We start from the raw sequence: 55750 nt of genomic DNA, 5'->3' as shown, positions 1-55750 counted from the left end.
TTCGTCGCCGATGAACCAATGCACGCGCTGCCACGGGATCCGGCTTCGATAGGGATCGGTTGCGAGCAGTTGATAGAGCTGCTTCGGGCTCGATCCGCCGGTCAGGCAGATCGCCACGCGGCCGCTGTTGGCGGCCATTCTGGCCAGCAAATGTTCGGCGGCGGTCGCCGCCATCGCCGCCCGATCGGCGACCGCGATCACTTGGCGGTTGTCATTCGCTGCCATCGCTCACCCGAGCTTTCGCCAGCTTCGGCCGTCGCGGGTCAACAAATCGTTCGCTTCCCCCGGGCCTTCGCTGCCGGCCTTGTATGTCTTCAACCCGTTGGCTCCCGCCTTCTTCCAGGCATCGATGAACGGTTGTACCGCCTTCCAGCCGGCCTCGACGCTGTCGGCGCGCTGGAACAGGATGTTGTCGCCGATCATGCAGTCATAGATCAACGTCTCGTAGCCGGTCGAGGGCTCCGCCTTGAAATAATCCTTGTAGCGAAACTTCATCTCGACGCCGTCGATCAGGATCGAGGGGCCGGGCACCTTGGTGTTGAACTGCAACGCGATGCCCTCGTTCGGCGCGACACCGATCACGAGGTAGTTTTGCGCCAGCCGCTCCACCGGCGTGCAGTTGAACATCGCGAACGGCGCCTGCTTGAACTTGATCGCGACTTCAGTGCGCTTGACGCCGAGCGCCTTGCCGGTGCGCAGGTAAAAGGGAACGCCTGCCCAGCGCCAATTGTCGATGATAAGCTTCAGCGCCGCATAGGTTTCGGTGGTGCTGCCGGGTGCGACGTCCTCGATTTTGCGGTAGTCGGCGATCTCGCTCTCTCCGATCCGGCCGGCCAAATACTGGCCGCGCACCGAATTTCGCAGCGCCTCGGCCTCGCTCTGGACCTGGATCGCGGCGAGCACATCCGCCTTTTCGGTGCGGACCGAATGCGCATCGAAGCGGATCGGCGGCTCCATCGCGACCAGCGACAGCAATTGAAACAGATGGTTCGGCACCATGTCGCGCAATGCGCCGGTCTGGTCGTAGAAGCTGCCGCGGTGGCCGACGCCGAGCTGTTCATTGACCGTGATCTGAACATGGTCGATGTGGTTGCGGTTCCAGATCGGCTCGAACATGCCGTTGGCGAAGCGCAGCACCAAAATGTTCTGCACCGTCTCCTTGCCGAGATAGTGATCGATCCGGTAGATCTCGTGCTCGTCGACGAGCTTGAGCAGTTCGCTGTTCAGCGCCTTCGCGGAGGCGAGATCGGTGCCGAACGGTTTTTCCACCACCAGCCGCCGCCACGCACCGTTCTCGGCCAGCATGCCGGTGCGGCCAAGCTCGCGGCTGATCGGCAGGAACGCGTTGGGCGGGGTCGCCAGATAGAACAGCCGGTGGCCGCCGGTGTTTCGCGCGGCTTCCAGTTCGCCGAGCTGTTTGCTCATTGCATCGAACGACGCTGGACGCTTTGGATCGGCCTCGATGCAGGTGACGCATTCAAGCAGGCGCCGCGCGATCTTATCGTCCACCGGGCGGGTCGCAAACTCTCGCAGGCCTTTCATCAGATTGTCGCGAAGTGCGTCGCTCGACATCCCTTCGCGCGTGATGCCGACCACGCAGAATTTGTCCGGCAAGAGATCGGCCGCCGCGAGGTTGTAAAGCGCAGGGACGACGAGCCGGTGCGCGAGATCGCCGGTCACGCCGAAAATGACGAAGGAGCAGGGATCGGGCTTCTTCTGTGCTATCTGACCGACCGCCATGGGTGCTCAGGCCTTCGTGTCAGGTTTTTTCGGCGGCTCCCTGTGGCCGCCGAAACCTGCCCGCATCGCAGACAGAATCTTCTCTGCAAAAGTGTGATCCCTGCGCGACCGGAAGCGTGCGTAGAGCGCCGCCGTCAGCACTTCTGCCGGCACGGCTTCATCGATCGCGGCATTCACGGTCCAGCGGCCTTCGCCGGAATCCTCGACATAGCCGGAGTAGTTATCCAGCGTCTGATTTTCGGCAAGTGCGGACGCCGTGAGATCGAGCAGCCAGGACGGGATTACGCTGCCGCGCCGCCACACCTCGGCGATATCAGCGATATCAAGGTCGAAGCGATGCTCCGGCGGCAGCGCCTCTATGTTGGCGTTCTTTAGGATGTCAAACCCTTCGGCATAGGCCTGCATCAGGCCGTATTCGATACCGTTGTGGATCATTTTGACGAAGTGCCCGGCGCCGGACGGGCCGGCGTGGATGTAGCCCTGCTCGATACGCGGGTCGCGGCCCTCACGCCCCGGCGTGCGCGGGATGTCGCCGATGCCGGGCGCCAGCGTCTTGAAGATCGGATCGAGCCGGTCGACCACCGCCTTGTCGCCGCCGATCATCATGCAATAGCCGCGCTCGATGCCCCAGACACCGCCGCTGGTGCCAACGTCGAGATAATGCAGGCCCTTTGCCTTCAGCGCCGCGCCGCGGCGAACGTCGTCCTGCCAGAACGTATTGCCGCCATCGATGATGACGTCGCCGGGCTGCATCAGCTTTGCCAATGCCTCGATGGTCGCCTCGGTGATTTTGCCGGCCGGCAGCATCACCCAGGCGGCGCGCGGCTTCTCCAGTTTCGCCACAAAATCTTCCAGCGCATCAGCGCCGACGGCGCCTTCCGCCGCAAGCGCGGCGACCGCCTTGGCATCCTTGTCGTAGACCACGGCAGTGTGGCCGTTCTTCATCAGCCGGCGGACGATATTGCCGCCCATCCGGCCGAGCCCGATCATGCCGAGTTGCATATCCTGACTTTCCTAACTGAGCGCTTCCGCAATCGCGGCATCGAGCGCGGACAGTCCCGATCCGAGGTCGCCCTTGAGATGGACGCGCAGCGCGCGTCGCCCACGTTCGGTGAGCACGTCGAAATCGCCGCGCGCCTGCGCCGCCTTGATGATGCCGAAACTCGCCTTCTGTCCCGGCACCGGCAAATCCTCGGCGTCGTCGGTGGTGATCTGCAAGAATACCCCGCTGTCGGGGCCACCCTTGTAGGCCTGCCCGGTGGAATGCAGGAAGCGCGGGCCGAATTCGGCGCAGGTCGCGACCTGACGCGTGTCGCGTACCGCGAGCCGCATCTTCTGTAGCGAGCCGATCGTGCCGGGGTCTCGCGCGATATAGGCGAGCAGGGCGACATAGTCGCCGCTCTCCGAACGCGAAAGATGCGCTTTGATCCAGGAGCCGAGCGTGCCGTCGGCACCGGCCTTGCGCAGCTCGGCCGCGTTGTGCGCGTCGGTGTAGAGATCGGCCTGATCGGTCGAAATAACAGGCTTCTCCGCAGGCAGCGCGCCGGTCTTCTCGAATGCGCCGGTCAGTTCGCGGGTCTTGATCTTGGCTGCTTCCACATCGGGCTGGTTGAACGGATTGATGCCGAGCATCGCGCCCGCCACGGCGGTGGCCATCTCAAACCGGAAAAACTCCTGACCGATATGGTCGATCGACTTCATGACGATGCGGGCCACGGGGTGGCCTGCCTCCTCAAGCGCCTTGAGCCTGTCATCATGCGAGGCGTCGTCCTCACCTTCGGTCCGGATATCGATGAAGAAGCGATCGTTGCCGTAAAGCGAGGGATCGCTGAGCGGCTCGCCGTCGATCGGGATCAGGCCCTTGCCTTCCTTGCCGGTGGATTCGGCGATCAGTTGTTCGGCCCAGGCGCCGAAATCGGCGATCTTCTCCGACGAGGTAATCGTCACCTTGTCGCGGCCTTCGAGGCCGGCGAGCCCCATGGCCAGCCCAAGCTGCACGCCGGGATTTTCGTGCGGCGGCACGTCGGCGCCACAGGAGCGCACCATCGCGAGCGCATGGGTGATCAAGCTGCGTACATCGATACCGGCGGCAGCCGCCGGCACCAGTCCGAACGGCGACAGCACGGAATAGCGTCCGCCGATCGCGGGATCGCCATGGAAGATGCGGGCAAAGCCCTGCTTGATCGCGACCTTCTCCAGCGACGAGCCGGGATCGGTCACCGCGATGAAGCGATGGCCGGCTTTGTCCTTGCCGATGGTCTTGGAGACGCGATCGAAGAAATAATCCTTCATCACGTTCGGCTCGGTGGTGCCGCCGGATTTGCTGGAGACAATGAAGAGCGTGTGGGCGAGATCGACCGCATCCTCCATCGCGCGGACCTGCGCGGGATCGGTGGAATCGAGCACATGCAGCTTCGGAAAACCGGATTTCCTGGCGAACGTTTCCGCCAGCACTTCCGGCCCGAGGCTCGATCCGCCCATGCCGAGCACGACGGTATCGCTGAAATTCTGTCCCTTCACGCGACGGGCAAAATCCTCGTAATCGGCGACGTCGGCGGCCGCAGGGCTGTTCAGCCAGCCCAGCCATTTGTTCTCGTCGTCATCGGTCCAGACGGATTTGTCCTTCTGCCAGAGGCGGCGGATTGTAGCCGACGCGCGCCAGTCCTCGGTGCTCTTCTCCACGGCCTTCCTGATGCCGTCGCCGAGTGCGAGCTGCTGCCGGTCGATCCCGCCGCCGAGGACGGTGGCGCGCTTGTACGCCACTGCGCCATAGAGCTTGTCGGCGGCATCGGCAAACAGCTTGACGCCGTCCCTGACCAGTTCGGCGGTGATGGCGTCAAGCGAGATGCCGGACTTTTCGAGCTCTTCCAGCACGCGCCTTGCGTCCTCGATATTTTCCTCGAGACTGTCGCGCAGCTTGCCATGGTCGCGGAACGCATCGAGCGTTGCCGGCGGCACGGTGTTGACGGTGTTGGCGCCGATCAGTTCCTCGACATACAGCACATCGCTGTAGTCCTTGTTCTTGGTGCCGGTGGACGCCCACAGCAAACGCTGCGGCTTTGCGCCCTTGGCTGCAAGCTTGTCCCAACGGGGGCCTGCGAACAGCCGCTTGTAGTCCTGATAGGCAAGCTTGGCGTTGGCGATGGCGACCTTGCCCTTCAGCGCGCTCAGCCGCTCCTTCTCGCTGGGGTCATTGGCCTTTGCAATCTTGTCGTCGAGCTGCTTGTCGACCGCGCTATCGATGCGGCTGACGAAGAAAGACGCGACGCTGGCGACAGGCGCGGGATCGCCGCCGTTGGCGACGTATTTTTCAAGGCCCGCGATATAGGCCTCCGCCACTTCGCGATAGACGTCCTGCGAGAACAGCAGCGTGATGTTGATGCTGATGCCTTCGCCGATCAGATGTTCGATCGCGGGCAGGCCTTCCGGCGTGGCCGGTACCTTCACCATCAAATTCTGCCGCTTGACGTCCTTCCAGAGCCGTTCGGCTTCGGCGATGGTCTCCTTGGTATCCATCGCCAGATAGGGCGAGACCTCGAGGCTGACGAAACCGTCATTGCCATTCAAGCGGTCGTAGACTGGGCGCAGCACGTCGGCGGCGCTCTGGATGTCCTCGACGGCGAGCGCCTCGAACAGGTCGGCGACGGGCCGGTCGCCCGCTTGCAGGGCATGTCCGATCGCGCCGTCGTATTCGTCCGAACTTCCGATCGCCTTTTCGAAGATCGAGGGGTTCGACGTCACGCCCTTGACGCCGTCGGTATCGATCAGCGCCTTGAGGTCGCCTTTGACAACGAAGCCGCGGGCGAGGAAGTCCAGCCAGATCGCCTGGCCATGATTTTCGAGTGCTTTGACGGGATTCATGGTGCCTGTTCTGTTCGGTCGGTTTTTTGGGTTTCCGGCAGCTTTCGGGGGCAGGGCCGGAAAGTCAACATTTTGGTTGGGCATGCAGCCGGATGGAATGGGGCGGTCCGGGACGATAACGCCATTGGCTCCGGTTCGATCCCGAGAATGGCCGGTCTTGCCGGCTCGATACGACCGGGCCGGTCGAACCGGCTTTCGGAATGGCGACACCAACGGGCACAAGCACGAAGTCGTGAAGGAGGCCGTCATGAGCCGTCGTTTCTCGCTCCCCGCCTGCCTCATGCTTTTGTGTGGCCTGCTCGCGCTTGGCGTGACCACGGCGGAAGCGGCCGGCCTCGGCGTGCATTTGAGGGTTCATGCGCAAAACATTCCGCGGGCCGTTGCAGGGGGAAACAACCCGCATGTCGGCGTGGGAGCGGGCGCGCAGGCGCCATCGCAACTGAATCCGAACACAAGAAGTATTCAGCTCGATGCAGCGGGCGAAAGTACGGCGATCAAATCGCCCAAATGAGCGATTGACGTGAAAGGTTCACGTCAGTTGGCAAGATCTGAAGGTCTAAGGCCTCAGGTAAAGATAGCCCTGCGATTGCAGCTCGGCGATCCGGACCACGCCGCCGCGCTCGGCGGCAAGGAAGCCCGGCAGCAAATCCTTCAGCGCGACATTCTGGGATTTCATGGTGTTGCCACAGGCGGCGAGTTCGAGACCGGCTTTGGAGAATTGCCCGACGCGCTTCGAAAGATCGGGGTTGGCGGAAGTCAAATGAAACGCCCGCAACGCCTGGCCATGAACCACCAGCGCGATCGTGACATGGTCGGGGCCGCCGACGCCGTCGAGATGATTCTGGATGTTGCCGAGGACGAAGCTGACCTTGTCGAGATGGTTGAGGTGATAGACCACTTTCAATTTTTGCGGAGGCGCTGCGTCGGTAGCCGCGCTGGCGCGAGAAGCGGCAAACACAGCAGGCAAGGCCGAAATCGCGCCCCACAGGATATTGCGTCGATGCATGGCGTTCTCCCAAGCTGAATAGTGAAGCTCACTTGCGCCTGAGCGCCGCAAGTTCCTTGCGGTCTGTCACCAGTTCGGCACATTCGTGCAAGTCCGCGCGATCGACGCGGAAGATCTTGTCGTCGGTGCCGGCAACCAGATCATTGCTGGCGTCGTCGTCGGCCTTGTTGCGCTCCCAGATCCTGATCCGCTCCAGCCGGATCAGCGCGGATTTGTCGTCCTTCATCGCCACGTCAATGCCGCCGCCTTCACAATCGACGCCGCAGCCAAGTCGGATTTCGCCGCCGCTGTTTTCGGCGACAATGTGATTGCAGTAGCCGCTGGAATCGAAATTGCCCGCGCGATGGCGATATTTGAAGCCGAGGCGGAACGAATAATTGACGGTCTTGTCTTCCGGCGCGTGTTCGGCCGTCACCAACAGCTTCATTGCGCTGACCTTCTGCTTCGGATGCTGCGCCAGATGGCTGGCGTCATAACGACGCACGAAGCAGGCATAGGTCTTGTGGCTGAGCGGGCCGCCGAACATCTGAGTATAGAAGGCGGTGGCTTTGGCTTTGTCGACGCCTTCCTGGGCGTGACAGGCATGGGCTCCGATGACGGAGGCAACGGCGGCGACGATGACGGAGGCAACGGCGGCGACGATGCAGGCGTATTTCATGGCAGACTCGGGTTAAACGCGCGGCATGTTACTTTAGTTGCAGTTGGCGCCGGGTGCGTTCAACACCCCGTCCGCGATGAACGCGTGTTAATCTTGGCCTTATTTGCCGCTGACCGGCCGCCCGAAGGTCACAAAAGGCGCGGTTATCGCGCGTCCGGGCCGTTTCAGAGCCCCGAAGTGCTCCGTTTGGCTGTTCGGGGTTTGCCAGGCGGATGCAGATTCGAGCCGCGCGACCGCTCAGATTCCTTAAAAAATCCCTTACGGCGTGCTCAGTACTTACCCGGTGAAAAATGTTGCAGCACGGCTACAACGCGAGCGAAATGGCACCGTATCTTTACGAGGAGGAGGCCGTTAGCACGACTATTGCATTGCATTGTGAAGTCGCTCGCGTGTCCAATCAACCTATGTGCTGATTGTGATTCGCGAACGGAAGCTGAGACGCTCCGACACTGGAACCCGAGTGGTGCGTCCGGCATTTACAGGTGACCATGGAGAGACGGATCATGTACAACGATTCTCTGTTCAATGCTTTCGCCCGGTCCTTCGAAGCTAGAAGCCAGACCGACATGTCGATGGCGGAATATCTCGAGTCGTGTCGAAGCGATCCGATGCGATATGCCAATGCAACCGAACGGCTGCTAGCTGCGATCGGTGAGCCTCAGATGATTGACACGGCCAAGGACGCTCGCCTTGGCCGTATCTTTTTGAATCGCACGATGCGGCTCTATCCGGCCTTCGCCGGCTTCTACGGAATGGAAGACACGATCGAGCGTATCGTCGGCTTCTTCCGCCACGCGGCCCAGGGCCTCGAAGAGCGCAAGCAGATTCTCTATCTGCTCGGGCCTGTCGGCGGCGGAAAATCCTCGCTTGCCGAACGTCTCAAGTCGTTGATGGAAGTCCACCCCATCTACGTGTTGAAGGCCGGTGACGAACTCAGTCCGGTGTTCGAGAGCCCGCTCAGCCTGTTCGACCCGGATTCACTGGGGCCGATGCTCGAGGAAAAGTACGGCATTCCGCGCCGCCGCCTCAGCGGACTGATGAGTCCGTGGTGCTACAAGCGCCTCGAAGCCTTCGGTGGCGACATCTCGCAATTCCGCGTCGCCAGGATCCAGCCGTCGCGGCTGCGCCAGATCGCGATCGCCAAGACGGAGCCCGGCGACGAAAATAATCAGGACATCTCCTCGCTCGTCGGCAAGGTCGATATCCGCAAACTGGAGATCTTCGCCCAGAACGATCCTGATGCCTACAGCTATTCCGGCGGGCTCAATCGCGCCAATCAGGGCATCCTTGAATTCGTCGAAATGTTCAAGGCGCCGATCAAGATGCTGCATCCGCTGCTGACTGCGACGCAGGAGGGTAACTACATCGGCTCCGAAAATATCGGCGCGATTCCCTTCACCGGCATCATTCTCGCGCACTCCAACGAGTCGGAATGGCAAAACTTCAAGGCCAACAAGAACAACGAGGCCTTCATCGACCGTATCTGCGTCATCAAGGTGCCGTACTCCCTGCGTGTCACCGAAGAGCAGAAGATCTACGAAAAGCTGATCCAGGGCTCCGAACTGGCCACCGCGCCCTGCGCCCCGGCCACGCTTGAAACGATGGCGCGCTTCTCGGTGATGTCGCGGTTGCGCAGGCACGAGAATTCGACCGTGTTCGCCAAGATGCGGATCTATGACGGTGAAAGCCTCAAGGAATCCGATCCGAAGGCGCGCAGCGTTCAGGAATACAGGGATGCCGCCGGCGTCGATGAAGGCATGGACGGCGTTTCGACCCGCTTCGCATTCAAGGTCCTCGCCGCGACCTTCAACCACGACACCAGTGAGGTCGGTGCCGACGCGGTTCATCTGATGTACACGCTGGAGCAGGCGATCCGGCGCGAGCAGCTTCCCGACGAGGTCGAGAAGCGTTACCTCGAATTCATCAAGGCCGAGCTGGCGCCGCGCTATGCCGAATTCATCGGGCACGAGATCCAGAAGGCCTATCTCGAATCCTATTCGGATTACGGCCAGAACCTGTTCGACCGCTATGTCGACTATGCCGACGCCTGGATCGAGGATCAGGATTTCAAGGATCCCGACACCGGACAATTGCTCGATCGCGAACTGCTCAATCAGGAGCTGACCAAGATCGAAAAGCCGGCCGGCATCGCCAACCCCAAGGACTTCCGCAACGAGGTCGTAAAATTCTCGCTGCGATCGCGGGCCCAGAACGGCGGCAAGAACCCGTCATGGACCAGCTATGAGAAGATCCGGGAAGTGATCGAGAAGCGGATATTCTCCCAGGTCGAGGATCTGCTTCCCGTGATATCCTTCGGCTCGAAGAAGGACGGCGAGACCGAGAAGAAGCACGACGACTTTGTCGCACGCATGGTCGAGCGCGGCTACACCGAGCGGCAAGTCCGCCGGTTGGTCGAGTGGTACATGCGCGTAAAACAGGCTGGCTGAGGCGGATGAAACGTGGCCATTCACATTGTCGACCGGCGCCTGAATCCGGGTAGCAAGAGTCTCGAGAATCGCCAGCGCTTTTTGCGTCGCGCCAAGGCGCTGGTTCAGGGGGCGGTGAAGAAATCGTCGCAGACCCGGGACATCAAGGATGTCCTGGAAGGCGGCGAGGTCAGCGTCCCCATCGATGGCATGGACGAGCCGCGCTTTCGCCGCGAAGGCGGTACGCGCGACATGGTGCTGCCGGGAAACAAGAAGTTCGTCGAAGGCGATTACCTTCCGCGGCCGAACCCGAGCGGTGGCAAGGGAAGGGGTGCGGGCGAGGGCGACAGCGAAGATACGTTCCGCTTCGTTCTCAGCCGCGACGAGTTCGTCGACCTGTTCCTGGACGACCTGGAATTGCCCGACCTTGCCAAACGAAAATTGGCCGAGGTCGAAAGCGAGGGCATTCGCCGGGCGGGTTACACGACATCCGGCTCGCCCGCCAACATTTCCGTCAGCCGAACGGTAAGTCGCGCCCTGGCGCGGCGCGTTGCGCTGCGGCGGCCGAGGCCGGAGGCGCTGGCGGCCCTCGAGGCGGAGCTTCTGGATTGCAGCGACGAGGCACGCCGCGCCGAGCTCATGGCCGAGATCGAGGCCCTGAAGACAAAGATGCGCCGGATTCCGTTCATCGATCCGATCGACATCCGCTACCGGCGGTTCGAGACGGTGCCGAAGCCCGTGGCGCAGGCCGTCATGTTTTGCCTGATGGACGTCTCCGGTTCGATGACCGAGCATATGAAGGATCTCGCCAAGCGGTTCTACATGCTGCTCTACGTGTTCCTGAAGCGGCGCTATCGCCACGTCGAGATCGTTTTCATCCGGCATACCGACCGGGCCGAAGAGGTCGACGAGCAGACGTTCTTTTACGGACCGGCTTCCGGCGGCACGCTGGTATCGAGCGCGTTGCAGGCGATGCACGACATCGTGCGGTCGCGGTTCCGGCCGGCGGACTGGAATATTTACGCTGCACAGGCTTCCGACGGCGACAATTCCTACGCGGACGGCGAGGTCACGAGCTGGCTCCTGACCGACAAGATCCTGCCGGTCACCCAGTTTTTTGCCTATCTGGAAGTCGGCCAGGAGAACGGCCTTTCCTACGAAATGCCCAATTCGTCGCTCTGGACCCTTTACGAGGGCCTGCGCGCGAGCGGCGCGCCGCTATCGATGCGCAAGGTCAACGAACGCAGCGAGATCTTTCCGGTGTTTCACGATCTCTTCCAGCGCCGTAGCCAGCAGGAAAGGACCGGGTCATGACCGCGACCGGCCAGTTGCTGTTTGAGGGCGCCGACTGGGACTTCCGGACGCTGCAGCGGATCTGCGACGCTTGCGAGCAGATTGCGCGGGACGAATTGAAGCTCGACGTCTATCCCAACCAGATCGAGGTCATTACCGCCGAGCAGATGCTGGACGCGTATTCGTCGGTCGGCATGCCCTTGTTCTACAAGCATTGGTCGTTCGGCAAGCACTTTGCCTTTCAGGAGGCGTCCTATCGCAAGGGATTGATGGGGCTGGCCTACGAGATCGTCATCAACTCGTCGCCGTGCATTTCCTACCTGATGGAGGAAAATACGGCGACGATGCAGACGCTCGTGATTGCGCATGCCGCTTTCGGTCACAATCATTTCTTCAAGAACAACTATTTGTTCAAGCAGTGGACCGACGCCGACGGCATTCTCGATTATCTCGAATTCGCCAAGCGCTATGTGGCGCATTGCGAGGAGCGCCACGGCCGGCTGGCGGTCGAGCACACGCTCGATGCTGCGCACGCCCTGATGTCGCACGGCATCGATCGCTATCCTGGCAAGAAGAGTCTCGACCTTCGCGCCGAGGAAAAGCGGGCGGGCAGGCGCCGTGCCCATGAGGAGAGCGCATTCAACGATTTGTGGCGCACCGTTCCGACCGGTCCGGCGAAGAGCGGCGCGGTACTGGACATTGAACGCCGTCGCCAGATGCTTGGCCTGCCCCAGGAAAACCTGCTGTATTTTCTCGAGAAGACGGCGCCGCGCCTGCGTCCCTGGCAACGCGAATTGCTGCGCATCGTGCGGAATATCGCGCAGTATTTCTATCCGCAGAGCCAGACCAAGGTGATGAACGAGGGCACGGCGACCTACGTTCACTATCGCATCATCAGCCGGCTGCACGAGCAGGGCCGGCTGACGGACGGCAATTTCCTCGAATTCCTGCAGTCGCACACCAACGTCGTGTTCCAGCCCGAATTCGACGACCCGCGCTATTCCGGCTTCAATCCGTATGCGCTGGGATTTGCGATGATGCAGGACATCGAGCGCATCGTCGCCAATCCCGAAGCCGAGGATCGCGAGTGGTTCCCGGATATCGCCGGCACCGGCGATACGATGGGCGTGCTGCGCGACATCTGGGCCAATTATCGCGATGAGAGCTTCATCAGCCAGTTCATGAGCCCGCGGCTGATGCGGCAATTCCGCATGTTCCACCTGCATGACAATCCGGAGGAGCGCGCCGGCATCCGGGTCGACGCGATCCACGACGAGCGCGGCTACCGCCGGCTGCGGCGCGAGCTGGCGCGGCAGTACGATGTCGGCTTCATCGACGCGAACATCGAAGTCGTCGATGTCGACCTCGCCGGCGATCGCCGCCTGATGCTGCGCCATACGGTGGTAAAGGGCGCCCAGCTCAGCGAAGCCGACACCAAGCGCGTGCTGCAGCACCTTGCCGATCTCTGGAGCTACGACGTATCGCTCGTCGAGGTCGACACGTCCAACAAAGTCTTGAAGGAGTATGTCGCCAACCCGCGGAACATTGCCGTGGCAGCATAGCTACCCGCGGCAGCATAGAGCCCGGTTCTGATTGTATCAGAACCGGGCTCTAGATTTTTGTTGACGCGTTTTCTTGAAGCGAACCGGTGCCCACTTCGCTCGAAAACGCTATGGCTACCGCAGACTGGCGTTGATCTTTTCCAGCGCGCCCGCGCCGGGGCACAGGTCCTTGGCTTCCAGCGTATTGAGCGGCGTCTCGACGGTGTCGAGATGGCTGTGGAGGTCTTCGGAGTCTGGATCGACGTAGAGCAGCCCGGTCACCACCTGGCCCTTGGCGGCGTGCTTCTGCAGGAAGGTCATGGCCGCCAGCCGGTCGTTGGCGTCATAGTCAGCGTCGATCTTGCGCAGCGCCAGCCTCGTTCCGTCATGCTGCTCGACCATCTGCACCGTGCCCGGCGCGTAGTCGACCGTGATCGGGTCGCGGCCGGTGAGCACGTCGAGGCGATTCACCGCGTCGTTATGCTCGCGGACGTAATCAAAACTCTTGGTCGAGCCGGCGTGGTTGTTGAAGGCGATGCAGGGGCTGATGACGTCGATGAAGGACGCGCCCTTGTGCCGGATGGCGGCCGCAATCAGCGGCACCAATTGTGTCTTGTCGCCGGAGAAGCTGCGCGCCACGAAGCTCGCCCCTAACTGCAGCGCGATCGCCACCAGATCGATGGCGTTGTCGGTGTTCGTCACGCCCTTCTTGGACTTCGAGCCGCGGTCGGCGGTGGCCGAGAACTGGCCCTTGGTCAGGCCGTACACGCCGTTGTTCTCGACGATGTAGGTCATGTTGACGCCGCGCCGGATCGAATGCGCGAACTGGCCGAAGCCGATCGAGGCACTGTCGCCGTCGCCGGAAACGCCGAGATAGATCAGGTCGCGGTTGGCGAGGTTGGCGCCGGTCAGGACCGACGGCATGCGGCCGTGCACCGAGTTGAAGCCGTGCGAATTGCCGAGGAAATAATCCGGCGTCTTCGACGAGCAGCCGATGCCGGAAATCTTGGCGACGCGATGCGGCTCGATCGAGAGCTCATAGCAGGCTTCGATGATCGAGGCAGTGATCGAGTCGTGGCCGCAGCCGGCGCACAGCGTCGAGATCTTCCCCTCGTAGTCGCGGTGGGTATAGCCGAGTTCGTTCTTCGGCAGGCCGGGATGATGGAATTTTGGCTTTGCAATGTAGGTCATGACACGGCCTTGCGGAGAGGAGTCACTTTGAGATGGTCCTGATGGTCGCCGATGGCGTTGGCGATGAAGCGCGCGGTGATCGGGGTGCCGTCATAGTGCAGGATCGGTACCAGCCGGACCGGATCGATGCCGTTCTCGTTGACGATCAACTGGCGCAGCTGGCCGTCGCGGTTCTGCTCGACCACGTAAACGAAATCATGGTCGGCGATGAAGCTCGCCACGCTGGAGTGGAACGGGAAGGCGCGGATGCGCAGCCGATCGAGCTGATGCCCGCGCGCTTCCAATAGCCCGATCGCCTCGTCCATTGCGGGTGCGGTCGAGCCGAAATAGATCACGCCGTATTTGGTCGGCTTGGCGGCGTTGGCCTGCAATGGCCGCGGCACCATGTCTTGCGCGGTCTCGAACTTGCGCACCAGCCGCTGCATGTTGTCGGCATAAACCGCGCCTTCTTCCGAGTAGCGCGCGTAGCGGTCGCGCGAGGTGCCGCGGGTGAAGAACGAGCCTTTGGTCGGGTGCGTGCCCGGATAAGTGCGGTAGGGAATGCCGTCGCCGTCGACGTCGAGATAGCGGCCGAAGTCGCGGCCGGGCTCGTCGAGCATTTCAGCAGTCATCACCTTGCCGCGGTCATATTGCCGCGCGTCATCCCACTTCAGCGGGCGGCAGAGGCGATGGTTCATGCCGATGTCGAGGTCGAGCATCAGGAAGATCATGGTCTGCAGCCGGTCGGCGAGATCGAACGATTGTGCCGCGAACTCGAACGCTTCGGCCGGGTCTTCCGGAAACAGCAGGATGTGCTTGGTATCGCCGTGCGAAGCATAGGCGCAGGCGATGATGTCGCATTGCTGGGTGCGCGTCGGCATGCCGGTCGAGGGGCCGGCGCGCTGGATGTTCATGATCACGGCTGGAATTTCCGCGAAATAGGACAGGCCGATGAATTCGGTCATCAAGGAGATGCCGGGACCGGAGGTTGCGGTGAAGGCCCGCGCGCCATTCCAGGAGGCGCCGATCACGATGCCGATGGATGCGAGCTCATCTTCGCCTTGCACGATCGCGTATTTCGCCTTGCCGGTCTCAGGGTCGTGCCGCAGCTTCTTGCAGTGGCTCGTGAAGGCCTCCGCCACCGACGACGACGGCGTGATCGGATACCAGGCGCAGACGGTGGCGCCGCCATAGACCGCGCCGAGCGCAGCCGCGCTGTTGCCTTCGATGAAGATACGTTCGCCGACCTTGTCGGACTTCTTCACCCGCAGCCCGATCGGGCATTTCAGGTTCTGCAGTGCCCAGTCGCGGCCGAGATGCAGCGCATGCACGTTCGACGACAGCAGCTTTTCCTTGCCCTTGTACTGCTCGCCGATGAGCTGCTCGACCAGCTTCGGGTCCATGTCGAGCAGGGCGCAGAGTGCGCCGAGATAGATGATGTTCTTGAACAGCTGGCGCTGGCGCGGATCGGTATAGGTCGAGTTGGTGATCGCGGTCAGCGGCACGCCGATCACGTTGATATCGGCACGGAATTTCGACGTCGGCATCGGCTTGGTCGAATCGTAGAACAGATAGCCGCCGGGCTCGATCGAGGCGACGTCCTTGTCCCAGGTCTGCGGGTTCATCGCCACCATCAAGTCGACCCCGCCGCGGGCGCCGAGATGGTCGGCTTCGGTCACCCGCACCTCGTACCAGGTCGGAAGGCCCTGGATGTTGGAGGGGAAGATGTTGCGCGGTGAGACCGGAACGCCGTGGCGCAGGATCGAGCGCGCGAACAGTTCGTTGGCGCTCGCCGAACCCGAGCCGTTGACGTTGGCGAAGCGGACGACGAAGTCGTTTACGCTGCTGATCGGGCTTTGGACTGACATGTTGATCCCGCGTGAGTCATATCGATGAGGTACTTCTGCATGTCCCAGGCGCCGGTGGGGCAACGCTCGGCGCACAGTCCGCAATGCAGGCAGACGTCTTCGTCCTTCACCATAACGCGCCCGGTCTTGAGCCCGTCGGCGACATAGAGGTCCTGGTCGCGGTGCGGCGAGGGTGCTTTCAGCCGCTGTCTGAGATCCTCTTCCTCGCCATTCTCTGTAAAGGTGATGCAGTCCATCGGGCAGATGTCGACGCAGGCGTCGCATTCGATGCAGGCGGGCGCCGAGAATACGGTCTGCACGTCGCAGTTCAGGCAGCGCTGCGCCTCGCCGAGCGCGAGCTTGACGTCATAGCCGAGCTCGACCTCGGTCTTGATATCCTTCAGCGCGATCACCTTGTCGCGATGTGGCACCTTGTAGCGCTTGTCGCCGGAGATGTCGTTGTCGTAGCTCCACTCGTGGATGCCCATCTTCTGCGAGGAGATTTGCACTTCGGGCAGCGGACGCTCGGTGATGTCTTCGCCCGAGATCATCTTGTGGATCGACAGCGCAGCGTCGTGGCCATGCGCGACCGCCCAGATGATATTCTTCGGGCCAAACGCCGCGTCGCCACCGAAGAACACTTTCGGATTGGTCGACACGAAGGTCTTTGCGTCGACCTGCGGCATGTTCCACTTGTCGAACTCGATGCCGCAGTCGCGCTCGATCCACGGGAACGCATTCTCCTGGCCGACCGCGACCAGCACGTCGTCGCAGGGGATGGTCTGATCGGGTTCGCCCGAGGGCACCAGGTTGCGGCGGCCCTTGGCGTCGTATTCGGCTTTCACCTTCTGGAAGGTGACGCCGATGAGCTTGCCGCCTACATGCTTGAATGCCACCGGCACCATGTAATTGAGGATCGGAATATCCTCGTGAAGAGCGTCTTCCTTTTCCCAGGGGCTCGCCTTCATTTCCTCGAAGCCGGAACGCACGATCACCTTGACGTCGGTGCCGCCGAGCCGGCGCGCGGTGCGGCAGCAATCCATCGCGGTGTTGCCGCCGCCAAGCACGATGACGCGGCGGCCGATCTTCTCGACATGGCCGAACGAGACCGACGCCAGCCATTCGATGCCGATGTGGATATTGGCGGCTGCTTCCTTGCGGCCGGGGATATCGAGCTCGCGGCCACGCGGGGCGCCGGAGCCGATGAAGATCGCGTCGTAGTTCTCGTTGAGCAGCTTCTTCAGGCTGTCGATGCGATGCCCGCCCTTGAACTCGACGCCGAGGTTGAGGATGTAATCGGTTTCCTCATCGATGACCGTGTCAGGCAGGCGGAACTTTGGAATCTGGCTCCGCATCATGCCGCCCGCCTTGGGATCGGCATCGAACACGGTGCAGTGATAGCCGAGGGGCGCGAGGTCGCGCGCTACCGCCAGCGAAGCGGGACCGCCGCCGACGAGAGCAATGCGCTTGCCGTTCTTGGCCAGCGGCTTCGGCATGCGGTGCTTGACGTCGTCCTTGAAGTCGGCGGCGACGCGCTTCAGGCGGCAGATCGCAACCGGAGTTTCCTCGACGCGGCCACGGCGGCATGCGGGCTCGCACGGACGATCGCAGGTGCGCCCCAGAATTCCGGGAAACACATTCGATTTCCAATTGATCATGTAGGCGTCGCTATAACGCCCCTCGGCAATCAAACGGATGTACTCGGGAACCGGTGTGTGTGCGGGGCAGGCCCATTGGCAATCGACCACTTTGTGAAAGTAGTCAGGCGCCGAGATATCAGTCGGTTTCATTCCTACCTTGTCCGCGCCAGCAACCGGAACGCGGCCTTATTTTGCCTGCGAACGCTTAACGAGCGTTCTTGTGGTTTTTGAATTGGATCATAGGCTTATCTTATTAGAGCCATTCCAGAAGCTGCACACAAGCCAATTTTGCGCGATCTCCAGCTTTCAACTGCATGGGAGCTTGGACTTGGCGTCGTAGCGTCAATGCGGCAGTGCAGCATTTGCAGTGCAGCTTTAACTTTCGGACCGGATGGCCTTCGCGCATGTCGAGCAAACGTGGATGCGAGGACGTGTGCTCAGATCAACCGCAGAATGGCGCCGGTCGTCCCCAACAGGACGACGACGATCCATGGTGCGAGTTTCCAAACCGTCAGCAGCAGGAAGCCGGCGAGCGCCACGGCGAAATCGCGTGGGGTGAGCACGGCGCTGGTCCATACCGGATTGTAGAGCGCCGCGCCAAGGATGCCCACGACGGCGGCATTGGTGCCGCGCATGGCGGCCTGCGCGGTGGGACGCAGGCGTAACGCATCCCAGAACGGCAGCATGCCATAGACCAGCAGCAGTCCCGGCAGAGACAAGGCAATGAGTGCAATCGCGGCACCGGCGAGACCATTGGGAGCGGGTCCAATGGCGCCGAGATAGGCCGCAAAGGTGAAGAGCGGTCCGGGCACCGCTTGCGCCATGCCGTAGCCGGCGAGGAAATCCGCATTGCTGACCCAGCCCGGCGTCACGACTTCCGCCTGCAACAGCGGCAGCACGACATGGCCGCCGCCGAACACCAGCGCGCCTGAGCGATAAAACGCGTCGAACAGGGCAAGGCCCTGCGAGCCGGTCCTTGCCGTCACCAGCGGCGTGACCACGAACAGCACCGCAAAGAGCACGAGTGCGATGACGCCAACGCGGTGCGACACCGAGAATCCGAGGTGGCCGGTTGGCGCGGGTCCATCTCCGCGGCACAGCCAGAGCCCGGCTACGGCCCCGAGCGCGATGGCGCCGATCTGCCCAAACGATCCGCCGATGAAAACCACGATCGCAACAGCCGCAAGCGCGATCGCCGCCCGCGCCCGGTCCGGCGTCAGGCTGTTGGCCATGCCCCAGATCGCCTGCGCGACCACGGCGACCGCGACTAGCTTCAGGCCATGAAGAACGCCTTCGGCGAACGGGCCGGTAAAGATCGTTGCACCGAGCGCAAAGGCGAACATGATGAGGGCGGAGGGCATGGTGAAGGCGAACCACGCCGCCAATCCGCCGAGCAGGCCGTTGCCGCGCAAAATGCCGAGGGTGAAGCCGACCTGGCTGGATGCCGGACCGGGCAAGAACTGGCAGAGCGCAACGACGTCAGCATAGCTGCTTTCGCTGAGCCATTTCCGCCGTTCGACGAATTCCGCCCTGAAGTAACCGAGATGCGCGATCGGCCCGCCGAACGACGTAAGGCCTAGCTTGAGGAAGGCGACGAAAACCTCGGCGATACCGCCCGAAGATTTTTCCGCCATGCATTCAACTCCATCGACGGCTGAAAATACCGGGAACCGGCAACCAAGCGCTTGGGACAACGTTTAGCAAAAAAGTAGATGCATTTCGCATGCTCAGCGGATCGGTCGACACCAGGAAGATGAAGGAGCGATTCCAGGCGACTATCACACATCTAAGAGAGAACATGAGCAAGGTAATCGAAAGTGATGTTAGAGGCTTCGGCGGAAGTCCTCATCCGCCTTATCAAGGCCTTCGACCATTGTGAGAAGAAGAATCAAAGCCGCCTGGCGCAAGCACTCATCGTGCGGACCCGCTCCGAACCGAGCAATCCTTGCCTGAAGGCAAATCCCGGCCATCGGTTTACACGACCTTGCGTTAACAGCACCTTCATTGGTGGTTTCTTACCGGCGGCGTGTTCGACGCAGGCCATTTCGATTGGCCGGCACAGCGCAGTATCAGGATTTCCTGTCGGGCCGCGCCGGCCGGTTCGGATGGCCGCTCAAGCTAGCCGATATCGCTCTTCGCCAGATCCCACAGCAGCCGGTAGATTCCGCTTGAGATCGTCAGCGGCTTCAATGCGATATTGCCGCTGAAGCGCAGCATGGCTGCGGGCACCGCGCCAACATCGGTTGCATCGATCAGCACGAACCAGTCGCCGGCGCCCGGATTGGGTGCAGAGGGATCATCAGTGATCGGCTTCGACAGCGCCGGGTCGCTCTCGATCAGGTGCATGGAGATGATCCCGTCGAGCTGTGTGGGATCGAGTTGCTCGCTCATTGCGGCACGCAATTTGTCCTCGCCGCTGGCCGGGGGGCGCAGCCTGACAATGCCGAGCGCTGCGCCGCGGCCGGCGCCTTGGCTGATCGTGATGCGCGCGACCGCCCGGATCATATTCTTGAAGCGGGCGATGTTGGCCTTTGACCACTCCGTCTGGTTCGCCAGCGCGGTGCGATAGGCCGGGCTGTCCAGCACCTCGAAGGTCTCGGTGGAGTAGAGGCTGAGATATTTCGGGTTGCCGTCGTGCGCGACGTAGCGGCGGGCCTCGAGGAAGCCGTCGATGGCCACCCGCTCTTCGAGATGTTCGCGGTCGTACCAGCGATTGAACTCGGCCTCGTGCGCAGCGTCGATGTTCATCGACGTCAGCAGCATGCCTTTACCCGCCATAGGCATTTTCTTGATTCCTATTTGCCAGTTCTGGAAGCCATGTCCGCGATCGCCTTCATCACGGCGTCGCGGACGCCGGGATCGTACAGCGTGTGGCCGGCGCCCTCGACGAAACGGATCTCGGCCTCGCGCCATACGGCTGCGAGCGCGTGCGAGGTTGCGGGTGGACACAGCAGGTCGTAGCGGCCCTGCACGATGATGCCGGGGATGCCGGCGAGCTTGCTCGCCTCATGTAGCAACTGGTTGGGCGGCATGAAGCAGTCATTGGCGAAATAATGCGCTTCCATGAATGGCGTGGTCGGCAGGCCTCGCGATGAACCAAGCGCCGCCAGATCGAGGCGTGTGCGGTTCGGCGCGTGTTCGGAAAGAATGCGTTCGGTTTCGCCCCATGCCCGCGCTGCGGGAATATTCACGTCAGGATTGGGGTCGAGGATGCGGCGAAAATACGCCTGCAGCGGTTGCGCGCGTTCGTCTTCCGGCAACACGCTCAGGAAGTCGACGTAAAGGTCCGGATAGAAACGCGGCAGCGTGTTGAGAAATCCGGTTTCGATTTCCCCGATCGTGCCGAGGAATGTCGCGCGCAGCACGATGCCGGTGACGCGGTCGGGATGGGTCTGCGCATACGCCAGCGCCAGCGTCGCGCCCCAGGAGCCGCCGACGATCATCCAGCGTTCGAAGCCGAACTTTTCGCGGATCGCCTCCATGTCCGCGATCAGGTGCGGCAGCGTGTTGGCTTCGCGGCGGCCCTTGGGGCGGCTGCGGCCGGCGCCGCGCTGGTCGAACAGCACGGCGTGGAAGCGCTCGGGATCGAACAGCCGGCGATGGTCCGGCTGGCAGCCGCTGCCGGGCCCGCCATGCAGATAGACCGCGGCAATGCCGCCGACGCGGCCGACGCTTTCGACATAGATATCGTGACCGTCGCCGACCGCGAGCTGCTCCGACGTCAGCGGCGCAAACGGATCGGCGGGTTTGATGGATTTGCCGGCGTCGGCGTCAGGCGCCATGCTCGCCTTCCGTTTCCAGCGTGCCGCCGGCGAAATTGCGATAGAGGAAGCGGTCCTGGTGCGCGGCCGCCTCGCGTTCGGCGTCCTTGAAGATCTTCTCGTGCATCGGCGACAGCGTGCAGGCCGGGTCGGTATTGCCGGCGTCTCCCGTCAGCGCAAAGGCCTGGCAGCGGCAGCCGCCGAAATCGACCTCGCGGAATTCGCAGCTCTTGCACGGCTCGGGCATCCAGCCGGTGCCGCGATAGCGGTTGAAGGCCTCGGAATTCTGCCAGATCCAGGCGATCGAATGATTGGAGCGCACGGATTCGAATTCGAGCCCGGTGATGCTTTCCGCCGCATGGCAGGGCAGGACCTTGCCCGCAGGCGAGATGTTGAAGAACTGTCGGCCCCAGCCGCCCATGCATTTCTTCGGCCGCAGCGCGTAATAGTCCGGCACGACATAGTCGATGGCGAGAATGCCCTTCAGCCGCACGGCGGCTTCCTCGACGATCCGGCTGGTTTCCTCGATCTGCTCGAGCGTCGGCATCAAGGCGGCGCGGTTCTTCAAGGCCCAGCCGTAATACTGGACGTTGGCGACCTCGAGCCGGTCGGCGTCGAGATCGACCGCCATCTGGATAATATCCTGGAGCTGATGCAGGTTCTGGCGGTGCATGACCGCGTTCACAGTGAGCGGCAGGTCGAGCTCGCGCGTCCACTTCGCGGCTTCGATCTTTTTCTCATGCGCGTTTTTCAGCCCGGCGACGCGATCGGCCACCATGGGCTCGTTGCCCTGGAAACTGATCTGCACATGGCAGAGCCCTGCATCGGCCAGTGCGGAAAGTTTTTCCTTTGTCAGCAGCACCGCTGACGTAATGAGATTGCTGTACAGCCCGACGTCGGTCGCATGCTGCACCAGCTCCACCAGGTCCTTGCGCGCGGTCGGTTCGCCGCCCGAGAAATGGATTTGCAGCACGCCGATTTCGGCGAGTTCGCTTAAGACCTTCTTCCATTCTTCGGTCGTCAGTTCGCTGCCGCCACGGTCGAGTTCGATCGGGTTCGAGCAGTAGGGGCATTGCAGCGGGCAGCGATGCGTCAACTCGGCGAGCACGGCGAGCGGAATGCCGAACGTTTCCGCGGTCGAACGTTGCGATTCCAGAACCGCGAGCCCGTCGCTGGACGCGGTGCCGGCTGTTTTGCCATCGGCGAGAATGTCGTTCATGACGTCTTCTCACGCGCTTCGGTCAGAAAACCCTTGTCGGCGAGGTCCTGCAGCATCGCAATAACGTCGGTGGCAATCGCCTCGCGGGGGGCTGTGTACTTGACGGTAAGCTGGTCGATCATGTCAGCAACGCTGCGCACGCCGTCGCAAAGCTGCAGCACCTCGACCGCGATCTCGTCCGGCGCCAGCACGCGCTCCGGCGCCAGGATCACCCAGACCTGCCGCGTCTCATCGAATTTCAGCCGGGCATGCCGCGGCAATTTCGGCCGGCTCGCCTCGCTGACACTGATGTTGCGGCTCAAAGCCATCGATCGCTAGTCTCCCTTGGGCACGAACGCGCCGGGCGGAATGTGGCCCTCGACATAGGCATGATACAGCGCGTCGAGCTGAACCCATAGCACATTGGTCTTGAAGATCAGCGCGTTGCAGACCGCCTCGCGCTCCGCCGGCGTCCTTGCATTGGCCTTGACGTATTGCAGCGCGAAGCCCGCGTCGCGCGGCGCCTGCGTCAGGCGGCGGCTGAAATAGCTCATGATATCGGGATTAACGAAATCATAGTGCCGCAGCATCCCCGAGATGCGCTCCTCATGCAGATTCGGCGCGAACAGTTCCGTTAGCGAGGAGGCGATGGCTTCCAACGGCGTTCTGTCGCGGCAGAAATGCACGTAGGCTTCCACCGCAAACCGTGTCGCGGGCAGGATGCCTTCGGTCGATTCTACATAAGCGCTGTCGAGCCCAAGGCCCTCGGTCAGCTTCAGCCAGCGCTCGATACCGCCTTCGCTGCCGATATCACCATCGTGATCCTCGATCCGGTGCCGCCATTCGATCCTTGTGGCGCGGTCGCGGAACCGCGAGATCACCATCGCGTCCTTCAGCGGGATCGTGCTCTGGTAGAAATAGCGGTTCAGCGCCCAGGCCTGCACCTGTCCCTTGTTGAGCTTGCCGCCGTGCAGCAGCCGGTGGAACGGATGCAGATTGTGATACCGCGTCGCGCCGATGTGGCGGAGCATCGCTTCGAGCTCATCGGCATTGCTGAGCGTGATGCCCTTGCCGATCGAGTACGCGGTCATTCCGCTGGTAGGCACCACATTCACAGCGTGATCTCCGTTCCGTCGGCGGGAATCTGCCAGCCCGCCTGTTCCACTGCCTTTCGCTCGTCCGAGCCGGAGAGCAGAGCGGGGTTGGAGTTGTTGATATGCAGGAACACCTTGCGGCCGATGTCGAGGCCGGCAAGGCTCTCGATCGCTCCATGTTCGCCCGACATCGAAATATGGCCCATCCCTTGTCCCGTCTTGGTACCGAGGCCCTGAACAATCAATTCATCGTCGCGCCACACGGTGCCGTCGAAGAAGACCAGCGCGGCGCCCGCCAGGCGCGATTTGAGATCGTCGGTCACCCTCGCGCAGGCGGCCAGGAAATAGAAGTACTTGCCGCTTCCCTTGTCCAGAATCCGTAAGCCCAGCGTATCGCCCGCGCCGTCGCCGCCCGCCGGATGCGCCTTGCCTTCGAGATACCACGCGCCCTTGCCGGGAACCGCGAAGGGGAGGATTTCCATGCCGGATGGGGAACCGTCGGGCAGGGCCGGCTCGAATGCCCTGTCGACCTCGATCGGCCGCCGCTTCACGTTGTTTTCGCCCAGCACGTTAAAGATGCTGTTGGATTGCAAAATCGCAAGGACCCGCTCATGCGCGTACAGCGTAAAGGGCGAACCCTCGCGCATCGACAACAGCCCTGCGACCGCATCGATCTCGCCATTGGTCAGGATGACGCCGGCGATCGGGCTGTGCCTGACCTGTCCGGCTTTGGGGTGAAGTTGCGGCGTCGCAATCACCTGCTGACGCAGGTCGGGCGAAGCATTGATGAGATACCAGTGCTTGCTGTCGGCGCTGACCGCGATCGAGGCCTGGGTGCTTTGCAGTTTGGGATTTTCGCTTCGTGCTTTCCGGCATACCGGACATCCGCAATTCCACTGCGGAATGCCGCCACCTGCCGCGGCGCCCAGGACGACGACGCGAAGCATGATCCGTCTCCTGGAGATCGCAAAACTTGAAGATACGAGCTTGGCTACAAACGCCACGAGGTGGATGCCCGCCTTGGACACAGCTCCGCTCTCGGGAACGTGTCAGGCCCGGGGCTCCACCTGCGTGAGTTACGAAATGCGCTGCCGCTTACTTGCGGGTGGCGCACATATACATGTTGATTTCCATGCCGACCGATACTTCGACGATTTTCGGCGCTTTCCAGGCCATTTGCCTCTCCCTTTTGATGCCGGGCGAACTCCGCCCTTCCAGGTTAAGGTACTGCGGATCAGAAAGTTCGCCAGTTAAATCTTTTGCGTGGAACCCTCATTTGTTTATGTTGCATTGCAAAGGGATTTCACGGAGTTGTGCGGAGGGGCTCGCTCAAAACAACGTGGGATCAAGCGTTTCGTGGTTGTTCGCACCGTCGCGAGTGGCAATTCTGGGTGTGACGGAGCGCTGCCGGCTCCGGATAAAGAACTTGTGAGATAGCGACGGCCTCCGGTGGCGGGGCCGCAAACCGGAGCCAGGTTTCCGCCGATGCCGCGATATTATTTCAACACCCGTATCGGCGATGAGCTGATTTCCGATCCCGACGGCGAAGTGCTTGTCGATCCCGATCGCGCCTGGGAAATGGCGCGCGCGATGATCCGGGAGCTGCTCAAGACCGACGGCGCCGATGGCGCGTTGTTGAGCGCGATCATCGAGGTGACCGACGACGACGGCGAGGTCGTGCTGGAGTTTCCGTTCGCCGAAGCGATCCTCGATGCCCCCGGCGCCTCGGTTACGAAGCACTGACGTGCGCTGAAGCCGGTCGGCATCGGGCCGCTCATTCGGCCAGCCCGGTTTCCGTGGAAGCATGTTTCAGGTTGCGCTTCGACGGAAAAATATCGGAGATTGCCGTTCGGAAAGCCACCGGCGGCGGCACCCTCGCGTGCCACGTGTAGAGAAAAGGCTTCCGCCAGGGAGAAATGCCCATGATAAGTCATTCGTCGACGCCGCGCAGCCTGTTGCTGGCCAGCGCCTTCCTCAGTGCCTTCACGCTAACCGCCGCGGCCCAACAGCCTGCCGAACCGCCCGCTGCCGGCGCACCACCTGCGGCCGCGCCCGCGCTTCCGCCGGGATCACCGTTGATCGGACGTCCCGCCGGCAACGAAGCCGCCGCCAAGCTCGCGCCGAATGCGCCGCCGCCGATCCCCGCGGCGCCGGACAAGCTGCCGACGGCGAAGCTGAAAGTGCCGACCGGCTTCAACATCGAGGTCTATGCCGCGGGCATGGCGAATGCCCGCTCGCTCGCGCTCGGCGACAAGGGCACGGTGTTTGTCGGCAGCCGCCTGGTCGACAAGGTCTATGCCATCGTCAACAAGGACGGCAAGCGCGAGGTCAAGGTGCTGGCCTCCGGCCTCTATCGGCCGAATGGTCTCGCCTTCAAGAACGGCACGCTCTACATCGCCGAACTGTCGAGGGTCTCCAAGATCGACAAGGTCGAGGACGTTCTGGACAATCCTCCGAAGCCGACCATGATCTACGATACGTTGCCAAAGGACGAAGCCCATGGCTGGAAGTTCATCGGCATCGGTCCCGACAACAAGCTCTACGTCCCGGTTGGCCAGCCCGGCAACAACCTGCTGCATAGCGACGATCATGGTCAGATCCGCCGGATGAATCTCGACGGCTCAGGCGCGGAAGTGATCGCCAGGGGCGTTCGCCAGACCGTCGGATTCGACTGGCATCCGGAGACCAAGCAGCTCTACTTCACCGACAACGGGCGCGACTGGATGTCGGAAGACGTGCCCGAGGACGAACTGAACCGTATCACCAAGGTCGGCGAACATTTCGGCGCGCCGTTCTGCCTGCAGGGCAACATCGTCGACCCCGAATTCGGCTGGGGTAAATCCTGCAGCGAATACACCGCGCCCGTCGGTCTGATGGGCCCGCATTCCGCAGCGCTCGGCATGCGGTTCTACACCGGCAATATGTTCCCGAAGGCCTATAAGAACGTAGCCATCATCGCCCGGCACGGCTCCTGGAACAGGACCAAGAAAGTGGGCGGCGACGTTGTCATCGCCAAGCTGAACAAGGACGGCACCATGAAGTCGCTGGAGCCGTTCCTCACCGGCTTCCTGGAAGACAACAAGTATATCGGCCGGCCGGTCGACGTGCTGCAGATGAAGGACGGTTCGCTGCTGGTCTCCGACGACTGGAACGGCGCCGTCTACCGCATCAGCTACGGCAAGCAGAAGGTGGCGGGGAAGTCGTAGCGAGCGGTCCAGTTACATCGTCATGGCCGGGCTAAAGCGCGAGGCGCGTCTTCGCGCTAGATGTCCCGGCCATCCACGTCTTTGCTGCGGTTTAGTTAAGACGTGGATGCCCGGCACAAGGCCACGGCTGTCCGGTTCATTGTAAGTATAATCCGAGTTTTAACTGGTTTGAGTTGATCGGGATGGGCTGTAGGGGTTCGAGCAACTGGTTGATCGGGCGCCTGCGCATGAGGTTGGAGCGGACGAGCCGGGCAAATACGAGGGGGCTGTGTATTGCCTTTTGAGCGAGCTGGGCCATACGCAAGATGAGAAAAGCGATCAGGGCGGTAGCGATCTGAATGCGAACGGCATTCTCGGAGACCCCGATGAAGTGCCTGATTCGAAGCGTCTGCTTGACCCAGCGGAAGAACAACTCGATCTGCCAACGCTGTTTGTAAAGGTCTGCGATCTCCTGCGCCGGCGCGTCGAGATCATTGGTCACGATGCGCAACAACTTACCGGTGTCGATGATCACGCGGATCTCCCGGACCGGAACTTGCAGCGGATTGTTGCGGCTGTTGGCGAGCCGGGCCGGCAGGTGACCGATCCGGTCGCTCACAATATTGCTGCCCTTGGGAACGCGGTTCTCCTTGACCACGCTGAACGGAGTGTTCTTCTTCAGCCGTGTCACAAAGCGGCAGCCGGCATCATCGAGCCTCGCCCACCAGCCGTAATCGTAATAACCGAGGTCGTAGACGTAGGTTACACCCGGCTCGATCGGCATGGCTTTGGCGGCTGTGATGTCGTTGACGTTGGCCGGTGTCACCGCAAAGTAGACCGGTCGATCGGCATTCGGATCGTAGACGATATGCGCCTTGGCCCCGAACACATCGGCCGAAAACGTCGCCCAGCCTTCGCTCAGGCTAGAGAGCCGAACACTGGTGGAATCAATCAGCCGGACCGCGTCTGCCGCCGCGCGCCGCAGCCCGCGATGCGCTTGCGGCAACATTTGCGCAAACAACTCGCTAAACACTTGCCAAGGCCGTTTCGAATTGGCGTCCGACATCGTCGAACGCTTCACCGGTGTCGCTCCCACATGATAAAGTCGTGTCTCGTGGCTCGCCATTCCGGTCACGGCCTCCCGCAGGCTCGTTGCGCCGCTCAATTGCCCATACAGCAAAGCAATGAGGTGACGCTTCGTCGTCAATTTGCGCACCAACCGGTCGGCTCCGTGCTTTTCCACGATCTGTTCGAATCTAGACCAAGGAATGTGCTTCGTTAGACTATGAAATACGCTATTCTGATGCCGCATGGCGCGGATCTCCTTCCGTGTCTCGAACGTGTGCGAAGCGCTCAAAACACAGAAGAATCCACGTCATGCACCCTGTCCATAAAAATCGAACCGGACAGCCGTGGCACAAGGCCGGGCATGACGGGTCCTGTTGCAGAGTATTCATCGATGCGAAAACGAATCCTGGCTTTGGCGTTCGCCTCCATCGCCGCTTCCGCCAACGCCGAACCAATCGAACAACGCATCGCGCCGTGTCTCGCCTGTCACGGCGAGAAGGGCCAGTCCGAGACCGAGAACACCCCTTCGCTCGGCGGTCAGCAAGCGCCTTACACACTGATCCAGCTCTTCATGTTCCGCGAGAAGCTGCGCATCTCCGAGCCGATGAACGAGATGGCAAAGCCGCTGACCGACGACGATCTTCGCCTCTTCTCGGACTTTATCGCCAAGATACCAAAGCCCGCGCCGCCAGCGGAAAATGGCGACCCAGCACGCATGCAGCGCGGCCAGGCGCTGGTGCAGCAGCACCGCTGCGACGCCTGTCACAACCCCGATCTGTCGGGGAAGGAAAACGTCCCGCGCATCGCCAACCAGCGCGAGGACTATCTCGCCAAGACCCTTGCCGAGTACAAGGACAACAGCCGCCACGGCTATGACGCCAGCATGGCCGACGTGATGGCGCCGATTACGCCCGAGCAGATCGTCGATCTCGCCCATTACATCGCCCGCATGCGCTAAATCCGGGCGGCGCCGCCGCTGGCATTGCCCTGCGCCCGGCGCTACAAGGGCGGCAATCGGATGGAGTTTTGCATGCAAGATCTATGGCGCCTGTCGGCTGCGGAAATGGCCTCGCTGATCAGGTCGAAAAAAGTCTCGGCCAAGGAGGCGGCGACCGCGGCGCTAGCGCGGCTGGACGCGGTCAATCCCAGGATCAATGCCGTGGTCGACCACAAGCCGGCCGAGGTGCTGGCGCAGGCCGCAGCCATCGATGCCGCGATCGGGCGGGGCGAGGACGTTGGCCCCCTTGGCGGCGTGCCTGTCACGGTGAAGGTCAATATAGACCAGGAGGGCTTTGCCACCACCAACGGCTTGAAGCTGCAGCGCGACGCCATCGCGAAGAGCAACAGCCCAGTAATCGACAATCTGCGCAAATCCGGCGCCGTCATTCTCGGGCGCACCAATTGCCCGGCGTTCTCCTATCGCTGGTTCACCTCCAACCTCATCCATGGCGACACCAAGAATCCCCGTGACCCTGGCATCACGCCCGGCGGCTCGTCCGGCGGCGCTGGAGCTGCAGTCGCGGCCGGCATCGGCCATATCGCGCACGGCACCGATATCGCGGGATCGATCCGCTATCCGGCTTACGCCTGCGGCGTGCACGGCCTGCGGCCGACCATGGGGCGCATCGCGGCGTTCAACGCGGCGCTCCCCGAACGGCCGATCGGGCCGCAGATCAGCGCCGTCTCGGGCCCGCTGGCGCGCACCATCGGCGATATCAGGATCGCGCTGGCCGCGATGTCGGCCAGGGATTATCGCGATCCCTGGTGGGTGCCGGCGCCGCTCGAAGGGCCGGCGATGCCCAAGCGCGTCGGAATGTGTCTCAACCCAGACGGACTCGATCCCGTACCCGAAGTGAAGGAAGCGGTTGCCGATGCCGGCAAGCGGCTCGAGCGCGCGGGCTGGATCGTCGAGGAAATCGCCAACACGCCGCCGCTGCGCGAGGCCGCCGATCTCCAGACAAAACTCTGGCTCGGCGACGGCTACGAGGCGCAACTGGAAGCCGCCGAGCGCGAAGGCGATCCCGGCGCGCTGGCCTGCCTGCGTGGCAACCGCGCAAAAGTGCATCCGTTCGACCTGTCGAAGGCACTGACGCGGCGCGCGACGCTGACGCGCGAATGGCTGGCGTTCTTCGAAAAATATGCCGTGCTGCTGATGCCGGTATCCGGCGAATTGCCGTTCCCCGATCAACTCGACCGCAAGGACGAGGCGTCGTTTGCGCGCGTCTGGCATGCGCAATTGCCGCAGATCGCCATTCCCTTCATGGGGCTTCCCGGGCTAACGGTTTCGACCGGGCTGGTCGGGCGCGTTCCCGTCGGCGTGCAACTGGTTTCCGGCCGTTACCGCGAGGATTTATGCCTCGCCGCCGGCGAGGCGATCGAAGCCGGCGGAACGCCGTCGGCGGCGATCGATCCTGCGGGCTGAATTGAACGAGACCATGATGCCAGGCGTTTATGATTTTACGGCGCAGTCCATCGCCGGCGCAGAGGTTCCGCTGAAGCGGTTTGAAGGTCAGGTGCTCCTGATCGTCAACACCGCGAGCGCCTGCGGGTTCACGCCGCAATACAAGGGCCTGGAGCAATTGCAACGCGAATTGGCGCCGCGGGGCTTTGCCGTGCTCGGCTTTCCCTGCAACCAGTTCGGCGGGCAGGAGCCGGGCGACGCCAAACAGATCGAGACGTTCTGCGAGAGCAAGTATGACGTGACGTTTCCGATGTTCGCCAAGATCGATGTCAACGGCAGCCATGCGCATCCGTTGTTCAACCACCTGAAGAATGAGAAATCGGGGCTGCTCGGTTCGTCGATCAAGTGGAATTTCACCAAATTCCTGATCGACCGATCGGGCAAGGTGGTCGGGCGCTATGCACCGACCGTCACCCCTGAGGGGCTACGAAGAGAAATCGAGGCACTGCTGTGAGCGAGACCAACAAAGCAATGAGCGACCAATTCCCCGACCGTCTCTCGGTCGATCCGAACAGCCCGTATTACAATGCCGAAATCCTCGCGCGCGACGTCGGCATTCGCTTCAAGGGCGTCGAGAAGACCAATGTCGAGGAATACTGCATCAGCGAGGGCTGGGTGCGCGTCACCGCCGGCAACGCCAAGGACCGCTACGGCAACCCGCTGACGATCAAGGTGCATGGCCCCGTCGAGCCATATTTCCGCGACAAGACGTCGTCCTGATTGAAACGCGCGTTGCGCGCGCACCACACACCCGTCATGCCCGGCCATGACGACGGGAAAACCAGCGACTGAAAGCTATCCGCCATGTCCGTCCGTATCGTCGACGTCTGCGAAATCACAAAGCCGATCTCCTCGCCGATCCGCAACGCCTATATCGACTTCACCAAGATGACGACGAGCCTTGTCGCCGTCGTTACCGACGGTGTTTCGCGACGGCAAACGCGTGGTCGGCTACGGCTTCAATTCCAACGGCCGCTACGGGCAGGGCGGCCTGATCCGCGAACGTTTTGCGCCGCGGCTCAAGGAGGCCGATCCGAAGAGCTTGCTCGATGCCGACGGCGATAATCTCGATCCGGACAAGATCTGGGCGGCGATGATGTCGAACGAGAAACCGGGCGGCCATGGCGAACGCTCGGTCGCCGTCGGCACCATCGACATGGCGGTGTGGGACGCGGTGGCGAAGATCGCCGGCAAGCCGCTGTTTCGTTTGCTCGCCGAGCGCCACGGCCGCGAAGCAAATCCGCGCGTGTTCGTCTATGCCGCCGGCGGTTATTATTATCCCGGCAAGGACCTATCGGCGCTGCGCGGCGAGATGCGCGGCTATCTCGACCGCGGCTACAATGTCGTGAAGATGAAGATCGGCGGGGCGCCGATCGCGGAAGACCGCGAGCGCATCGAAGCCGTGCTGAAGGAGATCGGCAAGGACGCGCGGCTCGCGGTCGATGCCAACGGCCGCTTCGATCTGGAAACCGCGATCGCCTACGCCAAGATGCTGCGGGAGTATCCGCTGTTCTGGTACGAGGAGGCCGGCGATCCGCTCGATTTCGCGCTGCAGGCCGCTTTGGCCGAATTCTATCCCGCAGCCATGGCGACCGGCGAAAACCTGTTCAGCCACCAGGACGCCAAAAACCTGATCCGTTATGGCGGCATGCGGCCGGACCGCGACTGGCTGCAGTTCGATTGCGCGCTGTCCTATGGTCTGTGCGAATACCAGCGCACGCTCGCGGTGCTGAAAACCCACGGCTGGTCGCCGAGCCGCTGCGTTCCCCACGGGGGCCACCAGATGTCGCTCAATATCGCGGCCGGCCTCGGCCTCGGCGGCAATGAAAGCTATCCGGACCTGTTCCAGCCCTATGGCGGCTTCCCGGATGGTGTTCGTGTCGAGAACGGCCACATCACCATGCCGGACCTGCCGGGCATCGGATTCGAGGGGAAATCCGATTTGTACAAGGAAATGAAGGCGTTGGCTGCATAGCCAACCTCGGCAGTCCGGGCTGTCCGACGGCTATCGATGGGCACTCATCAAATTTTGTGAGCGACGCTCAAATTATTATTGAGCGTTGCTCAAGTTTTGCTATACTCCGGTTCGTAACAGCCTTGCTCTTTTTCTCGGGGCAGCGGCGCGAGCCGCCGCGTCCCGCAACGCAGGAATTGATAGTCACATGCCATATTCGGAGAGAGATTTACGGGGTGCGGCAAGCGCCGGGGTGATCAGTGCGACTGATCTGGAGCGGCTGCTGGCCTTTCTGTCAGGCGGTGAAGCGGGAGAGCCGGCCAGCGGCGCAGGCCCGGCAAAATTCGATGCCGCGCATCTGCTCTGGTACGCCGGCGCATTGATCGTGATCGGCGCCATGGGCCTGTTTTCGACCGTGGCGTTCTCGCAGATGGGCGGCGGTGCGCTCACGGCCTGCGCGATTGCCTATGCGATCGGATTTGTCGTGGCAGGGCATTACCTCTGGCACGGCAAGAATCTGCGCACTCCCGGCGGATTGCTGGTCGCCGTCGCGGTCTCGATGGCGCCGCTCGCGGTCTACGGCATCCAGGACGCGCTTGGCTGGTGGGGCAAGTTCGGCAAGCCGGGGACGGTGCATGATTTCTACGTCTGGATCAAAGGCAGTTGGGTCTTCATGGAGATCGCGACTGTCGTGGCCGGCGCTGTCGCGCTGCGCTATTTCCGGTTTCCCTTCATCGTCGCGCTGATCGCGGTCGCGCTCTGGTTCATGTCGATGGATCTGGCGCCATGGATCAGCGGCGTGGATCATCTCGATTTCGCGATGCGGCGCAGGGTGTCGATCTGGTTCGGATTTCTTGTCCTCGCTTTGGCCTGGACCGTGGACTATCGCAGCCGCAATGGCGACTTTGCCTTCTGGCTGCATCTGTTCGGGCTGCTGGCCTTCTGGGGCGGAATTACTGCCTCGGACAGCGCAACTGAACTGGGGAGAGCCGTCTACTGCCTGTTCAACGTGGGCTTGCTGGCGATTGCCGTGATCCTGATGCGGCGTGCCTATGCCGTGTTTGGCGCGTTCGGCGTGTGTCTCTATCTCGGACATCTCGCAGAGAAGGTTTTCAAGGACTCGCTGCTGTTTCCCTTCTCGCTGTCGCTGATCGGAATTGCGGTTATCGCTGCCGGTCTTTTCTATCACCGCAAGGAGCGCGCCATCACGGCCTGGCTCTCCGCCCATCTTCCCGCAACGCTATTGCGGCTGCGGCCCGTGTCCGCGTAAGAGCGCGCGTACCTCGTCACGATGCCCGGCTTGTCGGGCATCGTGTTTAGAGGGAGGCTCGATCTCCACAAGGAACGACGGCGCTCATCGCACGGCCTCAATCGGTGAATGCAACATCGGTTGCGGCACACCATACATCAGCGTGCGCCACAGCCATTCGACCGGACCGTACCGGTAACGGCGCAGCCACCAGGCGCTGAAAAACACCTGTCCGATATAGACGGCAACGCCGATGGCCAGCGCGTTGGCGACGCCGAGGCGGCCGAACAGGCCGAGACCGTAACCATAAAAGATCCAGCCGAAGATCAGGGATTGCGCGAGGTAGTTGGTGAATGCCATGCGTCCCATCGGCGCGGCCCAGCCCAGCAGCTTCTTTCCGCTCGCGAGATGGGCGATGCCGATGATGACCGCCCCATAACCCAGCGCCAGCAGGATGGTGCCGAGAGCGTCGGCGCCGGCAAGGATCAATGCCGCGCCGAGGCCAATACAGGGGGCGCCGATCGACAGCAGGCGCCGGGGTCGGCTTTGTGGAATGCCGGTGCGCCAGGCGAACGCGCCGAAAAGAAACAACCCGATCGTGCGCGGAAAGACAAAGACGTGCAGTGGAACGATAAGAGGAATCTCGCGGAGCCGGAACGCCAGCACATCGAGGAAGCCGCCCGTCGCATAGATGCGGTTGGCATCCGCGACGTGCTGCGTGATCGTGGCTGTGCTGGGAAACAGTCCATCCGGCGGAGCGGCCTGCATTGCAAGATAGAGCACAAGAAATGCCAGCGCGGCGACGGCCAGTAGCCAGCGCGGACCAAACAGGAACGGCAGGACGATCAGGCCGGCGAGGGCATATTCGGTGAGGATATCGCCGTTCCAGATCAGGCAAAGGTGAATCAGCCCGAACACCAGCAGCACAACGAGCCGCCGCACGAGCAGCGAGGTGCGGCGCTCACTGTTCGCAAGCCGCTCGAACTGGATCGCAAGCCCAGCACCGAACAGGAGCGAAAATAGTGCAAGCGCCTTCATCTCGACGGCCAGCGTCAAGATTGCTTCGATAGCGCTGTCGATCGGCGATGTCGGAGACTTCGGGGAAAGAAATTGTTCAAAGATCGAGACGCGAAATTCATTGACGACGTTGATCGCGACAACGCCAAGCAAGGCAAGGCCCCGCAACACGTCGATGGCGTCGATCCGCCCTGCGGGGCTTATCGGCCGGGGAGATGCGGCGCCATCGGAAGCCATTGCAACATGATTTCCAATCGAGTCGAGCGGCGAAGTTCGCCGTCGGGCTACGACAGCCGCATATCCAACAGCCGCCGGCCTTCCGCCTTGAGCAGTTTCTTCACCGCGCTGGACGCGGCGATGTCGCCTTGGTTGGCGTAGGCCTCATGGTTCTTCTCGATGTCTTCGAGGCGGTAGAGGTAGTTGACCATGACGCCTGCAGATTCGCGCAGGCCCTTCGGCGAGAGATCGCCGAGCCAGTTGATCTTCTCCAGCCGCGCGCCGTTGCCGATGTGGAAGCGCGCTACCGAATCGATCAGCCGGCCCTTCGGCGTGCGGGCTTTGAGGAAATAATGCGCGGCCAGCGGCTCCAGCACGGCACGCAATTGTGCGGTCAGTTCCGCGTTCTCGAACCAGTCCGGCTTGTCGAGGCTTTCCAGCAGCGTCCGCTCCTCGTCGCTGACCGGCACGTCGTCGGCCTGTTTCAGCCATTGCATGAAGCCCGGCACCGGCGACAGCGTGATGAACGTATCCAGCTTCGGCAACTCGCGCCGCAATTCCTCGACCACCTGCTTGATCAGGAAGCTGCCGAAGGAAATGCCGCCAAGCCCTTTTTGCGTATTCGAGATCGAATAGAATACCGCGGTGCGCGCGCGTTCGATCGGCACCGGCTCCCGCTCGGCGGCGAGCAGCGGCGCGATCGCGGTCGGAATCGTCTCGGTCAGCGCGACCTCGACGAAGATCAGCGGTTCGTCGTTGAGCTGGGGATGGAAGAAGGCGTAGCAGCGGCGATCGACCGGGTCGATGCGGCGGCGCAAATCGTTCCAGTCGCGGATTTCGTGCACGGCTTCATAACGGATGATCTGTTCCAGAATATTCGCCGGCGTCGACCAGTCGATCCTCCGAAGCACGAGAAATCCCCTGTTGAACCAAGAAGACAATAGATGCACGACGTCGCGGTCGAGCGCTGCCAGATCCTTGTTGCCCTTCATCAGGGAAAGCAGGTCGGCGCGCATCGCCACCAGCTCGCTGGTGCCGCCGGGCGCGCGGTTGAGCCGGCGGATCAGCTCCTGCCGCTGCGGCTCGGAAGCAAAATGAAGGTCGCTGGCATCACTGTCGTTCGGCTGGCTGCGCCAGCTCTCGATCGCCTGCGACAGCTTCTCGCGGTCCGGGCCGAAGTCGCGGGCCAGCGTTTCGAAGAAGGTCAGCCGGCCGGCGGCGTCGAGGTCGTGGTAGCGGTCGAGCACGTCGCGCGCCATCGCGGTGCCGGACGCTTCGCCGCGGCCGGACAGCAGCGCCGTGCAAAGTTCGATCAGCTCCGACGCATCCTGGCCGTCGTTGGACGGCCCGGCTCGCCGGAGCAGCGTGCGGCCGCGTTCTGATATCGTCGCGAGAAGGTCGGAGAAGAAGGCGTTGGCCATATGGTGGGTCGAATCCAGTGGGGGCGCCGGAATCCTATACGGGATTTAGGTCGCTGCCGATCACAATCAAGCGCATGGATCGTACGGAAATATGTCATGCCTCTGCAAGCATCGTCATGGCCGGGCTTGACCCGGCCATCCATCTCCTTCTTGTAAAAGGCATTTCACGAAGAATGATGGATACGCGGGTCAAGCCCGCGTATGACAAGTCATTCATTCCTTCCCGGCAAATTCCGTCGGCGTTTTCCCGGTAACCTGCCGGAAGGCATGGGAAAACGCGGGCACACTGGCATAGCCCAAATCGGAGGCAAGCTGCTTGACCGAGACGCCGGCGTCCGTCGACAGCTTCTCGATGGCGGCAGCAATCCGGGCGCGCTGGCACCAGCTCTTGAAGCTCAATTGCGTCTCCGACGAGAACAGCCGTGACAGCGTCCGCACCGAGGTGCCGACTTCGCGCGCCAACGTCTCGATCTCGTGGTCGGCAGTCGGGTCGGATAGCACGATGTCGGCGGCGCGCCGGCAGCGCGGCTCATGCGGCAGCGGGATGAAGGTCGCGGAATCCTCGGCCTGGTCTAATTCCATCATCGCCAGCCGCAGCAGAAGCGCGGTTCGTTCCCGGTCGCCGCGATCGTCGAACAATGCGAGAATGGTCTGGTGCAGGAGCGGCGACACCCGCACCACGAATTCCGCCTCCAGGCTGTGGCTGCGCGCTTCGCGCTGCAGCCAGTCGAGCTCGAAATAGAGCGTCCGCATCTCGATATCGGCGAGCACGTCGATCGCATGTTCCGATAGCGCAGGCACCCACACCGCGCGGTCCGGCGGCACCAGCCAGCGGCCTTTCGGCGTCGTCACCTGCATCGTCCCCTTCGCCGCATAGACGAGCTGCGCCTCGCGGTGCATGTGGGTATCGAGCCGGACACCCTTCCGGTAGCTGTTGGCAACCATGTGGATGCCGTCGCCGGTCGAGATACGGCGCCCGATAATGGCGGCAATTGGCTTTTCGGCGATATTCATTGGCGACATCCCGTCAGGACATCCCCGTATAACCTATTTCGGAAAATTGCGGGATTCGGGAATCGACCATGAACAGCCCCAGCCGGGTGATCACTTTCGTCAACGCCGCCCACTTCATCGACCATTATGCGATGCTGATTTTCGCCGCGGCCGTCATCATCATGGGCCCGGCGCTCGGCATGGCCTATTCGGAACTGCTGCCTTACGCCACCCCGGGCTTCGTCGCGTTCGGCGCGGGTTCGCTGATCACCGGCTGGCTCGGCGACCGCTGGAGCCGCCGCCATATGATGGTGATCTTCTTCTCAGGCATCGGCGCGTCGATGGTCGCGGTCGGCTTCGTGCAGACGCCGTTGCAGCTTGGCGCGGCGCTGCTGGCGATCGGCCTGTTCGCCTCGATCTATCATCCCGTCGGCACCGCGATGATCGTGTCCTATGCCGACAAGCTCGGCCGCGAGATGGGCCTGAACGGCGTCTGGGGTAATCTCGGTGTGGCGTCCTCGGCGCTGGTCACCGGCGTGATCGGGCAATATCTCGGCTGGCGCTGGGCCTTCATCGTCCCCGGCGTCGTCACCATGCTGATCGGCATGGCCTTTGCGCTGATGGTGGTGCACGAGGACCGAAGCGGCACGAGGCAGGCGGCGGCGCAGGCGCGGGTGGCCAAGCAGGACATGTGGCGGGTATTCCTGTCGCTGCTGATCGTCGTGTTGGCGATCTCGACCACCTTCAATGCGATCACCGTGGCGCTGCCAAAATTGTTTGCGGAGCGGCTGGCCGATGTCACCAACAGCCCGGCGCTGCTCGGCCTGATCGCGGCGGGCGTCTATGTGTTTGGTGCGATGACGCAATACACGATCGGCAAGCTGATCGACCGCTATTCGCTGAAGACCGTGATGCTGCCGCTGTCATTTTTGCTGGCGCCGTTCCTGTATTTCGCGGCGACGCTGTCGAACCTGCCGCTGATCATCGCCTCCATCGGCATCGTGATGGGCGCGTTCGGCCAGGTCACCGTCAATGATGCCATGGTCGGCAAATACACCAGCGAGGAATGGCGCTCGCGCGCTTACTCGGTGCGCTACTTCATCGGCTTTACCGCGGCCGGTGCGTCCGTTGGCCTCGTTGCGTGGCTCTACGAGCAGGGCGGCTTCGTCACCATGCTGCAGACGTTCGGCGCGCTCTGCCTGCTGGTGATCGTGGCGGCGCTCATCCTGCCGCAGGAAATCAAGGTGCCGGCGGCACAGACAGCGCCGTAGGCAAAGGAAACCAGAAACGCGGCTGTCGAACTCATGGCGTCATCACCCTGTCATGGTGCAGGCGGCCAAGGCATGGGGGGATTGCATATCGGGGCGTGCGCGCCTGGGCTACCCGCGACGATTTGCTGCGGTGCAATAGCTCAGGGGTAACGCAGCCATATCAACAGAACACTTGACCATCGCTACCCTCCTTGTGTGAGGTGAGGGCATGACCCGAATCCGGCTTTTCCTTTGCATCATTGCGATATCGGTGCCCTCGCTTGCGGCGGCGCAGACCATGAAATTCGAGGAGGCCGCGGCCATGCTGGCCGCGAGCTGCGGCAAGGACATCGATGACAACTGCCGCGGCGTCAATCTCGACGCGACACGCCTGAAGGAGTGCCTGGGCCGCAATCAGGACGTGGTGTCGGCGAAGTGCAAGGCCGATTATCCCCAGGCCCTCGGCGCCATCCAGCAGCGCATTACCGCGCGCACCTCGCTTGTAAAACTTTGCAATTGGGAATTGAACAAGCTGTGCGGCGAGGTTCGGCAGGATCCCGTCAAGGGCCTGCAATGCCTGTTGGAGTCCACCAAGAAGGCGACCCCGAACTGCAACAAGGCGATCAGCGCAGCGGGGTATCGCTGATGCCTTGGGGGAATAAGCTGCGCGGCATTGGTCTGTTGCTGGGCGCCTTGGCGCTGTTTGCCTTGCCGATGGCGGCCGGGCGGGCGCAAACGGCCACGTCGAGCGCAGATATCATCGAGAAGCTTGCCGTTGAGGCAGAGTCGGATATCGATCTGGCTGCCTTGCGCCAGCAGGCTGCCGACCGCATCAAGGCGAGAGCGGATGCCCAGCCGCAGAAGCGGCCGCCGATCGCGCCCCAACTGACGAAATTGCCGCAAATCCGTTTCGACGTCGTGTTCGACCAGGACTCCTCCTTGATCCGGCCGGCCTCCTACCAGACGATCGGCAGCATCGCCGATGCATTGACCGATCCGAAATTGCGGCCCTACCGCTATCTGATCGTCGATCACGTTGAATCCGCCGGCCGGCGCGACCATAATCTGATCCTGAGCCAGCGGCGCGCGGAATCGGTCCGGGATGTCCTGGTGAACACCTTCAAGGTGTCGCCGAAACGGCTTCAGGCCCTTGGTCTTGGCGAGGAACAATTGCAGGATGTCAATCGCCCGGCTTCGCTCGCCAATGCGCGCGTCCAGATCATTGTGATCGGAAAGTTTGAAACGGCCGATCCGGCAACGCCGGCTGCAGCGGCACCAAAGGGTCCCGCTGCAGCAAAGAAAAAGAAGCGCTGATCATCCGTGAAAGGGTGAGGGCGACGCCAGCCGCCGGCTGGGGAAGGAGCACCCGATGTTCAATCAACCCTCGCCGGGAATGGCCGGCCTCTTGCTGGGATTAACAGTGATGATGACGACGCCCGCGGCCGCCGATGCCCTGAAGGACGAGATCGCACCAACCGGCAAGCTGCGGGTGGCGATTGCGATCAGTCCGGCCGGTGGCGCGTTCTGGTCGACCAGGACGGAAACCGGTTATGCCGGCGTGCCGGTCGATCTCGGCCGTGAGATGGCGGCACAGCTCGGCGTCCCCGTCGAGTATGTCGCACACAACAATTCCGGGCAGATTGTCGATGCGGCGTCGAAGGGCACCTGGGACATCACCTTCCTGCCGAAAGATCCGGAGCGTGAGGGCAGGATGTCGTTCGGGCCGATCTATGAGGTCGCGGACGCGACCTACATCGTCAAGCCAGGTTCACAGGTCACGAATTTCCAGGCGCTCGATCAGCCCGGGATCAAGGTCGCCGCGGTCAACAACACAACCACGATGCGCGGCGCGATCGTGCATCTGAAGAATGCCAAGGTCACGGGCTACCAGACCTACGACGAGATCTTCGGCCTGCTCAAAGGCGGCGAGATCGACGCGTTCGCGCTGTCGCGCGACCAGCTCAACGCCATGGCAAAACAGATTCCGGGCACCCGCGTGCTGGACGAAACCTTCAAGCAGACCGTGACGGCGGTGGCAGTACCGCCCAATCGTCCGCAGTCGCTGGCGTTTGCCGAGAAGTTTCTGACCGAGGCGATCGCCAACGGTACGTTGCGCAAGGCCTATGACAATAACGGCCTGAAGGATCGGCCGGTACGGACACAGACGAAATAGGCCGCGTGCCTATAAACTTGCTGGCGTGACGCGACGAGGATCATGTCTGCTTTGTCCTGCGCGGGACCAAACTTGCGCGGCGGCGCAATTATGTGGCGAAGGGCCACTAGCGGACAACGCTTAATTATGCGGGGCGCGTCTTACTCAGTTCGCACCACGTCCTAATTGCGCGATTGAGCTTGGCGCAACTGGCAAGTGCTGGGGATCCCATCCTCGCGATGAAGGGGATTTAACACGAGCGGTAGACCGAAGCTAGTCTTTGAAACTCCTGCGGGTCGAGGAGGAAATGGCTGAGCGCGTTGAACAGTCATGACTGCCGCTCTGTCAAAATCGGGCAGTCCGCTGCTCTTGACGACGCGAACGAAAGTCAATGCTCCATCCTTGTCAAAATTAAATCTGACTAAAGCCGTTCGTACCCGGCAATCGGTATTTGCCCGGTATGGGTAGACTTTGCTTATGTTCAACCTTCGCACAAGCTCCGCCACGTAATCAGCAGGCAGTGTTTGTTTTCTTGCTGCAACGACGTCAGTACATTGAAGCCAAACAAAAGCGATTACCAAAACAGTACCGACAATGCGCATCAATCCAACCCTTAGTTCCTTCGGTCATACAATCAGAGCTTGCCGAGAGAGGCAAACATTTTCGGAATTGGTCAGCCAAGCCTTAATCACTTTCGACTAATAAGGTGGCCGCTACCACCTTAAGGCGAACCACAATGGACATCTTGACGCGTCCTGCAGCGATCACCGGCATCGCGTTCGGCGTTGTTGCCCTTCTCGCGGTGGGCCTCGGCATCTATTGGCTCTTCAATAAGCGAGCAAGGCTGAAACATCTGGCCGAGCTGAGGAAGAGGCTTGATGACCTCAGACCTACCGACCCTGAATACGGCGCGGTTAGAGCACTTTACACGTCCATGGTCATAGATGCGCAGCGCTGGGGCTTCTTTCATTCCGAGACTGGATCAAGCGACGGTAGCGGGAGCGCCCAACACAGCGGCGACCATCACGATAGTTCTGGCGGGGGCGGAGATCACTAATGATGTGTAACCGGACATGAGCACGGGATTACTCCGTCAAGCCATAGCAGCGCGGGCAATGGTGTCGTTCACGCATCGAGGCGAACGGTACAGCGTTGAACCCTATTCGGTTGGATACGAGGAGCGGGATGAGCGCGGCCGGCCGCTGCTTCTCCGCGCATGGCATGACGAGTGGCGGGATTTCGAAGTCAAATTCATGAGCCAAATCGAAATTGACAGACGACATTTTACGGCTGACAGGCAGGGTCATGAGGGGATGACCATCGTCCTCTGCAATGTCCATGGAAAGACGTGGCCGGTACAACCGCCTTCCGTAGATTGATCTCCTGATATGAAAAGATCTGCTAGCTGATGCTGCTGAATGGTGTGACATGAAGATCGGGGATCGAGTTGAAATCGTAGCGGTGCCGGCATCGCTGCCGTCCGGAATGGGCACTCAGGCGTTGTTCGAAGCTTGTGCAGGTCGCGTCTTTCCTGTTGCGGGCATCGACAATGGGCTTCTGGAGTTGCACGTGGGCGAAATCGTCGGCGATAAGAATTACATGCACTCCATCTGGATTGAACCAGACTGCGTTCGTCTGCGCCCCTGATGTGGACAATAACCGATTCAGCCAGAACTATCGGCCGGTTAATGTCCGCGCTGCCCCGCGAACGACCCAAGCTTGCGCGGCGGCGCAATATGTCGCGAAGGGCCAATAGCGACAGCTTAACAAATCTTAAATCAGTTTTACTACGCCTAGGCGAGTGATGCCAAATTTGGATTGAGGTGCGCTATGACGGATGCTGGCGTAGCTATCATTTTTCTAGCGTTCGGCGTCGGCGCACTTTTGGTCGCAGCAATTCCGGGGCTCTCGTTTGGCCTAGCAATCGGAATGTTTGTGAAGCGAAGAGATTACAGCTTAATGGCCTGCTTTTTGGTGAGTGCAATCGGTACTTTGATAACCTATGGGTGGTGGATCAGACAGCCAAATGCATTCGATCCAATCACCGTCATCGTCATCCTAGGCGCTTTGCTGATTATGACATCCATTGGTGCGTGGCTCGGTCGAAAGCTCGCGAAACTCAGCCGCTGATTTGGCTGTTCATTTTGGTTGCAAGGCAATTTCTTCGGATCGGGCAATCGCGGAGGTCCGCCTTGCGTTATCTTCGGCTGATTCAGCCGGGACTATCGGCCGGTTGATCTCCGCTTTGCCCCGTGAGCGATCAAGCTTGCGCGGCAGCGCATAAGTCGCGAAGCCACAAGGAGACGGGATGCGCTATGCAGTCTTGCGTGGCGCCGCCGTATTGGCATCGCCGGTATTTTGGCGTTCCGGCAGGTTCGATGAGCAATAGGTGTACTTCCTCACGGGCGACTGGGCGATGCTCGACGCCCTTTGGCACGATGTATATTTCGCCGGGGCCGATCGTGATTGTTCGGTCGCGCAACTGGATGTCGAGAATTCCCTTCAGGACGAGAAAAAAATCATCGGTGTCATCGTGTTTGTGCCAGACGAACTCGTCCTTCACCTTCACGACCATGACGTCATAGTCATTGAGTTGCGCAACCGTTCTTGGCGACCAATGCTCATCGAACGTGGCGAGCTTGTCGGTCAGGCGGATCTTGTCTCTCATCGTTGTACCTTCCAGTCCTTGAGGGGGCTAACCGTCGAGATCTGAGGATAGTCCTTGCGTCATTCCGGGGCGATGCAAAGCATCGAGCCCGAATCCATTGAGCCTCAAACGTACCGAAATCGATTCCGGCCCACGCCGTGCGTGCCCCGGAATGACTGATGGCGCGGGCTGCGCCGCAGGCGCAACATCTGTGCAACTGCACAAATACAAGGCATCGGTCCCAATCCGAACATCCCGCGATAGGCCCATAACCACGTATAATTACGCGCTTTTTTGAGCCTACGGCCCGATTTCCAGTTGGCACATCGATTGCTTAATACTGTCTCAGTCAATGACGACTGCCGTCCTTTCGGATTGCCAAGGCCAGCGTTGGCCGAAGGCGTTGGGATCAAGCGGCCTCGCGTGAGGCGCTTCGAGCAGTCTTCGGGACCATCTCACGATAGCTCGCGCATCCTCAGTTCCTGATCGGCGTGACCTGCGTCGTTCTGTGCCGTTCAAAAGCGGCGCGGGATTTGTCGCGCACGAGGACGGCAAGATTTTCACTTAATCGGTGCACGGCTGCGCAGCATCCGGCGTGCTTCAACGTTGTCTCGAAAGGGGAACTGGAATGGCCTATCTCGCGCCTTCGGAATTCGTGACCAAGATGGTCGACGCCGGAGAATCCAAAATCTTCATGTCGACGCGCGATACGGTCATCCGCGCCTACATGGCCGGAGCGATCCTCGCGCTTGCCGCGGCGTTTGCGATCACCATCAACGTGCAGACCGGCGTGCCGATCGTCGGCGCCGCGCTGTTCCCGGTCGGCTTCTGCATGCTGTATCTGCTCGGCTTCGACCTGCTCACCGGCGTGTTCGTTCTGTGTCCGCTGGCACTGATCGACAAGCGCCCGGGCGTCACGCTCGGCGGCGTGCTGCGCAACTGGGGCCTCGTCTTCATCGGCAACTTCGCCGGCGCCTTCACGGTCGCCGTGATGATGGCGATCGTGTTCACCTTCGGCTGGTCGCAGCCACCGGACAAGGTCGGCCAGGTGATCGGCACGATCGGCGAGAGCCGCACCGTCGGCTATGCCAATCATGGCGCGGCCGGCATGCTCACGCTGTTCGTCCGCGGCATGCTCTGCAATTGGATGGTTTCCGCCGGCGTCGTCGGCGCGATGATTTCCACGCACGTCAGCGGCAAGGTGATCGCGATGTGGATGCCGATCATGCTGTTCTTCTTCATGACCTTCGAGCATTCCATCGTGAACATGTTCCTGTTCCCGTCCGGCCTTTTGCTCGGCGGCAAGTTCACCTGGTGGGATTATATTTTCTGGAACGAGATCCCGACCGTCGTCGGTAACCTCGTCGGCGGTCTCGCCTTCACCGGGCTGACGCTGTACGCCACCCACATCAAGACCGGCCCGTCGCGCAGCGCGTCGGCTGCGGCATCTTCGCGGCCGTCCTCGCGCATTGCCGCTTGATCTTAAGATGAGGATGGGCCTCTCCTCGCAAGGGGAGAGGCCCATTGTCGTGAAAGCCGGGAATGCCGCGTGAGCTGAAAATATCGGTCGGACAATTTTCCGATAAGGGCGCTAAGGAAACCAACCAGGATTTCCATGGCGTCCTGATACCGGACGAGCCGCTGCTCAGCCTCAAGGGCATTTCCATCGTGCTGGCCGACGGCATCAGCACGAGCAAGGTCAGCCGGGTCGCCGCGGAATCGGCGGTCAAGGGGTTTTTGACCGACTATTACTGCACCTCGGAATCCTGGTCGGTGCGCACCTCGGCGCAGCGCGTGCTGGAGGCGACCAATTCCTGGCTGCATTCGCAGACGCGCAGCCAGTATGCCTATGACAAGGACCGCGGTTACGTCTGTACGCTCTCCGCCATGGTCATCAAGTCGACCACGGCGCATCTCTTTCACATCGGCGATTCCCGCATCTATCGTCTCTCCGGCAACACGCTGGAGCAGCTCACCAACGACCACCGCATCGTCATCTCCTCGCAGCAGAGCTATCTCGGCCGGGCGCTTGGGGTAAATCCGCAAATCGAGATCGACTACCAGATGCTGCGGCTCGAGCCGGGCGACGTTTTTGTGCTGGCGACCGACGGCATCTACGAGCATCTTAGCGCACGCCGGATTGCAAAGGCGGTGAACGAAGGCGGCGCTGATCTCGACGCGGCCGCCAAGGCGATTGTCGACCAGGCTTTTGACGCTGGCAGCAAGGACAATCTCACCGTCCAGATCGTCCGCGTCGACGAGGTGCCTGACGGCGCCGCAAGCGAAGTGTTCGCGCAGCCGCATGAACTGCCGCTGCCGCCGCTGCTCGAGGCGCGGGCGGTGTTCGATGGCTACCGGATCGTCCGCGAGCTGCACGGCTCCAGCCGCAGTCACATCTATCTTGCTGTCGACATCGAAACCGATGCGGTTGTCACCATCAAAATTCCGTCGATCGATCTGCGCGACGATCCGGCCTACCTGAAGCGGTTCATGATGGAGGAGTGGGTGGCGCGGCGGATCGACAGCCCGCATGTGCTGAAACCCTGCCTGCTGCAGCGGAAGCGAAATTTCCTGTATGTGGCGACCGAATACATCGACGGCCAGACGCTGACGCAATGGATGATCGACAATCCAAAACCCAACCTGGAAACCGTGCGCGGTATCGTCGAGCAGATCGCCAAGGGGCTGCGCGCCTTCCACCGCAAGGAGATGCTGCACCAGGACATCAGGCCCGACAACATCATGATCGATGCCACGGGAACGGTGAAGATCATCGATTTCGGTTCGACCAGGATCACCGGCGTCGTCGAGGCCGAGCCCTCCGGTAACCGCAACGACATTCTCGGCACGCAGCAATACACCGCGCCCGAATATTTTCTCGGCGAGCCGGCGACGTCGCGTTCCGACCTGTTCTCACTCGGTGTCATCACCTATCAGATGCTGACGGGAAAACTGCCCTACGGCGCGCAGATCGCAAACGCGCGAACGCGATCGCAGTTCAACAGGCTGGTCTACCGTCCGGCCTCGCATGGCGACCGCGAGGTGCCGCAATGGATCGACGGCACGCTCGAGAAGGCCGTGCATCCCAATCCCTACAAGCGCTATGACAGTTTTTCGGAATTTTTGTTCGACCTGCGTCACCCCAATGCGAACTATCTCTCGACGTCATCGACGCCGCTGATCGAGCGCAATCCGCTGTTGTTCTGGAAAAGTACGACGGTTGTGCTGGCGCTGGCCGTGATCGTGCTGCTGGCGATGCAGCATGGGATGCACCGGTAGTACTTTCGACGTAGCGATATCTTCGTGTCCCGGACGCGGTGCAGCGTGCAACGCTGCTCCGCAGAGCCGGGACCCAGACTCCTGGGCCCCGGATCAGCAGCGCACCACGCCGCAAGTGCGGCGCGCTGCGCAGCATCCGGGGAACGCAGAGTCTTAGTTCGTCGTCCCCGCCGTGATCGGATCCATACCGCTCTTGACGATCTCCGGGCGCGCGGCGGGCGAGGCGAGGAACTTGATCAGCGCCTTGCCGGCGTCGGGCTCCTTGGAGACGGTGGCGATGCTTGCGGAAAACACCGTGATCTTCTGCAACTCTTCCGGCAAGGGACCGACGATGTCGATGCCTTCCACCGGCTTCAATTCGCTCATCTGCTGGAAGCCGATCTCGGCGTCGCCGCGCGCGACGATCTCGCCGACAGGCGTGGCCGGAATCTTCCTGGCCTTGTCCTTCATTACGTCGGCGATGCCGAGCTTGCCGAACATCTCGGTCGAGACATAGACGCCGCTGGCGCTGTCGGAATAGGCGACGGTCTTCACCGCCAGCAGCGCGCGCTTGAGCGCATCGGGCGTGCTGATGTCCGGCTTCGGCGTGCCCGATTTCACGGCGACGCCGATCGGCGATTTGACGAGATCGACCTTGCTGTCGGCGATCGCCTTTCCCTTCCTGGCGAGATCGTCGAGCGCATAGCCGACCATGATCAGGACGTCCGCTGGCTCGCCGCGTTCCAGCCGCACCGGAATGGCGTTGGTCGTCGTGCCCATCGACGGCCCGTAGGCGGTCAGCACCTTGTGGCCCGTGGCACGCTCGAATTCAGGAACCAGCGCCTTGTAGGCGGCCGACAGCCCGCCCGAGATCATCACGCGAACCTCGGCGGCGCCGGCCGTGACGGTCAGCAGGAATACGCTGAGAATGGCGAGTGCGAAGGTGCGGAAATTGATTGAAAGACGCATGATGGTTTCTCCCCGGACGACTCTTGAGCGGTCGGCCTTCGGAGGATGTTAGCGCGCGAAGAGAGGAGCGGCTAGAGCCGCCGCCTCGTCATTGCGAGCGAAGCGAAGCAATCCATCTGTCAGTATGCGCGGAGATCATGGATTGCTTCGCTTCGCTCGCAATGACGGGGAGAGAGCGGCGCAAGAAACCCTCACGAATTCACGTGCACGAAATCCCGCAGCAGCGGATAGATTTCGTTGTTCCAGCGCTTGCCGGAGAATACGCCGTAATGGCCGACGCCGGCCTGCATGTGGTGCACCTTGCGATAGGCGCGCACGCCGGTGCAGAGGTCCTGCGCCGCCAAGGTCTGCCCGATCGAGCAGATGTCGTCCTTCTCGCCTTCCACCGTCATCAGGCCCATGCGCCTGATCGAGGCCGGGTTCACCGGCCGGCCGCGATGCATCAGTTTGCCCTGCGGCAACAGATGCTCCTGAAACACGTCGCGCACGGTCTCGATGTAGAATTCCGCTGAAAGGTCCATCACGGCGAAATATTCGTCGTAGAAGGTCTTGATGAGTGCCGCCTTCTCCTTCTCACCCTTGGCCAGGTGATTGGCGAGGTCGATATGCTGCTTGATATGCCGTTCCAGATTCATCGACACGAAGGCGGTGAGCTGCACGAAGCCGGGATAGACCTTGCGGAACGCGCCCTTGCACTGCACCGGCACGTAATTGATCAGGTTCTTTTCGAACCAGTTGATCGGCTTGCTCATGGCGAACGCGTTGACCTTGGTCGGCAGGATCCGCGTGTCGATCGGCCCGGCCATCAGGGTTAGCGTGGCCGGGCGTGCGGGATGGTTGTCTTCCGACATGACGGCGGCAGCGGCCAGCGCCGAGACCGACGGCTGGCAGATCGCCACCATGTGCGCGCGCGGACCGATCTTGTCGAGGAAGGTGATCAGGTGGTCGGTGTAATCCTCCAGCCCGAAACGGCCGGCATGAAGCGGAATGTCACGTGGGTTATGCCAGTCGGTGATGTAGACGTCGTGATCCTGCAGCAGCGTCTTCACGGTGCCGCGCAACAGGGTGGCGAAATGGCCGGACATCGGCGCCACCAGCAGCAGCCGCGGCTGCTCCGGCGCATTCTCCTTCTTGAAGTGCAGCAGCGAGCCGAACGGGGTCGCGTAGGCGACCTCCTCGATGACCTCCAGTTCCTGGTTGCCGACCAGCACCGTGTCGATGCCGTAGGCCGGCCGCGCATAGGTCAGGGAGGAGCGCGAGATCAGTTCGAGCGAAGCGGCGAGCCGGCCGAACAATCTGTCGGAGACGCCCTGCGGCACCAGATTGAGATATTTCAGCCCCGCCGCCGCCCCGGTCCGCCATGGCGACGTCAGGTCCATGTGATTCTGATACGCTTGGTACATCATTGACATCATTCACATCCGCCCCTGTCCCATGGGGCCATGCAATATCGACGCCAGAGCCGGGCTCACCGCCTCTAAAACTGGCACGTGGCTTGCTGCGTAAAAGGCCTGCGCACAGGCATTGGGCGGCGTCGCATCGGCACGGCCGGTCGCTGATGCCCGGGCGGGGCGTTTGCGGGTTCGAGGGAAAGGCCATATGGCGAAGACCACACTGACTATCAGCAGCAAGAATTATTCGTCCTGGTCACTGCGCGGCTGGCTGTTGATGAAATTCTCAGGGCTTGAGTTCGAGGAGGTTGTCACCGCTCCCGACGACGCGTCGGCGCGGGCGGAAATCCTGCTGCTGTCGTCGTCGATCCTGGTTCCGTGCCTGCGTCATGACGGGGCCACCGTCTGGGATACGCTGGCGATCGGGGAATATCTCAACGAGGTCATGCCGGACGCCGGCCTGTTGCCCGCCGACCGCATCCGGCGCGCGCATTGCCGCTCGATCTGCGGCGAAATCCATTCCGGCTTCACGACGCTGCGTGCCTCGCTGCCGGTCAACCTGAAGGGCCATTTCCCGGGCTTCAAGATCTGGTCGCGCGCGCAGGCCGATATCGACCGGGTCTGCACCATCTGGCGCGAATGCCTCGCCGAGTCCGGCGGGCCGTTCCTGTTCGGTGAGCGCTCCATGGCGGATGCGATGTACGCACCCGTTGTCACCCGTTTCATGACCTACGACGTGAAGCTCGAACCCGCCCTTGCGGCCTACGCCAGTACCATCATGGCGATGCCCGAGATGCAGGAATGGATCGAGGCCGCCAAGGCCGAGCCTGCCGACATCGAGGAGCTCGAGGTCGAATATTAGGCAGGCCTGGCGCGACGTTGCCCGTTCGAAGGGCTCAGGCAACGGGCAGGCTTTGCTCAAGCCGGTGCCAGCCGTGGTTGCGCGGCCGGTCCCTTCGTCGTTTCCCTGGCCGTTTTTTGGGGGCCGCCGAAACTGGATTCCTGCTTGCGGCCAAATGGTTCGGTGCATGGATGTCGGCGCCACCGCCGCACTGCAGCGCGACTGGCGTGGATTTCGCATAGCAACATGCAGCCGTGAACGCGACGCTGCGACGCTGCCGAAAATTTGGACGCTCCTTCGCCCGGTCGCGATCTCGCAACGCGAACCGTGGAGGCTTCAATGAACAAGCAGGCTGTCGTCGGCAAATTCTCTCACGTCAAACCCGGCGATACCGAATTCAAGGGCGGGGGTCTGCGCGACTTCTTCCTGTATCGGGATCTCGGCATCGCCGACGCTACGGGCGGGCAGGTGATCTGCCATCTGGTCAAGGCCAACCCCGATCTGCCGCCCGAGGAGGGCACCGGCTGGCACAAGCACGAATGCGAATTCCAGATCGTGATCATGACCAAGGGCTGGGCGCGCTTCATGTATGAGGACAAGTCGACCCTGGTACAGGCCGGCGACGTCGTCCACCAGTGGCCCGGCATCACGCATTACCTGTACGACTACTCGGAGGACATGGAGTACCTCGAGATCGTCAGCCCGGCCGATTTCAAGACGGTCGACGTGCCGCCGGCCGTCGACAAGGTGCCGCCGCCGACCCCCTGGAGGTGACTGCCATGTCATCCCGGGAGGAATTAACTCTTGTCCTCGGTCGCTGGCTGCGGCCGATTGCTGTCATGCTCTATGTTGTACGCCATCTGGGATGGCGGCCGACATCTAGCCGTGAACAAGGGAGTACGGCGCTAAATCAGTGATTCGGGCGCGGTTCGTTCCACCCGCGTTCCGAACGTTAACATCCCGTGCGTTCCCGTCGCATTCCGGCACAATGCGCGGCCTTTTTAGGTTGCGCCAAGGCTCACATCAAGGCTCACATCGCGCTGGAGCGCGGCAGCCGCCAGCCGACCACCGTGGCCTCGACCATGCCGCCGGTTCTGTCATTGCGCCATTGGCCATCGATCCAGCGGCAGGCGAAGGGCAGTTGATAGGTTCCGCTGTGATCCTCGCAAAGAACTTCCACCGGCTGGTCCGGCGGCGGAGCTCCATTGCCGTCGAACTGCGCCAGCCGCTTTTCACGCGTTGCCATACAATTAATCTCCACTGCCGCGGCCGTTTGAGGCTCGCGGCAAAATCCATCCACCGTTAACGAGGTGAAGCACAACGCCTGAATGAGGTATCAGTATGGTATCACTGGGGAAGGGGGTCTGCTTCGTGCAAATTGCCGTGATGGACGTTCCCCGTGCGCTGGATGCTTTTGGAACGAGGATTTAGATGATTGCTCCGATGGCCAGGATCACCTTCGTCGCTTTCGCGCTGCTGATGGTGTCACTGCCGGCGACCGTTCATGCGCAGGACGTTCCCGGCATCGAGATCTGCACCGTCGAAAAGACGATGGAGCGGCGCACCTCTTGCCTGCAGAGCAATGTCGACTTCCTGCAGAAGACGATCACCAAGCTCACCACCGACCATCAGCAGAAGATCGACGCCGCCAACCGGCAGATCGAGGCGCTGAAGGGCGCAGTCGTCGGTTTGCAGAAGGTCGTGAGCGACATGCAGGCGGAGCAGAAGAAGGCTGCGGAGGACGCGAAGAAGCCAACTGCGCCGGCTGCGAAGGATGCGGCGCCGGCCAAGGACGGCACGAAGTAGCAGCCGTCCCGTCACGACACCCGGTATTGCTCCATGACGGCCTTGTCCGGTTCATAGCCAAGGCCGGGCCCTTGGGGGACCTCGACATCGCCGTTAGTATCGACGTCGATGCGGCCGCGCCACAGGCATGCGGGGCGCTTCATGTAGAACGCCTCGACGAAGCTTGCGTCGTCGCGCAGCGACATCAACTGCAGCGTCGCCAGAAAGCCCGGCCCGAAATACGGCGAATGCGGCGCGAGCCTGACGCCGAGCTCGTCGGCCAATGCGACAACCCTGAGATATTCGGAGATGCCGCCAACCTTGATGACGGAGGGTTGCGCATGGCTTACCGCGCCTGCCTTCATCATCTGCCTGAACTGATGAACGGTGCAGGCATTCTCACCGGCTGCAATGTTGAGCCCGCCCTTGGCTCGCACTTCGGCGAGCGTTGCGAAATCTTCCGGCGGCCAGACCGGCTCCTCGAGGAACATCGGCGCGGCGTCGCGGCAGGAATGCGCGAACGCGATCGCGGCCTCGCCATCCAGCGGACAGTTCAGGTCGACCATCAGCGGAGTGCCGGCGCCGATCGCTTGCCGCGCGGCAAATACCGCAGGCGTTGTGGTCTCATGCAACTTGATCGCCTTGTAACCCTGCCGCAGCGCGGTCTCGCATTCGCTTGCGATCAATTCGGGTTTGCCGATCCGCAGCAGGCTCGCGTAGGCGGGAATCCGCGTGCGTTTCGCCACGCCGATCAGCCGATGCAACGGCACGCCCTTAGCTTTGGCGGCAAGGTCCCACAGCGCGATATCGAGTGCGGAGATCGCGAACATGGTGATGCCATAGCGGCCGAACAGATGCAGGTTGCGCTGGATCTGTTCCATGAAGGCGGGAATATCAGCCGCGTCGGGAACCTCGAGGCCCTGCGCCTGCGGCGCAATCATCTCCTCGATGGCGGTGCAGGTAGTTCGCGGGCTGACATAGGCAAAGGCATCGCCCCAGCCGGTGATGCCGGCGTCGGTGGAGACCTCGATCATGACGATTTCCAGCGCCGAGATGGAAGAAGCGCCTTGCTTGAAGCTCGCCACCCCCGCGTCATAGGGAATGCGGATATGGTGCGCCCGGACGTTGGTGATCAGCATGGTTCCCTCCAATCGCGCTCCGATACATTGTCAGCGGCAGGAACGGAGAGCAAGGACTGTCAAATGAAGCGCGTGGCATCAGATCATAATGCGGACGCTTCGCATGAAGGCTGTCAGTCATGAATCCGGCCCAGAAAGCGCTCTGGTACATCGAAAGCCATCTCGCCAAGCCGCTGACGCTTGACGAGATCGCCGGCGTTGCCGGCGTCTCGCGCTTCCATCTGGTGCGGGCGTTTGCCGCCGCCACCGGGTTTTCCGTCATGCGCTATGTGCGTGCCCGCAGGCTGACCAAGGCCGCGCAGGCGCTCGCGGCCGGCGCGCCCGACATCCTCAACCTCGCGCTGGATGCGGACTACAGCTCTCACGAAGCCTTCACCCGCGCGTTCCGCGACCATTTCGGCGTCACGCCCGAGGCGGTTCGCGCCGCAACGTGCCTCGATCGTCTCAAGCTTCAGGAGCCCATCGTCATGGATTCAACCCTGCTCGACAATCTCAAGCCCCCGCGTTTCGAAACCTCCAAGCCGTTGCTCGTCGCCGGCATTGGCGAACGTTGCACGCATGAAAATGCCGGTGCAGGTATTCCGAACCAGTGGGAGCGGTTTCACCAGAAAGTCGACGGCATTCCCGCGCGGATCGGCAACGTCGCCTACGGCGTCTGCTGCAACGGCGACGATTCCGGCAATTTCGACTACATCGCCGGCGTCGAGGTCGCCGACTTCTCCGACCTGCCGCGCGAGTTCGCCCGCGTGCGGATTCCCGAACAGAAATACGCAGTCTTCACCCACGCCGAGCACATCTCGACCATCCGCCGCACCGTCAACACGATCTGGAATCACTGGCTGCCGATTTCAGGCATGAAGGCCGCCGACGCGCCGAGTTTTGAGCGGTACGACGAGAATTTCGATCCTGCCACGGGCAATGGAGGGCTGGAGATATGGATTCCAGTGCGGGAATAGGGCCGGCGTGTAGGATGGGTGGAGCGAAGCGATACCCATCATCTCTTGCGGGCCGAGGTTTGATGGGTATCGCTTCGCTCCACCCATCCTACGGTTACTACGGTTACTGGCCCAAATCGCAACTTTCGGTTTAGCCTGGTCTTAACGAACGCCGTCTAAGTGTCTTAGGCTCGCTCGAAATTGCACCGAAGGATTGCGGTTTGGCGCACTCCCGTTTCCTGCGCTTTCTAGGCTGCACCGGCGTGGCGGCGCTCATCGTCCTGGCGTATCCGGCCGCGGCGGTGTTCGGCTGGCTGCTGGGGCGGCCTGCCGGGCTTCTTTCTTGGGATTGCGCCCTCCCTATTTGTCTATCTCCTCGTCGGGTGGGGCTTGAAATGGCTCGTCCTGAAGCTCGGGATGGTCGCCGGATTTGATTCAGGCAGCTCGCGAGTTCGCTGGATAGCGAACATCGTGCCCGTTGGAGTCATACTCGTCTTTGCGTTCACGGTACCTGCTTTGGTCAACGCGCCGCGCGAACAAGAGATCGCGCAACTGCAAGCCACGGATGTGCAGCCTCCTGTTATCATCAAGCTGCCTGCAATCGTCGCGGTCGAAGTTCCGAAATCCGCCCATGGCGGCCGCCGAGGTGAGGAGCCTTATTGCGAAGCGCTCTGCCTGCGCCTGCTCTACAATGGCGCTGTTTCTCGCGTCATTGCGGTCGCAAGGCTTCACGACGGCAAGATCGATCTGGCCAGCTATCGCATCGAGCGCCGTGATCAATGCCCGAAGCCCAATTTGCCGCGCAGCCTGATCGTTTGGCCCAGAGAACATCTGGCGTGGCGCGACACAGGGCCTAAGGGCGTCAAGCAGCGCGTCGAGGCGCGCGTTTCGGCCGGGGAATGTCTGGTGCGCGATGCCGGACGTATCGAGGATGCGGCAGCGGTGATTTCAGTCCGTAACGTCAAGACGGGCGCGGACATTTTTCAGGGGCCCTGGAATCCCTGGCTCGACACTGTAGGCGCGCGGCGGTTGGAGATTGTCGAAGCCGGTGGCCGCGCGCTTTATCGGCGCACGGAAGTCACCGCCGCTTTGTTGTCGGCGCCCTTGCGGTCCACGGCCGGCGGCGGCTTGCTCACGAGCGTCACTTACGCGGGATTGACGTGGGGCAGGGCGGATACGCAGCCTCTTGGGCCGGACGCGCGGGATATCCTGCCAGGTCTTCTGGGAGAGGAAGTCTCACGCCCGCCGGACCCGCCCGACACGGCGCGCCCTTAAACGATAGCTGGTGTGCAGGTCGTCGGGTTGGCAAGCGATGGCGGCTTTGCCATAACAGCGCGTCACGAAATGTTGCGCGTGGGGAAACAGGCTTGGAAATCCGCCTGCGCCAAGAAAAGCCGGGAGGATTCATGGCCGATATCCGCGTTCTCGCCACCGATCTGGAGTTTCCGGAAGGGCCGGTGGTCATGCCCGACGGCTCGGTGGTGCTGGTCGAAATCCGCGGAAAGCGGCTGACGCGGGTTTATCCTGACGGGCGAAAAGAGGTGGTCGCGGAAATTCCCGGCGGCCCCAACGGCGCAGCGCTCGGGCCCGACGGCAAGATGTACATCTGCAATAATGGCGGCTTCAGCTGGATTCCTACCGGCAAGATCATCATGCCGGGGCCGCAGTCAGATGATTATCTCGGTGGCTCGATCCAGCGGGTCGACCTGCAAAGCGGCAAGGTCGAGACCGTCGTCGACAAATGCGGCGAGCACGCGCTGCGCGGGCCCAACGATCTGGTGTTCGACAAGCATGGCGGGCTCTGGTTTTCGGATCTCGGCAAGCGCCGCGCCCGCGAGATGGATGTCGGCGCGTTCTATTACCTCAAGCCGGATATGAAGGAGATCGTCGAGGCCGTGCATGGTGTGCTGCCCGCCAACGGCATCGGCCTGTCACCGGACGAGAAGACGGTCTACGTCGCGGAGACGCCGACGGCGCGGCTGTGGGCCTATGAAATCGCGGAGCCAGGCACCATCAAGCCGCGCGACGTGATCTATCGCGGCGAACGTGGCAAGCCGATCGCGGGACTCGGCGGCTACCAGATGTTCGATTCGATGGCGGTGGAGGCCAACGGCAATGTCTGCGTCGCGACGCTGGTCTCGGGCTGCATCTCGGTGATCGCGCCCGACGGGACGCTGGTCGAGCAGGTGCCGACCGGCGACCGCGTGACTACCAATATCGCGTTCGGCGGGCCCGAGCTGAAGACGGCGTACATTACGCTGTCAGGCAAGGGCGAGCTGATCGCGATGGACTGGGCGCGGCCGGGGCTGGCGTTGAATTTTTTGAACAAGTGATGGCACCCGTCATTGCGAGCGCAGCGAAGCAATCCATGTCGCGACACGCGGATAGGTGGATTGCTTCGCTGCGCTCGCAATGACGGTGAGAGAACGGAGTGTACTGAATGGCCTTTCTTGAATCGGTAACCCTGCAAGGCGCGCATGCGCGGCTGGAGCCGTTGTCGCACGATCACATCGATGGACTCGTGGAAGCCGTGAGCGACGGCGAGCTGTGGAAGCTCTGGTACACCTTCATTCCGACTGCCGAA

53 protein-coding genes and 2 pseudogenes (2 of these 55 running past the window's edge) are annotated in these 55750 nt (G+C 61.8%); 28 read left to right on the top strand and 27 right to left on the bottom strand.

Going from position 1 to position 55750, the window contains the following annotated elements:
- The 4 genes in view from pgl to V1279_RS26430 are tightly spaced (at most 12 nt apart) and all read right to left on the bottom strand, a layout consistent with a single transcriptional unit that may run on beyond the window.
- On the bottom strand, positions 1-225 hold the start of the coding sequence (gene pgl / locus V1279_RS26445; protein WP_334441921.1) for a 6-phosphogluconolactonase. 531 nt of this gene lie to the left of the window's left edge; only the first 225 of its 756 coding nucleotides appear in the window; its start codon is at positions 223-225; its stop codon lies beyond the left edge, outside the window.
- A gap of 3 nt (positions 226-228) precedes the next feature.
- Entirely contained in the window at positions 229-1740 is a 1512-nt protein-coding gene (zwf, locus tag V1279_RS26440; RefSeq protein WP_334441919.1) for a glucose-6-phosphate dehydrogenase, read from the bottom strand.
- Positions 1741-1746: 6 nt separating this feature from the next.
- Complete coding sequence (gene gnd / locus V1279_RS26435; RefSeq protein ID WP_334441917.1) at positions 1747-2742, bottom strand: phosphogluconate dehydrogenase (NAD(+)-dependent, decarboxylating); 996 nt, start codon at positions 2740-2742, stop codon at positions 1747-1749.
- A gap of 12 nt (positions 2743-2754) precedes the next feature.
- A complete protein-coding gene (locus V1279_RS26430; RefSeq protein WP_334441914.1) occupies positions 2755-5601 on the bottom strand; it encodes a bifunctional transaldolase/phosoglucose isomerase in 2847 nt (948 codons plus the stop codon).
- A 247-nt stretch (positions 5602-5848) separates the two neighbouring features.
- On the opposite strand from V1279_RS26430, the gene V1279_RS26425 reads away from it, so the two are divergent.
- Complete coding sequence (locus V1279_RS26425) at positions 5849-6112, top strand: hypothetical protein (RefSeq protein WP_334441912.1); 264 nt, start codon at positions 5849-5851, stop codon at positions 6110-6112.
- 45 nt (positions 6113-6157) lie between these two features.
- Here V1279_RS26425 and V1279_RS26420 read toward each other — a convergent pair whose 3' ends face one another.
- The gene (locus V1279_RS26420) at positions 6158-6607 is read right to left on the bottom strand and encodes a DsrE family protein (RefSeq protein WP_334441910.1); all 450 of its coding nucleotides are present in this window, start codon (positions 6605-6607) and stop codon (positions 6158-6160) included.
- A 28-nt stretch (positions 6608-6635) separates the two neighbouring features.
- Positions 6636-7265, bottom strand: a complete 630-nt coding sequence (locus tag V1279_RS26415; protein WP_334441907.1) for a hypothetical protein — start codon at positions 7263-7265, stop codon at positions 6636-6638.
- A 503-nt stretch (positions 7266-7768) separates the two neighbouring features.
- Here V1279_RS26415 and V1279_RS26410 point away from each other — a divergent pair.
- The 3 genes from V1279_RS26410 to V1279_RS26400 are packed head-to-tail and all read left to right on the top strand — an operon-like array spanning position 7769 to position 12546.
- The gene (locus tag V1279_RS26410; protein WP_334441904.1) at positions 7769-9712 is read left to right on the top strand and encodes a PrkA family serine protein kinase; all 1944 of its coding nucleotides are present in this window, start codon (positions 7769-7771) and stop codon (positions 9710-9712) included.
- A gap of 12 nt (positions 9713-9724) precedes the next feature.
- The gene (locus V1279_RS26405; RefSeq protein WP_334441901.1) at positions 9725-11005 is read left to right on the top strand and encodes a YeaH/YhbH family protein; all 1281 of its coding nucleotides are present in this window, start codon (positions 9725-9727) and stop codon (positions 11003-11005) included.
- Positions 11002-12546, top strand: coding sequence for a SpoVR family protein (locus V1279_RS26400; RefSeq protein WP_334441899.1), 1545 nt, complete (start codon positions 11002-11004; stop codon positions 12544-12546). Before V1279_RS26405 ends, V1279_RS26400 begins: the two co-directional genes overlap by 4 nt.
- A gap of 114 nt (positions 12547-12660) precedes the next feature.
- Here V1279_RS26400 and V1279_RS26395 read toward each other — a convergent pair whose 3' ends face one another.
- The 11 genes from V1279_RS26395 to pqqA form a co-directional block, all read right to left on the bottom strand.
- A complete protein-coding gene (locus V1279_RS26395; protein WP_334441896.1) occupies positions 12661-13716 on the bottom strand; it encodes a 2-oxoacid:ferredoxin oxidoreductase subunit beta in 1056 nt (351 codons plus the stop codon).
- Positions 13713-15563: a 2-oxoacid:acceptor oxidoreductase subunit alpha gene (locus tag V1279_RS26390; protein WP_334441893.1), complete on the bottom strand. Its 1851-nt coding sequence runs from the start codon at positions 15561-15563 to the stop codon at positions 13713-13715. The genes V1279_RS26395 and V1279_RS26390 overlap by 4 nt, the downstream gene beginning before the upstream one ends.
- Positions 15533-17332, bottom strand: coding sequence for an FAD-dependent oxidoreductase (locus tag V1279_RS26385; RefSeq protein WP_334441890.1), 1800 nt, complete (start codon positions 17330-17332; stop codon positions 15533-15535). Before V1279_RS26385 ends, V1279_RS26390 begins: the two co-directional genes overlap by 31 nt.
- Before the next feature lie 287 nt (positions 17333-17619).
- A complete protein-coding gene (gene chrA, locus V1279_RS26380) occupies positions 17620-18816 on the bottom strand; it encodes a chromate efflux transporter (protein WP_334441888.1) in 1197 nt (398 codons plus the stop codon).
- Between the two features lie 484 nt (positions 18817-19300).
- Entirely contained in the window at positions 19301-19966 is a 666-nt protein-coding gene (locus V1279_RS26375; RefSeq protein ID WP_334441886.1) for a hypothetical protein, read from the bottom strand.
- Positions 19967-19977: 11 nt separating this feature from the next.
- Positions 19978-20964, bottom strand: coding sequence for a prolyl aminopeptidase (gene pip, locus V1279_RS26370; RefSeq protein ID WP_334441883.1), 987 nt, complete (start codon positions 20962-20964; stop codon positions 19978-19980).
- Positions 20954-22162 (bottom strand): pyrroloquinoline quinone biosynthesis protein PqqE, encoded by a 1209-nt coding sequence (pqqE, locus tag V1279_RS26365; RefSeq protein WP_334441881.1) that lies wholly within the window; start codon positions 22160-22162, stop codon positions 20954-20956. Before pqqE ends, pip begins: the two co-directional genes overlap by 11 nt.
- The gene (gene pqqD, locus V1279_RS26360) at positions 22159-22470 is read right to left on the bottom strand and encodes a pyrroloquinoline quinone biosynthesis peptide chaperone PqqD (RefSeq protein ID WP_334441879.1); all 312 of its coding nucleotides are present in this window, start codon (positions 22468-22470) and stop codon (positions 22159-22161) included. Before pqqD ends, pqqE begins: the two co-directional genes overlap by 4 nt.
- Positions 22471-22476: 6 nt before the next feature.
- On the bottom strand, positions 22477-23232 hold the full coding sequence (pqqC, locus tag V1279_RS26355; protein WP_334446579.1) for a pyrroloquinoline-quinone synthase PqqC: 756 nt from the start codon (positions 23230-23232) through the stop codon (positions 22477-22479).
- A 20-nt stretch (positions 23233-23252) separates the two neighbouring features.
- Complete coding sequence (gene pqqB / locus V1279_RS26350) at positions 23253-24182, bottom strand: pyrroloquinoline quinone biosynthesis protein PqqB (protein ID WP_334441877.1); 930 nt, start codon at positions 24180-24182, stop codon at positions 23253-23255.
- A gap of 148 nt (positions 24183-24330) precedes the next feature.
- Positions 24331-24411, bottom strand: coding sequence for a pyrroloquinoline quinone precursor peptide PqqA (gene pqqA, locus V1279_RS26345; protein ID WP_035635412.1), 81 nt, complete (start codon positions 24409-24411; stop codon positions 24331-24333).
- A gap of 309 nt (positions 24412-24720) precedes the next feature.
- Between pqqA and V1279_RS26340 the strand changes: the two genes are divergently transcribed.
- Both V1279_RS26340 and V1279_RS26335 read left to right on the top strand, forming a co-directional pair.
- On the top strand, positions 24721-24978 hold the full coding sequence (locus V1279_RS26340; protein WP_334441874.1) for a DUF6894 family protein: 258 nt from the start codon (positions 24721-24723) through the stop codon (positions 24976-24978).
- 173 nt (positions 24979-25151) lie between these two features.
- On the top strand, positions 25152-26441 hold the full coding sequence (locus tag V1279_RS26335; protein WP_442894819.1) for a PQQ-dependent sugar dehydrogenase: 1290 nt from the start codon (positions 25152-25154) through the stop codon (positions 26439-26441).
- Positions 26442-26577: 136 nt separating this feature from the next.
- Here V1279_RS26335 and V1279_RS26330 read toward each other — a convergent pair whose 3' ends face one another.
- A complete protein-coding gene (locus V1279_RS26330) occupies positions 26578-27732 on the bottom strand; it encodes an IS4 family transposase (RefSeq protein ID WP_334432501.1) in 1155 nt (384 codons plus the stop codon).
- A gap of 147 nt (positions 27733-27879) precedes the next feature.
- Here V1279_RS26330 and V1279_RS26325 point away from each other — a divergent pair, with 147 nt between their 5' ends.
- From V1279_RS26325 to V1279_RS26300, 6 genes and pseudogenes are all read left to right on the top strand, one after another.
- Complete coding sequence (locus V1279_RS26325; protein WP_334441871.1) at positions 27880-28446, top strand: c-type cytochrome; 567 nt, start codon at positions 27880-27882, stop codon at positions 28444-28446.
- 72 nt (positions 28447-28518) lie between these two features.
- Complete coding sequence (locus V1279_RS26320; RefSeq protein WP_334441869.1) at positions 28519-29910, top strand: amidase family protein; 1392 nt, start codon at positions 28519-28521, stop codon at positions 29908-29910.
- A 16-nt stretch (positions 29911-29926) separates the two neighbouring features.
- Positions 29927-30403, top strand: coding sequence for a glutathione peroxidase (locus V1279_RS26315; protein ID WP_334441866.1), 477 nt, complete (start codon positions 29927-29929; stop codon positions 30401-30403).
- Between the two features lie 17 nt (positions 30404-30420).
- Positions 30421-30669 carry a DUF3297 family protein gene (locus V1279_RS26310; protein WP_334441863.1) on the top strand — a complete coding sequence of 83 codons (249 nt, stop codon included), beginning with the start codon at positions 30421-30423 and terminating at the stop codon, positions 30667-30669.
- A gap of 84 nt (positions 30670-30753) precedes the next feature.
- Positions 30754-31924 (top strand): annotated as a pseudogene (locus V1279_RS26305) (mandelate racemase/muconate lactonizing enzyme family protein).
- Between the two features lie 187 nt (positions 31925-32111).
- Positions 32112-33173 (top strand): hypothetical protein, encoded by a 1062-nt coding sequence (locus V1279_RS26300; RefSeq protein WP_334441861.1) that lies wholly within the window; start codon positions 32112-32114, stop codon positions 33171-33173.
- 84 nt (positions 33174-33257) lie between these two features.
- Here V1279_RS26300 and V1279_RS26295 read toward each other — a convergent pair whose 3' ends face one another.
- The 3 genes from V1279_RS26295 to V1279_RS26285 all read right to left on the bottom strand — a co-directional run bounded on the left by V1279_RS26295 (position 33258) and on the right by V1279_RS26285 (position 36820).
- Complete coding sequence (locus V1279_RS26295; RefSeq protein ID WP_334441859.1) at positions 33258-34406, bottom strand: DUF418 domain-containing protein; 1149 nt, start codon at positions 34404-34406, stop codon at positions 33258-33260.
- Positions 34407-34453: 47 nt separating this feature from the next.
- Positions 34454-35806, bottom strand: coding sequence for a malonyl-CoA decarboxylase (locus tag V1279_RS26290; protein WP_334441856.1), 1353 nt, complete (start codon positions 35804-35806; stop codon positions 34454-34456).
- Between the two features lie 213 nt (positions 35807-36019).
- Positions 36020-36820, bottom strand: coding sequence for an AraC family transcriptional regulator (locus tag V1279_RS26285; RefSeq protein ID WP_334441853.1), 801 nt, complete (start codon positions 36818-36820; stop codon positions 36020-36022).
- Positions 36821-36888: 68 nt separating this feature from the next.
- On the opposite strand from V1279_RS26285, the gene V1279_RS26280 reads away from it, so the two are divergent.
- From V1279_RS26280 to V1279_RS26265, 4 genes are all read left to right on the top strand, one after another.
- Positions 36889-38070: an MFS transporter gene (locus V1279_RS26280; RefSeq protein ID WP_334441850.1), complete on the top strand. Its 1182-nt coding sequence runs from the start codon at positions 36889-36891 to the stop codon at positions 38068-38070.
- A gap of 208 nt (positions 38071-38278) precedes the next feature.
- The gene (locus V1279_RS26275; protein ID WP_334441847.1) at positions 38279-38695 is read left to right on the top strand and encodes a hypothetical protein; all 417 of its coding nucleotides are present in this window, start codon (positions 38279-38281) and stop codon (positions 38693-38695) included.
- The gene (locus V1279_RS26270) at positions 38695-39363 is read left to right on the top strand and encodes an OmpA family protein (protein ID WP_334441845.1); all 669 of its coding nucleotides are present in this window, start codon (positions 38695-38697) and stop codon (positions 39361-39363) included. Before V1279_RS26275 ends, V1279_RS26270 begins: the two co-directional genes overlap by 1 nt.
- A 112-nt stretch (positions 39364-39475) precedes the next feature.
- A complete protein-coding gene (locus V1279_RS26265) occupies positions 39476-40222 on the top strand; it encodes a transporter substrate-binding domain-containing protein (RefSeq protein ID WP_334446577.1) in 747 nt (248 codons plus the stop codon).
- 161 nt (positions 40223-40383) lie between these two features.
- Here the strand turns inward: V1279_RS26265 and V1279_RS37990 are convergent, their stop codons facing one another.
- The gene (locus tag V1279_RS37990; RefSeq protein WP_442894818.1) at positions 40384-40803 is read right to left on the bottom strand and encodes an energy transducer TonB family protein; all 420 of its coding nucleotides are present in this window, start codon (positions 40801-40803) and stop codon (positions 40384-40386) included.
- Between the two features lie 134 nt (positions 40804-40937).
- Here V1279_RS37990 and V1279_RS26260 point away from each other — a divergent pair, with 134 nt between their 5' ends.
- The 3 genes from V1279_RS26260 to V1279_RS26250 all read left to right on the top strand — a co-directional run bounded on the left by V1279_RS26260 (position 40938) and on the right by V1279_RS26250 (position 42331).
- Complete coding sequence (locus tag V1279_RS26260; RefSeq protein WP_334441843.1) at positions 40938-41258, top strand: hypothetical protein; 321 nt, start codon at positions 40938-40940, stop codon at positions 41256-41258.
- Positions 41259-41629: 371 nt separating this feature from the next.
- Complete coding sequence (locus V1279_RS26255) at positions 41630-41848, top strand: hypothetical protein (RefSeq protein WP_334441841.1); 219 nt, start codon at positions 41630-41632, stop codon at positions 41846-41848.
- Between the two features lie 183 nt (positions 41849-42031).
- Positions 42032-42331: a hypothetical protein gene (locus tag V1279_RS26250; RefSeq protein ID WP_334441839.1), complete on the top strand. Its 300-nt coding sequence runs from the start codon at positions 42032-42034 to the stop codon at positions 42329-42331.
- Positions 42332-42514: 183 nt separating this feature from the next.
- Here the strand turns inward: V1279_RS26250 and V1279_RS26245 are convergent.
- A pseudogene (locus V1279_RS26245) lies at positions 42515-42869 on the bottom strand (cupin domain-containing protein).
- A gap of 607 nt (positions 42870-43476) precedes the next feature.
- On the opposite strand from V1279_RS26245, the gene V1279_RS26240 reads away from it, so the two are divergent.
- Both V1279_RS26240 and V1279_RS26235 read left to right on the top strand, forming a co-directional pair.
- Positions 43477-44328, top strand: coding sequence for a formate/nitrite transporter family protein (locus tag V1279_RS26240; RefSeq protein ID WP_334441837.1), 852 nt, complete (start codon positions 43477-43479; stop codon positions 44326-44328).
- Between the two features lie 62 nt (positions 44329-44390).
- Positions 44391-46127 (top strand): bifunctional protein-serine/threonine kinase/phosphatase, encoded by a 1737-nt coding sequence (locus V1279_RS26235; protein WP_334441835.1) that lies wholly within the window; start codon positions 44391-44393, stop codon positions 46125-46127.
- A gap of 153 nt (positions 46128-46280) precedes the next feature.
- On the opposite strand, the gene V1279_RS26230 is transcribed toward V1279_RS26235, so the two are convergent.
- Together V1279_RS26230 and V1279_RS26225 are read right to left on the bottom strand one after the other, a co-directional pair.
- Positions 46281-47075 (bottom strand): substrate-binding domain-containing protein, encoded by a 795-nt coding sequence (locus V1279_RS26230; protein WP_334441833.1) that lies wholly within the window; start codon positions 47073-47075, stop codon positions 46281-46283.
- Between the two features lie 191 nt (positions 47076-47266).
- A complete protein-coding gene (locus V1279_RS26225; protein ID WP_334441831.1) occupies positions 47267-48490 on the bottom strand; it encodes a polyhydroxyalkanoate depolymerase in 1224 nt (407 codons plus the stop codon).
- A gap of 184 nt (positions 48491-48674) precedes the next feature.
- Between V1279_RS26225 and V1279_RS26220 the strand changes: the two genes are divergently transcribed.
- Together V1279_RS26220 and V1279_RS26215 are read left to right on the top strand one after the other, a co-directional pair.
- Positions 48675-49328 carry a glutathione S-transferase family protein gene (locus V1279_RS26220; protein ID WP_334441829.1) on the top strand — a complete coding sequence of 218 codons (654 nt, stop codon included), beginning with the start codon at positions 48675-48677 and terminating at the stop codon, positions 49326-49328.
- Positions 49329-49646: 318 nt separating this feature from the next.
- Positions 49647-50081, top strand: a complete 435-nt coding sequence (locus V1279_RS26215; RefSeq protein ID WP_334441827.1) for a cupin domain-containing protein — start codon at positions 49647-49649, stop codon at positions 50079-50081.
- 256 nt (positions 50082-50337) lie between these two features.
- On the opposite strand, the gene V1279_RS26210 is transcribed toward V1279_RS26215, so the two are convergent.
- The gene (locus V1279_RS26210) at positions 50338-50553 is read right to left on the bottom strand and encodes a hypothetical protein (RefSeq protein WP_108519170.1); all 216 of its coding nucleotides are present in this window, start codon (positions 50551-50553) and stop codon (positions 50338-50340) included.
- A 185-nt stretch (positions 50554-50738) separates the two neighbouring features.
- Here V1279_RS26210 and V1279_RS26205 point away from each other — a divergent pair, with 185 nt between their 5' ends.
- Positions 50739-51113 carry a hypothetical protein gene (locus V1279_RS26205; protein WP_442894817.1) on the top strand — a complete coding sequence of 125 codons (375 nt, stop codon included), beginning with the start codon at positions 50739-50741 and terminating at the stop codon, positions 51111-51113.
- An 11-nt stretch (positions 51114-51124) separates the two neighbouring features.
- Here the strand turns inward: V1279_RS26205 and V1279_RS26200 are convergent, their stop codons facing one another.
- Entirely contained in the window at positions 51125-52231 is a 1107-nt protein-coding gene (locus tag V1279_RS26200; RefSeq protein ID WP_334441823.1) for a mandelate racemase/muconate lactonizing enzyme family protein, read from the bottom strand.
- A gap of 119 nt (positions 52232-52350) precedes the next feature.
- Here V1279_RS26200 and V1279_RS26195 point away from each other — a divergent pair, with 119 nt between their 5' ends.
- The 4 genes from V1279_RS26195 to V1279_RS26180 form a co-directional block, all read left to right on the top strand.
- Positions 52351-53187, top strand: coding sequence for an AraC family transcriptional regulator (locus tag V1279_RS26195; RefSeq protein WP_334441821.1), 837 nt, complete (start codon positions 52351-52353; stop codon positions 53185-53187).
- Positions 53188-53637: 450 nt separating this feature from the next.
- On the top strand, positions 53638-54441 hold the full coding sequence (locus V1279_RS26190) for a hypothetical protein (RefSeq protein WP_334441819.1): 804 nt from the start codon (positions 53638-53640) through the stop codon (positions 54439-54441).
- A 131-nt stretch (positions 54442-54572) separates the two neighbouring features.
- Positions 54573-55499 carry an SMP-30/gluconolactonase/LRE family protein gene (locus V1279_RS26185; protein WP_334441816.1) on the top strand — a complete coding sequence of 309 codons (927 nt, stop codon included), beginning with the start codon at positions 54573-54575 and terminating at the stop codon, positions 55497-55499.
- A 107-nt stretch (positions 55500-55606) separates the two neighbouring features.
- Positions 55607-55750: the start of a GNAT family N-acetyltransferase gene (locus tag V1279_RS26180; RefSeq protein WP_334441814.1), read on the top strand. It continues 450 nt past the right edge of the window; only the first 144 of its 594 coding nucleotides appear in the window; its start codon is at positions 55607-55609; its stop codon lies beyond the right edge, outside the window.

The organism is Bradyrhizobium sp. AZCC 1610 (assembly GCF_036924515.1).
Classification (GTDB): Bacteria; Pseudomonadota; Alphaproteobacteria; order Rhizobiales; family Xanthobacteraceae; genus Bradyrhizobium.
This window is presented reverse-complemented; position numbering and strand designations above follow the sequence as displayed.

Excerpts from the sequence above, each read along its gene's own strand:
- V1279_RS26210 (WP_108519170.1), bottom strand. The coding sequence starts at position 50,553 with ATGGCAACGCGTGAAAAGCGGCTGGCGCAGTTCGACGGCAATGGAGCT.
- V1279_RS26275 (WP_334441847.1), top strand. The coding sequence starts at position 38,279 with ATGACCCGAATCCGGCTTTTCCTTTGCATCATTGCGATATCGGTGCCC.
- pip (WP_334441883.1), bottom strand. The coding sequence starts at position 20,964 with ATGGCGCCTGACGCCGACGCCGGCAAATCCATCAAACCCGCCGATCCG.
- V1279_RS26285 (WP_334441853.1), bottom strand. The coding sequence starts at position 36,820 with ATGAATATCGCCGAAAAGCCAATTGCCGCCATTATCGGGCGCCGTATC.
- V1279_RS26250 (WP_334441839.1), top strand. The coding sequence starts at position 42,032 with ATGACGGATGCTGGCGTAGCTATCATTTTTCTAGCGTTCGGCGTCGGC.
- pqqB (WP_334441877.1), bottom strand. The coding sequence starts at position 24,182 with ATGCTTCGCGTCGTCGTCCTGGGCGCCGCGGCAGGTGGCGGCATTCCG.
- V1279_RS26265 (WP_334446577.1), top strand. The coding sequence starts at position 39,476 with ATGACGACGCCCGCGGCCGCCGATGCCCTGAAGGACGAGATCGCACCA.
- V1279_RS26215 (WP_334441827.1), top strand. The coding sequence starts at position 49,647 with ATGAACAAGCAGGCTGTCGTCGGCAAATTCTCTCACGTCAAACCCGGC.
- V1279_RS26315 (WP_334441866.1), top strand. The coding sequence starts at position 29,927 with ATGCCAGGCGTTTATGATTTTACGGCGCAGTCCATCGCCGGCGCAGAG.
- V1279_RS26255 (WP_334441841.1), top strand. The coding sequence starts at position 41,630 with ATGAAGATCGGGGATCGAGTTGAAATCGTAGCGGTGCCGGCATCGCTG.
- chrA (WP_334441888.1), bottom strand. The coding sequence starts at position 18,816 with ATGGCGGAAAAATCTTCGGGCGGTATCGCCGAGGTTTTCGTCGCCTTC.
- V1279_RS26400 (WP_334441899.1), top strand. The coding sequence starts at position 11,002 with ATGACCGCGACCGGCCAGTTGCTGTTTGAGGGCGCCGACTGGGACTTC.
- gnd (WP_334441917.1), bottom strand. The coding sequence starts at position 2,742 with ATGCAACTCGGCATGATCGGGCTCGGCCGGATGGGCGGCAATATCGTC.
- V1279_RS26185 (WP_334441816.1), top strand. The coding sequence starts at position 54,573 with ATGGCCGATATCCGCGTTCTCGCCACCGATCTGGAGTTTCCGGAAGGG.
- V1279_RS26235 (WP_334441835.1), top strand. The coding sequence starts at position 44,391 with ATGCCGCGTGAGCTGAAAATATCGGTCGGACAATTTTCCGATAAGGGC.
- pqqA (WP_035635412.1), bottom strand. The coding sequence starts at position 24,411 with ATGGCCTGGAAAGCGCCGAAAATCGTCGAAGTATCGGTCGGCATGGAA.
- V1279_RS26260 (WP_334441843.1), top strand. The coding sequence starts at position 40,938 with ATGGACATCTTGACGCGTCCTGCAGCGATCACCGGCATCGCGTTCGGC.
- V1279_RS26330 (WP_334432501.1), bottom strand. The coding sequence starts at position 27,732 with ATGCGGCATCAGAATAGCGTATTTCATAGTCTAACGAAGCACATTCCT.
- zwf (WP_334441919.1), bottom strand. The coding sequence starts at position 1,740 with ATGGCGGTCGGTCAGATAGCACAGAAGAAGCCCGATCCCTGCTCCTTC.
- V1279_RS37990 (WP_442894818.1), bottom strand. The coding sequence starts at position 40,803 with ATGCGCATTGTCGGTACTGTTTTGGTAATCGCTTTTGTTTGGCTTCAA.
- V1279_RS26410 (WP_334441904.1), top strand. The coding sequence starts at position 7,769 with ATGTACAACGATTCTCTGTTCAATGCTTTCGCCCGGTCCTTCGAAGCT.
- V1279_RS26430 (WP_334441914.1), bottom strand. The coding sequence starts at position 5,601 with ATGAATCCCGTCAAAGCACTCGAAAATCATGGCCAGGCGATCTGGCTG.
- V1279_RS26295 (WP_334441859.1), bottom strand. The coding sequence starts at position 34,406 with ATGGCTTCCGATGGCGCCGCATCTCCCCGGCCGATAAGCCCCGCAGGG.
- V1279_RS26300 (WP_334441861.1), top strand. The coding sequence starts at position 32,112 with ATGCCATATTCGGAGAGAGATTTACGGGGTGCGGCAAGCGCCGGGGTG.
- V1279_RS26385 (WP_334441890.1), bottom strand. The coding sequence starts at position 17,332 with ATGAAACCGACTGATATCTCGGCGCCTGACTACTTTCACAAAGTGGTC.
- V1279_RS26290 (WP_334441856.1), bottom strand. The coding sequence starts at position 35,806 with ATGGCCAACGCCTTCTTCTCCGACCTTCTCGCGACGATATCAGAACGC.
- V1279_RS26420 (WP_334441910.1), bottom strand. The coding sequence starts at position 6,607 with ATGCATCGACGCAATATCCTGTGGGGCGCGATTTCGGCCTTGCCTGCT.
- V1279_RS26230 (WP_334441833.1), bottom strand. The coding sequence starts at position 47,075 with ATGCGTCTTTCAATCAATTTCCGCACCTTCGCACTCGCCATTCTCAGC.
- V1279_RS26425 (WP_334441912.1), top strand. The coding sequence starts at position 5,849 with ATGAGCCGTCGTTTCTCGCTCCCCGCCTGCCTCATGCTTTTGTGTGGC.
- V1279_RS26240 (WP_334441837.1), top strand. The coding sequence starts at position 43,477 with ATGGCCTATCTCGCGCCTTCGGAATTCGTGACCAAGATGGTCGACGCC.
- V1279_RS26310 (WP_334441863.1), top strand. The coding sequence starts at position 30,421 with ATGAGCGACCAATTCCCCGACCGTCTCTCGGTCGATCCGAACAGCCCG.
- V1279_RS26390 (WP_334441893.1), bottom strand. The coding sequence starts at position 15,563 with ATGTCAGTCCAAAGCCCGATCAGCAGCGTAAACGACTTCGTCGTCCGC.
- V1279_RS26325 (WP_334441871.1), top strand. The coding sequence starts at position 27,880 with ATGCGAAAACGAATCCTGGCTTTGGCGTTCGCCTCCATCGCCGCTTCC.
- V1279_RS26200 (WP_334441823.1), bottom strand. The coding sequence starts at position 52,231 with ATGCTGATCACCAACGTCCGGGCGCACCATATCCGCATTCCCTATGAC.
- V1279_RS26195 (WP_334441821.1), top strand. The coding sequence starts at position 52,351 with ATGAATCCGGCCCAGAAAGCGCTCTGGTACATCGAAAGCCATCTCGCC.
- pqqE (WP_334441881.1), bottom strand. The coding sequence starts at position 22,162 with ATGAACGACATTCTCGCCGATGGCAAAACAGCCGGCACCGCGTCCAGC.
- V1279_RS26225 (WP_334441831.1), bottom strand. The coding sequence starts at position 48,490 with ATGATGTCAATGATGTACCAAGCGTATCAGAATCACATGGACCTGACG.
- V1279_RS26340 (WP_334441874.1), top strand. The coding sequence starts at position 24,721 with ATGCCGCGATATTATTTCAACACCCGTATCGGCGATGAGCTGATTTCC.
- pqqD (WP_334441879.1), bottom strand. The coding sequence starts at position 22,470 with ATGGCTTTGAGCCGCAACATCAGTGTCAGCGAGGCGAGCCGGCCGAAA.
- V1279_RS26335 (WP_442894819.1), top strand. The coding sequence starts at position 25,152 with ATGCCCATGATAAGTCATTCGTCGACGCCGCGCAGCCTGTTGCTGGCC.
- V1279_RS26270 (WP_334441845.1), top strand. The coding sequence starts at position 38,695 with ATGCCTTGGGGGAATAAGCTGCGCGGCATTGGTCTGTTGCTGGGCGCC.
- V1279_RS26220 (WP_334441829.1), top strand. The coding sequence starts at position 48,675 with ATGGCGAAGACCACACTGACTATCAGCAGCAAGAATTATTCGTCCTGG.
- V1279_RS26280 (WP_334441850.1), top strand. The coding sequence starts at position 36,889 with ATGAACAGCCCCAGCCGGGTGATCACTTTCGTCAACGCCGCCCACTTC.
- V1279_RS26415 (WP_334441907.1), bottom strand. The coding sequence starts at position 7,265 with ATGAAATACGCCTGCATCGTCGCCGCCGTTGCCTCCGTCATCGTCGCC.
- V1279_RS26320 (WP_334441869.1), top strand. The coding sequence starts at position 28,519 with ATGCAAGATCTATGGCGCCTGTCGGCTGCGGAAATGGCCTCGCTGATC.
- V1279_RS26205 (WP_442894817.1), top strand. The coding sequence starts at position 50,739 with ATGATTGCTCCGATGGCCAGGATCACCTTCGTCGCTTTCGCGCTGCTG.
- pqqC (WP_334446579.1), bottom strand. The coding sequence starts at position 23,232 with ATGACCGCGTACTCGATCGGCAAGGGCATCACGCTCAGCAATGCCGAT.
- V1279_RS26395 (WP_334441896.1), bottom strand. The coding sequence starts at position 13,716 with ATGACCTACATTGCAAAGCCAAAATTCCATCATCCCGGCCTGCCGAAG.
- V1279_RS26375 (WP_334441886.1), bottom strand. The coding sequence starts at position 19,966 with ATGCCTATGGCGGGTAAAGGCATGCTGCTGACGTCGATGAACATCGAC.